This is a genomic window from Solibacillus kalamii, assembly GCF_002174535.1.
Classification (GTDB): Bacteria; Bacillota; Bacilli; order Bacillales_A; family Planococcaceae; genus Solibacillus; species Solibacillus silvestris.
In genome coordinates this window covers 1-57,671 of record NZ_NHNT01000008.1, presented here as the reverse complement: position 1 = coordinate 57,671, position 57,671 = coordinate 1, and the positions used below count along the sequence as shown (strand labels likewise).

The 57,671-nt window shown below is 39.2% G+C and carries 63 protein-coding genes and 2 riboswitches; of the genes, 41 read left to right on the top strand and 22 right to left on the bottom strand.

The window, feature by feature from the left end:
• The first annotated feature begins 159 nt into the window (after positions 1-159).
• From CBM15_RS12225 to CBM15_RS12215, 3 genes are all read left to right on the top strand, one after another.
• Positions 160-543 (top strand): DUF5412 family protein, encoded by a 384-nt coding sequence (locus CBM15_RS12225; protein WP_087617745.1) that lies wholly within the window; start codon positions 160-162, stop codon positions 541-543.
• Between the two features lie 29 nt (positions 544-572).
• On the top strand, positions 573-926 hold the full coding sequence (locus CBM15_RS12220; protein WP_087617744.1) for a hypothetical protein: 354 nt from the start codon (positions 573-575) through the stop codon (positions 924-926).
• A gap of 71 nt (positions 927-997) precedes the next feature.
• Positions 998-1,480: a GNAT family N-acetyltransferase gene (locus tag CBM15_RS12215; RefSeq protein ID WP_087617743.1), complete on the top strand. Its 483-nt coding sequence runs from the start codon at positions 998-1,000 to the stop codon at positions 1,478-1,480.
• Between the two features lie 146 nt (positions 1,481-1,626).
• Here the strand turns inward: CBM15_RS12215 and CBM15_RS12210 are convergent, their stop codons facing one another.
• Positions 1,627-2,196: a nucleotidyltransferase domain-containing protein gene (locus CBM15_RS12210; protein WP_087617742.1), complete on the bottom strand. Its 570-nt coding sequence runs from the start codon at positions 2,194-2,196 to the stop codon at positions 1,627-1,629.
• Positions 2,197-2,454: 258 nt separating this feature from the next.
• The gene (locus CBM15_RS19290) at positions 2,455-2,595 is read right to left on the bottom strand and encodes a hypothetical protein (protein ID WP_158100209.1); all 141 of its coding nucleotides are present in this window, start codon (positions 2,593-2,595) and stop codon (positions 2,455-2,457) included.
• Positions 2,596-2,715: 120 nt separating this feature from the next.
• On the opposite strand from CBM15_RS19290, the gene CBM15_RS12205 reads away from it, so the two are divergent.
• A complete protein-coding gene (locus tag CBM15_RS12205) occupies positions 2,716-3,129 on the top strand; it encodes a DUF3888 domain-containing protein (RefSeq protein ID WP_087617741.1) in 414 nt (137 codons plus the stop codon).
• Positions 3,130-3,205: 76 nt separating this feature from the next.
• On the opposite strand, the gene CBM15_RS12200 is transcribed toward CBM15_RS12205, so the two are convergent.
• Complete coding sequence (locus CBM15_RS12200) at positions 3,206-3,649, bottom strand: NUDIX hydrolase (RefSeq protein ID WP_087617740.1); 444 nt, start codon at positions 3,647-3,649, stop codon at positions 3,206-3,208.
• Between the two features lie 79 nt (positions 3,650-3,728).
• Complete coding sequence (locus CBM15_RS12195) at positions 3,729-4,124, bottom strand: NUDIX hydrolase (protein WP_087617739.1); 396 nt, start codon at positions 4,122-4,124, stop codon at positions 3,729-3,731.
• Positions 4,125-4,445: 321 nt separating this feature from the next.
• On the opposite strand from CBM15_RS12195, the gene CBM15_RS12190 reads away from it, so the two are divergent.
• Complete coding sequence (locus CBM15_RS12190; RefSeq protein WP_087617738.1) at positions 4,446-4,880, top strand: NUDIX domain-containing protein; 435 nt, start codon at positions 4,446-4,448, stop codon at positions 4,878-4,880.
• A 66-nt stretch (positions 4,881-4,946) separates the two neighbouring features.
• Here the strand turns inward: CBM15_RS12190 and CBM15_RS12185 are convergent, their stop codons facing one another.
• The 3 genes from CBM15_RS12185 to CBM15_RS12175 form a co-directional block, all read right to left on the bottom strand.
• Entirely contained in the window at positions 4,947-5,297 is a 351-nt protein-coding gene (locus CBM15_RS12185) for a hypothetical protein (protein WP_087617737.1), read from the bottom strand.
• A 176-nt stretch (positions 5,298-5,473) separates the two neighbouring features.
• Positions 5,474-6,661 carry a SpoIIE family protein phosphatase gene (locus CBM15_RS12180; protein WP_087617736.1) on the bottom strand — a complete coding sequence of 396 codons (1,188 nt, stop codon included), beginning with the start codon at positions 6,659-6,661 and terminating at the stop codon, positions 5,474-5,476.
• Positions 6,654-7,502, bottom strand: coding sequence for an alpha/beta fold hydrolase (locus CBM15_RS12175; RefSeq protein ID WP_087617735.1), 849 nt, complete (start codon positions 7,500-7,502; stop codon positions 6,654-6,656). Before CBM15_RS12175 ends, CBM15_RS12180 begins: the two co-directional genes overlap by 8 nt.
• 317 nt (positions 7,503-7,819) lie before the next feature.
• On the opposite strand from CBM15_RS12175, the gene CBM15_RS12170 reads away from it, so the two are divergent.
• The 6 genes from CBM15_RS12170 (at position 7,820) to CBM15_RS12145 (ending at position 11,994) form a co-directional block, all read left to right on the top strand.
• A complete protein-coding gene (locus CBM15_RS12170) occupies positions 7,820-8,221 on the top strand; it encodes an MFS transporter permease (protein WP_087617734.1) in 402 nt (133 codons plus the stop codon).
• A gap of 173 nt (positions 8,222-8,394) precedes the next feature.
• Complete coding sequence (locus tag CBM15_RS12165; protein ID WP_087617733.1) at positions 8,395-9,969, top strand: histidine kinase N-terminal 7TM domain-containing diguanylate cyclase; 1,575 nt, start codon at positions 8,395-8,397, stop codon at positions 9,967-9,969.
• Between the two features lie 146 nt (positions 9,970-10,115).
• Positions 10,116-10,349, top strand: a complete 234-nt coding sequence (locus tag CBM15_RS12160; RefSeq protein WP_087617732.1) for a hypothetical protein — start codon at positions 10,116-10,118, stop codon at positions 10,347-10,349.
• A 24-nt stretch (positions 10,350-10,373) separates the two neighbouring features.
• Positions 10,374-10,682 (top strand): hypothetical protein, encoded by a 309-nt coding sequence (locus CBM15_RS12155; protein ID WP_087617731.1) that lies wholly within the window; start codon positions 10,374-10,376, stop codon positions 10,680-10,682.
• 16 nt (positions 10,683-10,698) lie between these two features.
• On the top strand, positions 10,699-11,043 hold the full coding sequence (locus tag CBM15_RS12150) for a 4-aminobutyrate aminotransferase (RefSeq protein WP_087617730.1): 345 nt from the start codon (positions 10,699-10,701) through the stop codon (positions 11,041-11,043).
• 27 nt (positions 11,044-11,070) lie between these two features.
• On the top strand, positions 11,071-11,994 hold the full coding sequence (locus tag CBM15_RS12145) for an MBL fold metallo-hydrolase (RefSeq protein WP_087617729.1): 924 nt from the start codon (positions 11,071-11,073) through the stop codon (positions 11,992-11,994).
• Positions 11,995-12,303: 309 nt separating this feature from the next.
• Here the strand turns inward: CBM15_RS12145 and CBM15_RS12135 are convergent, their stop codons facing one another.
• Together CBM15_RS12135 and thiC are read right to left on the bottom strand one after the other, a co-directional pair.
• Entirely contained in the window at positions 12,304-12,471 is a 168-nt protein-coding gene (locus tag CBM15_RS12135) for a serine protease (protein ID WP_065216839.1), read from the bottom strand.
• Positions 12,472-12,492: 21 nt separating this feature from the next.
• Positions 12,493-14,277, bottom strand: a complete 1,785-nt coding sequence (gene thiC, locus CBM15_RS12130; RefSeq protein WP_087617837.1) for a phosphomethylpyrimidine synthase ThiC — start codon at positions 14,275-14,277, stop codon at positions 12,493-12,495.
• Between the two features lie 150 nt (positions 14,278-14,427).
• Positions 14,428-14,542, bottom strand: a riboswitch (TPP riboswitch).
• Positions 14,543-14,857: 315 nt separating this feature from the next.
• A riboswitch (cobalamin riboswitch) is annotated at positions 14,858-15,037 on the top strand.
• A gap of 95 nt (positions 15,038-15,132) precedes the next feature.
• Here thiC and cobT point away from each other — a divergent pair.
• Positions 15,133-16,191 (top strand): nicotinate-nucleotide--dimethylbenzimidazole phosphoribosyltransferase, encoded by a 1,059-nt coding sequence (gene cobT / locus CBM15_RS12125; protein WP_087617727.1) that lies wholly within the window; start codon positions 15,133-15,135, stop codon positions 16,189-16,191.
• A gap of 568 nt (positions 16,192-16,759) precedes the next feature.
• A complete protein-coding gene (locus CBM15_RS12120) occupies positions 16,760-17,071 on the top strand; it encodes a hypothetical protein (protein ID WP_008405307.1) in 312 nt (103 codons plus the stop codon).
• Between the two features lie 111 nt (positions 17,072-17,182).
• Here CBM15_RS12120 and CBM15_RS12115 read toward each other — a convergent pair whose 3' ends face one another.
• The gene (locus CBM15_RS12115) at positions 17,183-17,485 is read right to left on the bottom strand and encodes a YunC family protein (RefSeq protein ID WP_065216841.1); all 303 of its coding nucleotides are present in this window, start codon (positions 17,483-17,485) and stop codon (positions 17,183-17,185) included.
• Positions 17,486-17,915: 430 nt separating this feature from the next.
• Here CBM15_RS12115 and CBM15_RS12110 point away from each other — a divergent pair, with 430 nt between their 5' ends.
• Positions 17,916-19,979, top strand: coding sequence for a choice-of-anchor I family protein (locus CBM15_RS12110; protein ID WP_087617726.1), 2,064 nt, complete (start codon positions 17,916-17,918; stop codon positions 19,977-19,979).
• A gap of 172 nt (positions 19,980-20,151) precedes the next feature.
• Entirely contained in the window at positions 20,152-20,994 is an 843-nt protein-coding gene (locus tag CBM15_RS12105; RefSeq protein WP_087617725.1) for a hypothetical protein, read from the top strand.
• 82 nt (positions 20,995-21,076) lie between these two features.
• On the opposite strand, the gene CBM15_RS12100 is transcribed toward CBM15_RS12105, so the two are convergent.
• Positions 21,077-21,673 (bottom strand): TetR/AcrR family transcriptional regulator, encoded by a 597-nt coding sequence (locus CBM15_RS12100; RefSeq protein ID WP_087617724.1) that lies wholly within the window; start codon positions 21,671-21,673, stop codon positions 21,077-21,079.
• Positions 21,674-21,760: 87 nt separating this feature from the next.
• On the opposite strand from CBM15_RS12100, the gene CBM15_RS12095 reads away from it, so the two are divergent.
• Genes CBM15_RS12095 through CBM15_RS12085 form a run of 3 tightly spaced genes read left to right on the top strand, consistent with a single transcriptional unit; the run spans position 21,761 to position 24,403 of the window.
• Positions 21,761-22,450 carry a CoA transferase subunit A gene (locus CBM15_RS12095; RefSeq protein WP_008405297.1) on the top strand — a complete coding sequence of 230 codons (690 nt, stop codon included), beginning with the start codon at positions 21,761-21,763 and terminating at the stop codon, positions 22,448-22,450.
• Entirely contained in the window at positions 22,437-23,081 is a 645-nt protein-coding gene (locus tag CBM15_RS12090; protein WP_087617723.1) for a 3-oxoacid CoA-transferase subunit B, read from the top strand. Before CBM15_RS12095 ends, CBM15_RS12090 begins: the two co-directional genes overlap by 14 nt.
• Complete coding sequence (locus tag CBM15_RS12085) at positions 23,078-24,403, top strand: MFS transporter (RefSeq protein WP_087617722.1); 1,326 nt, start codon at positions 23,078-23,080, stop codon at positions 24,401-24,403. Before CBM15_RS12090 ends, CBM15_RS12085 begins: the two co-directional genes overlap by 4 nt.
• A 181-nt stretch (positions 24,404-24,584) precedes the next feature.
• Here the strand turns inward: CBM15_RS12085 and CBM15_RS12080 are convergent, their stop codons facing one another.
• Complete coding sequence (locus tag CBM15_RS12080; RefSeq protein WP_087617721.1) at positions 24,585-25,460, bottom strand: hydroxymethylglutaryl-CoA lyase; 876 nt, start codon at positions 25,458-25,460, stop codon at positions 24,585-24,587.
• Positions 25,461-25,465: 5 nt separating this feature from the next.
• Entirely contained in the window at positions 25,466-26,107 is a 642-nt protein-coding gene (locus CBM15_RS12075; RefSeq protein WP_087617720.1) for a GntR family transcriptional regulator, read from the bottom strand.
• Between the two features lie 194 nt (positions 26,108-26,301).
• Here CBM15_RS12075 and CBM15_RS12070 point away from each other — a divergent pair, with 194 nt between their 5' ends.
• Genes CBM15_RS12070 through CBM15_RS12055 form a run of 4 tightly spaced genes read left to right on the top strand, consistent with a single transcriptional unit; the run spans position 26,302 to position 31,977 of the window.
• Entirely contained in the window at positions 26,302-26,931 is a 630-nt protein-coding gene (locus CBM15_RS12070; protein ID WP_087617719.1) for an isochorismatase family protein, read from the top strand.
• Positions 26,924-28,975: a hydantoinase/oxoprolinase family protein gene (locus CBM15_RS12065; protein ID WP_087617718.1), complete on the top strand. Its 2,052-nt coding sequence runs from the start codon at positions 26,924-26,926 to the stop codon at positions 28,973-28,975. Before CBM15_RS12070 ends, CBM15_RS12065 begins: the two co-directional genes overlap by 8 nt.
• On the top strand, positions 28,975-30,732 hold the full coding sequence (locus CBM15_RS12060) for a hydantoinase B/oxoprolinase family protein (protein WP_087617717.1): 1,758 nt from the start codon (positions 28,975-28,977) through the stop codon (positions 30,730-30,732). Before CBM15_RS12065 ends, CBM15_RS12060 begins: the two co-directional genes overlap by 1 nt.
• Before the next feature lie 42 nt (positions 30,733-30,774).
• A complete protein-coding gene (locus CBM15_RS12055) occupies positions 30,775-31,977 on the top strand; it encodes a CaiB/BaiF CoA transferase family protein (RefSeq protein ID WP_087617716.1) in 1,203 nt (400 codons plus the stop codon).
• A 120-nt stretch (positions 31,978-32,097) separates the two neighbouring features.
• On the opposite strand, the gene CBM15_RS12050 is transcribed toward CBM15_RS12055, so the two are convergent.
• The 3 genes from CBM15_RS12050 to CBM15_RS12040 form a co-directional block, all read right to left on the bottom strand.
• Positions 32,098-33,129, bottom strand: coding sequence for a restriction endonuclease (locus CBM15_RS12050; RefSeq protein ID WP_239534826.1), 1,032 nt, complete (start codon positions 33,127-33,129; stop codon positions 32,098-32,100).
• Between the two features lie 129 nt (positions 33,130-33,258).
• Positions 33,259-33,585 (bottom strand): nucleoside triphosphate pyrophosphohydrolase, encoded by a 327-nt coding sequence (locus CBM15_RS12045; protein ID WP_087617714.1) that lies wholly within the window; start codon positions 33,583-33,585, stop codon positions 33,259-33,261.
• A 41-nt stretch (positions 33,586-33,626) separates the two neighbouring features.
• Complete coding sequence (locus tag CBM15_RS12040) at positions 33,627-34,487, bottom strand: LysR family transcriptional regulator (protein WP_087617713.1); 861 nt, start codon at positions 34,485-34,487, stop codon at positions 33,627-33,629.
• A gap of 143 nt (positions 34,488-34,630) precedes the next feature.
• Between CBM15_RS12040 and CBM15_RS12035 the strand changes: the two genes are divergently transcribed.
• From CBM15_RS12035 to tcuA, 3 genes are all read left to right on the top strand, one after another.
• Positions 34,631-35,920: a CitMHS family transporter gene (locus tag CBM15_RS12035; RefSeq protein ID WP_087617712.1), complete on the top strand. Its 1,290-nt coding sequence runs from the start codon at positions 34,631-34,633 to the stop codon at positions 35,918-35,920.
• A complete protein-coding gene (locus CBM15_RS12030; RefSeq protein WP_087617711.1) occupies positions 35,913-36,965 on the top strand; it encodes an AbrB family transcriptional regulator in 1,053 nt (350 codons plus the stop codon). The genes CBM15_RS12035 and CBM15_RS12030 overlap by 8 nt, the downstream gene beginning before the upstream one ends.
• A gap of 95 nt (positions 36,966-37,060) precedes the next feature.
• Positions 37,061-38,542, top strand: a complete 1,482-nt coding sequence (gene tcuA / locus CBM15_RS12025; RefSeq protein WP_087617710.1) for an FAD-dependent tricarballylate dehydrogenase TcuA — start codon at positions 37,061-37,063, stop codon at positions 38,540-38,542.
• Positions 38,543-38,653: 111 nt separating this feature from the next.
• Here tcuA and CBM15_RS12020 read toward each other — a convergent pair whose 3' ends face one another.
• Positions 38,654-39,280 (bottom strand): D-alanine--D-alanine ligase, encoded by a 627-nt coding sequence (locus CBM15_RS12020; protein WP_239835842.1) that lies wholly within the window; start codon positions 39,278-39,280, stop codon positions 38,654-38,656.
• A 246-nt stretch (positions 39,281-39,526) separates the two neighbouring features.
• Between CBM15_RS12020 and CBM15_RS12015 the strand changes: the two genes are divergently transcribed.
• The 6 genes from CBM15_RS12015 to CBM15_RS11995 all read left to right on the top strand — a co-directional run bounded on the left by CBM15_RS12015 (position 39,527) and on the right by CBM15_RS11995 (position 47,128).
• Positions 39,527-41,572: a catalase gene (locus tag CBM15_RS12015; protein ID WP_087617708.1), complete on the top strand. Its 2,046-nt coding sequence runs from the start codon at positions 39,527-39,529 to the stop codon at positions 41,570-41,572.
• Between the two features lie 137 nt (positions 41,573-41,709).
• On the top strand, positions 41,710-43,266 hold the full coding sequence (locus CBM15_RS12010) for an ATP-binding protein (protein ID WP_087617707.1): 1,557 nt from the start codon (positions 41,710-41,712) through the stop codon (positions 43,264-43,266).
• 4 nt (positions 43,267-43,270) lie between these two features.
• A complete protein-coding gene (locus tag CBM15_RS12005) occupies positions 43,271-43,963 on the top strand; it encodes a response regulator (protein ID WP_087617706.1) in 693 nt (230 codons plus the stop codon).
• 94 nt (positions 43,964-44,057) lie between these two features.
• Positions 44,058-45,371 carry a CitMHS family transporter gene (locus CBM15_RS12000; protein ID WP_087617705.1) on the top strand — a complete coding sequence of 438 codons (1,314 nt, stop codon included), beginning with the start codon at positions 44,058-44,060 and terminating at the stop codon, positions 45,369-45,371.
• Positions 45,372-45,486: 115 nt separating this feature from the next.
• The gene (locus CBM15_RS19560) at positions 45,487-46,002 is read left to right on the top strand and encodes a GIY-YIG nuclease family protein (RefSeq protein WP_239534823.1); all 516 of its coding nucleotides are present in this window, start codon (positions 45,487-45,489) and stop codon (positions 46,000-46,002) included.
• Positions 45,986-47,128 carry a DUF2075 domain-containing protein gene (locus CBM15_RS11995; RefSeq protein WP_239835840.1) on the top strand — a complete coding sequence of 381 codons (1,143 nt, stop codon included), beginning with the start codon at positions 45,986-45,988 and terminating at the stop codon, positions 47,126-47,128. The genes CBM15_RS19560 and CBM15_RS11995 overlap by 17 nt, the downstream gene beginning before the upstream one ends.
• Positions 47,129-47,181: 53 nt before the next feature.
• Here CBM15_RS11995 and arr read toward each other — a convergent pair whose 3' ends face one another.
• Complete coding sequence (gene arr / locus CBM15_RS11990; RefSeq protein ID WP_087617704.1) at positions 47,182-47,598, bottom strand: NAD(+)--rifampin ADP-ribosyltransferase; 417 nt, start codon at positions 47,596-47,598, stop codon at positions 47,182-47,184.
• A gap of 156 nt (positions 47,599-47,754) precedes the next feature.
• Between arr and CBM15_RS11985 the strand changes: the two genes are divergently transcribed.
• Positions 47,755-48,225: a peptide-methionine (S)-S-oxide reductase gene (locus CBM15_RS11985; RefSeq protein ID WP_087617703.1), complete on the top strand. Its 471-nt coding sequence runs from the start codon at positions 47,755-47,757 to the stop codon at positions 48,223-48,225.
• A gap of 126 nt (positions 48,226-48,351) precedes the next feature.
• Entirely contained in the window at positions 48,352-48,840 is a 489-nt protein-coding gene (locus CBM15_RS11980; RefSeq protein ID WP_087617702.1) for an LURP-one-related/scramblase family protein, read from the top strand.
• 76 nt (positions 48,841-48,916) lie between these two features.
• On the opposite strand, the gene CBM15_RS11975 is transcribed toward CBM15_RS11980, so the two are convergent.
• Complete coding sequence (locus tag CBM15_RS11975; protein ID WP_087617701.1) at positions 48,917-49,675, bottom strand: SDR family oxidoreductase; 759 nt, start codon at positions 49,673-49,675, stop codon at positions 48,917-48,919.
• A 148-nt stretch (positions 49,676-49,823) separates the two neighbouring features.
• Here CBM15_RS11975 and CBM15_RS11970 point away from each other — a divergent pair, with 148 nt between their 5' ends.
• From CBM15_RS11970 to CBM15_RS11940, 7 genes are all read left to right on the top strand, one after another.
• Positions 49,824-50,396 carry a TetR/AcrR family transcriptional regulator gene (locus CBM15_RS11970; RefSeq protein ID WP_087617700.1) on the top strand — a complete coding sequence of 191 codons (573 nt, stop codon included), beginning with the start codon at positions 49,824-49,826 and terminating at the stop codon, positions 50,394-50,396.
• Positions 50,397-50,626: 230 nt separating this feature from the next.
• A complete protein-coding gene (locus tag CBM15_RS11965) occupies positions 50,627-51,802 on the top strand; it encodes an endonuclease (protein ID WP_087617699.1) in 1,176 nt (391 codons plus the stop codon).
• Between the two features lie 83 nt (positions 51,803-51,885).
• Positions 51,886-52,101, top strand: a complete 216-nt coding sequence (locus tag CBM15_RS11960) for a phosphoglycerate mutase (protein ID WP_087617698.1) — start codon at positions 51,886-51,888, stop codon at positions 52,099-52,101.
• A gap of 86 nt (positions 52,102-52,187) precedes the next feature.
• The gene (locus tag CBM15_RS11955) at positions 52,188-53,012 is read left to right on the top strand and encodes a cupin domain-containing protein (RefSeq protein ID WP_087617697.1); all 825 of its coding nucleotides are present in this window, start codon (positions 52,188-52,190) and stop codon (positions 53,010-53,012) included.
• 92 nt (positions 53,013-53,104) lie between these two features.
• Positions 53,105-53,419 carry an LURP-one-related/scramblase family protein gene (locus CBM15_RS11950; protein WP_087617696.1) on the top strand — a complete coding sequence of 105 codons (315 nt, stop codon included), beginning with the start codon at positions 53,105-53,107 and terminating at the stop codon, positions 53,417-53,419.
• A gap of 145 nt (positions 53,420-53,564) precedes the next feature.
• The gene (locus CBM15_RS11945) at positions 53,565-55,085 is read left to right on the top strand and encodes a class I adenylate-forming enzyme family protein (RefSeq protein WP_087617695.1); all 1,521 of its coding nucleotides are present in this window, start codon (positions 53,565-53,567) and stop codon (positions 55,083-55,085) included.
• Positions 55,086-55,226: 141 nt separating this feature from the next.
• The gene (locus tag CBM15_RS11940; protein ID WP_087617694.1) at positions 55,227-55,844 is read left to right on the top strand and encodes an NAD(P)-dependent oxidoreductase; all 618 of its coding nucleotides are present in this window, start codon (positions 55,227-55,229) and stop codon (positions 55,842-55,844) included.
• Here CBM15_RS11940 and CBM15_RS11935 read toward each other — a convergent pair.
• Together CBM15_RS11935 and CBM15_RS11930 are read right to left on the bottom strand one after the other, a co-directional pair.
• Positions 55,841-56,122, bottom strand: a complete 282-nt coding sequence (locus tag CBM15_RS11935) for a CC/Se motif family (seleno)protein (protein ID WP_087617693.1) — start codon at positions 56,120-56,122, stop codon at positions 55,841-55,843. The genes CBM15_RS11940 and CBM15_RS11935 overlap by 4 nt on opposite strands.
• 334 nt (positions 56,123-56,456) lie before the next feature.
• Positions 56,457-56,837 carry a PH domain-containing protein gene (locus CBM15_RS11930; RefSeq protein ID WP_087617692.1) on the bottom strand — a complete coding sequence of 127 codons (381 nt, stop codon included), beginning with the start codon at positions 56,835-56,837 and terminating at the stop codon, positions 56,457-56,459.
• A 230-nt stretch (positions 56,838-57,067) separates the two neighbouring features.
• Between CBM15_RS11930 and CBM15_RS11925 the strand changes: the two genes are divergently transcribed.
• Positions 57,068-57,475 carry a DUF2512 family protein gene (locus tag CBM15_RS11925; protein ID WP_087617691.1) on the top strand — a complete coding sequence of 136 codons (408 nt, stop codon included), beginning with the start codon at positions 57,068-57,070 and terminating at the stop codon, positions 57,473-57,475.
• 80 nt (positions 57,476-57,555) lie between these two features.
• On the opposite strand, the gene CBM15_RS11920 is transcribed toward CBM15_RS11925, so the two are convergent.
• The coding region (locus CBM15_RS11920) for an IS3 family transposase (RefSeq protein ID WP_140405563.1) at positions 57,556-57,671 on the bottom strand (116 nt) is incomplete at its 5' end.

Sequence of the window (57,671 nt, the reverse complement as noted above, 5' to 3'; positions counted from 1 at the left end):
GGGTGATTTTATGTAGCTGCTATTTGAATCGAGTTTGTGAAGGTGATTATTATTTAATAATGAAAGATAAACGCCTTAGATATATTACAGAATGAGGCTTTGCGGAGAGGTTACTTCAACTAACGGACAGTTTACCAAATGAGTGGAGGGAGATGACAAATGAAAAAGGGGATTATTGTATTCATTTTACTATTTATTATTGGGATCCCTATTTATATCATCTATGATTTTATCGAGGTGGAGTTAGATGAATTACCGAAAGGAGAACTTTTATCTGAGCATTCATCTCCAAATCATGATTACATAGCTAAAGCGTATTTGATTGATGAGGGGGGAGCAACGGTAAGAGCTGCGATAAGAGTAGAAATTGATTTTGGAAATGACTTAAAAACGATTTATTGGAATTATGATGAAAGTACAGTAAATATTAAATGGTTGGATCACGAAACAATCGAAATAAATAACCATAAATTAAACATCTTTAACGATAATTATCATTGGAAAAAAGACCCTGACTGGGAAGAAAACAGGGGTAAGCATTAGAAATTTGTTTAAGTAAAGGGGTATTATTGTTGAGATGTTCAGATCATGACGATTCCTCATTAAATGCGGAAAAAGAAGATTTTGAAAATGTATATTACGAATCAGGGCGATATAAAATTTCACTTCAAGATAATATATTAATGATAATAGGTACGTATGACCCGTTAGATAAAAATTATGTTTTTGACAATATCCTATTCTCTGAAGGAGCCAAATCTGGTGACCATATCGAAAAGGAATATAAAAATGTCATAGTAAAAACTAAAGGGGATACTTACTACATTACAGCAGACGATTTAGAATTAACGTTTGAAAAATTCGCTGCACATATTATTACAGATGAAGATGGAAATGAATTTATTAAAAAGGAAATTGTACATTAATTAGGTTAAATAATAGTTCAATATTATACAAAACGAATTTAAGTAATGTAGGGAAGAAGGGGGTGTTTAACTTGAATATAGAAGAAATAAATAAGGAAAATAAAGGGGAAGTGATTTCGTTTTTTAAGGAACATTGGGGAAGTTCTGAGATGGTTATTTCATCAGGTATCTATCAGTGTGAAAACCTAGATGGTTTTATTTACGAAGAAAATAATCAGATTATTGGTTTGGTTACATATGTTATCAAAAGAGATGAGATTGAAATCATTTCGCTGGATAGTATTCAAGAGGGGAAAGGGATTGGAACAGCCCTAATTGAAAAAATTGAAAATTTAGCAAAGCAAAAACAAATAAAAATAGTACGTTTAGTTACTACAAATGATAATTTAAATGCTTTAAGATTTTATCAAAAAAGAGGGTACAGAATTACCTCTATTATCCCTAATGCTGTAAATGAAGCTCGAAAAATAAAACCATCAATCCCTTTAATAGGTACTGATGGAATCCCTCTTAATGATGAATTAGAATTGATTAAAATAATATCGGTAATTTAACTCCGTATAACTCATTTTTTAGCAAAGGAAGATACAACTCAAATCAAATAACATTCCTAAAAAAGTTACAGGCATAAGAAAAATCGATAAACGTTGTTGCAGCAACGTTTATCGATTTTTTATTGGAAGCTGTTTATACAGCATTTTTATGCAAGTTGCTGAATCCATTTATGGTCGGGTTCATGAAGTTCAAGTGCAGATTTGAGCCATTGTCTCTTCATATTATCAAGATGGTCTTTTACTGTAATAAAATCTTGATGGTCTTTTTCTCTTGTATTCTTCGCCTTATATAAAAGGACTATTTCTGGATTTAGATAGGGAATCCCCGTTTCAGAATAACTCCACACTGAATTTAATGGTGATGAAATCCTCAAATCTCTTCTGAATGTCCAAACATTATCTTTCACTTCATTTAGAAGAACTTCAATTTTATCTCCATTTAACTTATTGGAAGCATGTATTTCGTGAATAGGTAGCTCTAAAAATTCATTTTCCCACTTAAGGAATTCACTTTTAATTACTTTCTTAAAATCCCATTCTTTTAGGTACGCTTTTAAATCTATTTGATCTTTTCGAAATATAGCAATCTCTATATCTTTGTGTTCTCTTGTTTCTTTCCCCATAAAAAGATCAATCGCCCACCCACCAGCAATGAACCATGTTTTATTAAATTTTCCCATTAGAGAAGTAACATTTTGGCATTGTTCAAATGACATATAAATCCCCCAAATTTAAAATTACTCACGTTTAATAAGAGCCCTATATGCAGCTCAATAATATTTAATCAGCTTTGCCTATTCAAGGAAAGCGCCAGATTGTTGAATATCATTCATATAATCTATCGGTTAGTAGCTCTTTAAAAAGCTTCCGTTCGTTTTTATCCCTTAGCAATTTCCTAACCATTTTTCTCGATGAAAAATATTGCCTGATTTCTTTATCTTCTTTTATTAAATTGAGTATAGATGGATTATTAATTATAAATTCTTGGAACCAATATTTTTCTGAACTAAATTTATATTACCTTCAATTTTTCTCTCCTTGGAAAGAGTGAGGTACTTTATATAAGCAAAAGTATCTTTTATTGTTTCCCAAATTGTTTCTTTATTTGTCTTCACCTATTTCTCTCCTCTATATTTAATATAAGTTGCAGATCTGATAATGAATAACCACATACTTTATTCGTAAAAGGTGATAATACAATATATAGGTAAAGTCTAAAGAGGTGAATTGAAAGAATGAAAAAGCTATTTTTAGTTTTTATACTATTTCTAACTCTTATTACTTCTCAATCAGCAACAGTTTCATCAGATGATCCAACAGAAGACTCTAATGAACTTCAATTACAGGATATGCTAATGCTAATGCTTACTCCCTATATTGAAAAAGATTTGACTGACTATTATTATCCGAAGATTTTAACGGATGTTTCACCTCATGTTACACCTTGGAAAATTGAAGTGGTAGAAACAAAAAGAGTTAATGACTTTCGTGGCTTCCAATTGCAAATTACGTTTGAAATAGAACCTACCGATGGAGGGCAATGGATTCCAGTAGGGAAGGACCGAATGACATATGAAATTTCTTCTGGGCCTGAAGTTAGATTGATAAATCACACACACTTAAAAACTTATAAATATCCTCCAAAATGAAACCCTTATCAAGGCGTCGTTTGTAACCTTCATAAAAGCATGTTCTTCAACAATCTGGTCCTACAACCGTACAATATTACTTTATGTATCCAATCTTTTCTAAAATCTTTTGGGTAGTATAATTTAATTCTGGTAAAGAATCTAATGGGAAGTAAGCCAGTTCCAAACTTTCTTCGTCTTTTTTTATATTTCCGGTTATCTTGCTAGCCTTAAAGATTACAGTGGCATTGTAGATCTCATCCCCATGAGGAAATTTATAATAAAACTCCTTACCAGAAGCTACTCCTAAAATTTCTAAATGATTTGTAATAAGCCCCGTTTCTTCATACAATTCTTTTTTAGCTGTCTCTTCAAAACTATCGCCCAACTCCATCCCGCCCCCTGGAATTCCCCAATTTTTTGTGTCTGAACGTAATTGTAGTAATAATTCATTCTCCTTACTCATCACAATTATTGCTGAACCAGGAGCGATAATTGGCCTTGTTCCGATAATACTTCTAAGTGATTTAATATAGTTCATCATTTTCTCCTTTTGATTAGAATCTACTCTTCCTTCTACAATTCTTAATAAAGAAAAGAGCTCAATTGATGAAGATTTTTTAAGATGATAATAGTTGTTCAATAACTTCTTGATCTTCAGGGTATGTATAAATTAATTTTGAAATTTCATTACGATTCATCCATGAAATTTCTTCAATTTCTTCGTCTGGGTCTTTATATTGAATATCACCACCAGTTATTTCACATAAAAAATATTGTGTTGTTACTTTATATTCTTTAACAATTGTCTTTTTTGTATGTAACTCTTTAACTATCTTAACTTCATAACCAGTTTCTTCTGCAACTTCACGTATGCAAGCTTCCTCTACGGTTTCGCCATCTTCTACTCCCCCTGAAGGTATGCTCCAACTATTAGAATCTATTGTACGTATCATTAATACACGGTTGTCTTTAATTATAATAGCTGAGGCACCATTCCAAAGCTTGTATTTCATAATCTCAACCTCCTATATTCTGTTATTTATTATTGATTATAACACTATTTTTTTAACAAACATCGTCAAACGATAAACCAGAAAAGTACTCAATAATATGATACTAAAACTGAAAAAAACGCAATTCTTTTTCAAGAGTCACGCCCGATTGGCTGCACAAGGGTAGCATTAGATTTATACACTGACCATGTTAAGAAAAAATAGAAGTAACCCCAAAAAAGATTTTGGAATCAGATGTATTATGAAATGGTACCAAACGATTCTTTGGTAATGAATTTAATGTTATAATATTTACCTTAAATTCCAAATTGGAGGGTATCTATGAAAAGTTTTGGGAAGCGTAATTATGATTTGAATTATTCGAAAAGAACTGGAGCATATGCAGTTATTCAAAATGATCTTCGACAATTTTTATGTGTAGAAGATATTGACGGAAATTTATTTTTGGTTGGGGGAGGCGTAGAAGAAAAAGAATCTCCTGAAATTGCATTATTAAGAGAAAGTATTGAAGAAACAGGTCATGCAATCCAAATCGTTGAAGTTATAGGTAAAGCTGAAAGACATTGGGTTTCTGAAAAATATCCTAAAGATTCTCAACATAATATTGGAATACTTTACGTTTGTGAGCTGCTAGAAAAGGTAGCTGAACCGATTGAAAAAGAAACAATGCGTTGGGTCGAGTTCAATTATTTAGAAAAGCATCTTTTCCATGAACATCATTTATACTTAATAATACAGTATTTAAATATTGCCTAATTCATATAAAACTTTCGTAAAACGTTCCCCAATGCCCTTGAATCACATTGTACTTCTAAGCTTTTATTACTTGTTTTCGAATACCGTTATTTCTTTAGCTTTGAATGTTAGCCTTTCAGAAACAGCGCTTAATGTTATGGGCTCTTCCATATATACTGAAACCTCATTATTTTCAGCTAATTCCTCAAATGTTAATGCATCGCCAGCTTGAGTTTTAATCATCGTTTCGTCGGTTATTTTAATAGCACAAGAATAACCGATATCATCTTTGCTCTTATCCAATTTTCTAACTAAATCTGAACATCCAATATTGATGTGATCTGCTTCAATAGATTTTATTTCACCGTAAATAGAATGTGTTTCATTTGAACAAGCAGTTAACAAAATGACACTTAATATTAAAATGAATTGCTTCATACCTAAGCACCTCCATATGTTTAATATTTCGGATACGTATTGTTATTATCCTTCATTTTGATTGCTGTTTTGGTAAATGCTACATGATGTATTTAGAACGGGGAACGATAGGGGAGATAATTGCAGCTAGTTGGAAAATGAAAAAACAGTGGAAGCCTCTCCCACTGTTTTTTCAATCATAACCCAACCAATATAAAACATTGGTCATCGTTATTGTAATTACTATATATATTTTCCTTGTTTTCGAGTGCACTCTGTATGATCTCTTTTGACTGTGCTAATGGACTGGAGATGGATTCGTTCAATAAATGATTTAAAGTGTTTAACTCAAAAGCTTCTGAAACGCCGTCTGTATACAAAAGAATTCTGGCCCCGCGTTCATAGTTTAACTTTCTCGATTTAAAAAGTATATTTTCAAATGTTCCTAATGGTGGATTGGTTGCACCTAGCTCATGCTGTGCACCATTGTCTTCCTGTAGGATGGCAGGAGGGTGGCCTGCATTAATATATTCAATCGTCTGTGTGCTAATATCGATATTTAAATAGATTGCTGTACAGTAATGCCATGCATCCTGGTTGTTTTGAAATAAATCGTGCAAGTACTGGTCCAGCTCCTGCAATACGCTTTCAGGCGCTGCTTCCCGTGATATTAACTTCTGGAACATCGATTGAAGCGACATCGTAATTAATGCCGATGAAACCCCATGCCCCATAACATCCAATAAAATAATCGCGTATTTTTGTGGCGTTACTTGATAAAATCCAAAAATATCGCCTGATAATGATTTGGAAGCACGGTAATAAGACAGAATCTCAATATTGTCATTAGTAATATCTTTCGTTAATGCGGTTTCCTGAATTTTTTTGGCAATCTGTAAATCACGTTCAGTTTCCCACATGATTTTCGTGTTGATTTGATTGGCCTGCAGTAGATCCTTTTGCTTTCTTTCCAGTTCTAAAAGAGCCTGTTCTTTTTCTAAGTAAGCATCTTCGGTCAATTTTCTGGCATTGATGAGTGCGTCTTCCAATGCACTGCGATTACGGACCGGAAAGATGACACAGGTTAACTGATGATTATCGTGGAAAGATGCATTTAATAATATAGGAATTTCTTCTTTCATTAGGGTTAGTAATGTCAGGAACATTTCCTCTACAGCCTGCTTCACTTTAATCAGTGGCACTAAATAAAGCTGACAAAAAATCTGAGAGGAAGGAGATAACAGCACATTAAAATGTTTTCCTATAAGATGCTCAGATGATTGATAGTGCAGCAAATTTAGCAATGTCTTATTTATATTAAGAATTTCACCTTCTGAAGATAAAGTGATAAATCCGCACGGAGCGTTTTCTATGAGTTCATCCATTTATATATTCCACGCCCTCACCGATAAGGGGCACAGATTGCTCCAATAAGTAATTTTTAATCAAATGAATTGTTTCCTCTGGATCGCTCATATGTGGACAGTGACCGATTGCATTCATATAGGCAATCGTACTGTTTGGCATATTCGCATGTAAGTACTCGCCAACTACCCTTGGCGCAATGACGTCTTCCGAGCATTGTAAAATAAGGGAAGGTACAGTAGCTTTCGTAATATCTTTACGATTATCAGTAAAGAAACAAGCCTTTGCAAAAGTATTGGCAAATAAAGGGTCGGTTGAACAGAAACGATCTTCCAAATCTTTTGCCACACCTGTTTTTGCTGTGTTGTTTAATAATGTAATCGAGAAAGCATTTGCCCAACCGATATAATTTTTTTCCATCAGATCCATTAAATTGAGTAAGTCTTTCTTTTCAAAACCCCCGTAGTATGCAGGAGGCTCATTTATATAACTTGGCGATGGAGCGATCATGATCAGTTGTGAGAAATACTCCGGTTTCGATAACGAAGCCAATAAACCAATCATACTGCTTACTGAGTGACCGACAAAAATAGCTTCTTTTAAATCGAGCGTCTCACAAACATCTAAAAGATCCTGCACATAACCGGACAGTTCACCATATTTAATAAGGTCAAAAGCGGTAATATCTGAATTTCCAAACCCGACATAATCAAATAAAATCACCTGATAATCCTCTTCAAAAGCAGGAAAAACATCATTCCATACCGTTTGGTCGCAACCAAATCCAGCAGCGAATATTATAGGCTTTTTACCTTTACCTCGAATATGTACGTTATTACGTTTAAACGTATTTTGAATCATGAAATAGCACTCCCTTCAAATGGTCACTTATTACATATTGATTTGTATAGGTTTAAACATTTTTATCTAATATTAACTTCCTATTTAACAATCATTCTGTATGAAATTAGGATATAAGTAAAGGAATATGACTATTTTATAGTGTTAATCTAGCAATTTATTTTTTGGAATTTTCTATTAATAATGGAAACAGTGAAAGGGGTAAAATGAAAAATCAACAGATTGTTGAATATTGTGCATTGCTACATCTTTGCTTCCGTCTTACAATTAAAGCACGGAAATGAACAGTATGTTCAATTTTGAGGAGGAAGCAAACAATGAGTAAATTATCAAAACTATTAATGGCAATTGCTAGTATTATATTAATCGGATTTGTGGGGAAAGCATTTATTTTAGATGAAGCGGTGAAAGGATATTTAGTGACATTCTATTTTGTTGGATCGGGATTGGCGTTATTACGTTTATTTATTAATGCGATGATTGGTAAAATGAAAGGGAAGCATATTTTGGTGAAAATCGGATTCTTCGCTGTACTTTTAGGTCTTGGTATACCGTTCCAAAGCTGGTTCCGTACAGAAGTCATTTTCTCCATGAGTAAAGCGTTTATTGTCCCTAGTATTTCAGTGATGGTCGCTAGTGTTGTGTTGATGACAATTGTATATGGCATCATTGGCAAACGTATTCAAGCAGCGCGTATTGAAAAAATGCAATTAAATTAACGCCCATAAAGCTGGGTGCAAATTCAAGTCGTTAAAATACAGGAAAAAATTCCCGTATCTTGGTACGATAGCCCCTAATTCTACACTTATTATATCAATAAAATATCCATTTATTTTTTATAATGTGCTACATTATAAGAGAAAAGTGTTAATTAAGAGAGGGTAAACCAATAATGGGTTCGCAATTGACCATGTATATTACGCTTGTTTGTACGTCAGGCGTATTGAATTTGTACTTATGTCTCTATGCCTTTAGCAAACGTCATAAATATACGAATATCGCAAATTATTTTATTTTCTATACAGCTGCCATTAGCATTTACTGTTTTGCTTCGGCTATGACTTTAATATCAACGACGCTTGAACAAATCAGTTTCTGGAACACCATTCTCTACATCGGGATGCCCACGTCAGCAACATTAGGTTTATTGTATGTTATGAGCTATTTAGGATTTAAGCTGTCGTTTAGAAGAAGCATGCTCATACTTCTTATTCCGTTTATTACAATTATTATGGTAGCGACAAATCACTGGCATCATCTTCATTATCGCGTATTTGAGCTGGACCCGAATTTAGGAGCACCTTTCGTTTACCAGGAAATCGGCATGTGGTATATGGTGCACGGTGTCTACACATTTGCCAGCATGTTTGTCGCCTTTTTACTGTTGCTCTCTCATTGGAAGGAAACGGCGAAGGCATACCGTCCACAATTGATCGCGTTAATGTTTGGTCAGCTAGTTCCAATTTTGACAGCATTTCTTTATTTGAACGGACTCACACCGGCAGGAGTAGATCCTGTACCGATGATTTTATGGCTTTCTTCATTATTATATTTATGGGCGATTAACTCATCTCGGCTGTTTCGGATTATGCCGATTGCGAAAGATACGATCTATAATAGTATCAATGATGGAGCCATCGTACTGGATGAATCATACCGTCTTATCGAGTTCAATCAAGCATCAAAAGCGATGATGCCGAATTTGAACAAATCGATGTTCGGCAATAACTTTGTGAAGTTTTGGAAGGAACAGACTGGGGAGGCCCTGCCATTCAAATTAGTTGCCGATGGAGTCGCCACCCAAGAAATAAAGTTATGTTCTGAAGGGATGGAACGGATTTATCAAGTCCGGATTACTTCATTAGATCAAGCAAGAAATAGAAAAGGGTTGTTGTTAGTTTTTACGGATATTACGGAGGTTAAAAGGCTGCAGGAAAAATTGGAGCAGCAGGCATATAATGATGAGCTGACTAAGATTTATAACCGGCGCGCATTTATACAGCAAAGCGAGCAGGATTTTGAGGCAGCTAGAGAAACAGGTTTGCCATTTACGGTCCTCTTGATGGATATCGATTATTTTAAACGAGTGAATGATACGTATGGGCATCATGTTGGGGACCAACTGCTCGTACATGTCGTGAAGGTTTGCCAAACACAATTGCAGGAAGGGCATTTCTTTGCTCGTTATGGCGGGGAAGAATTCGTCATTGCACTGAAGGGATATAAAGAAGCTGAGGGTATAACATTAGCCGACCGACTTCGGGGTGCCGTTGAGAAGGCACCACTCATGACGGAAGCGGGTAATCTTTCGGCTACGTTAAGTATTGGTGTTGCGGAAGTGAAAGACTGGACAGAAGAGACACTATATCAGCTATTGCATAAAGCAGATACCGCTTTATATGCGGCGAAGGAAGAAGGACGCAACCTCGTGAAAGTGTATGGAACGAGTAAGGAAATACTTAATTGATTTGAGTGAAACCGGCATAGAGAAATTCATGCCGGTTTTTTTATTTGTTGAAGGGCGCGGCGAATTTTATGAGCTGGTTTCCATACTACCTAGTGTTAGGAGAATATGTTAGCATAGTAAAATAATAACTAAATAAGGGAGCGGTTATGGCACAAAAGAATTCAAAGGCGATTTCTATATGTATTAGCTTAATCATAGCTCAAATTATGTGTGCAGGTTTTTTGTTAAAAAATATCCAGCTTATTATTAATCCAACGTCAATCGTTGCTAAGTGGTTAGCGGGGATTTCTTTTATCCTGTTTTCGTTTTTGTTTATCGTCTCGTTATGGGCGACAATCAAACATTTTAAAAGTAAAGACGCGTTGGATCATCATACATAAACAATTTAAAGCAGGGGGATTGTGATGATTGGATATATTCTAACAGGGTTTTTGTTAATCTTTGCGATTAGGAGATTTTATAAATATAGGGCGATTTTTAAACAGCTGTCGAAAAAAGAATGGCTACAATTTGGCGCCGGTTTTTTATTGGCATGGGCTGGAGCTGTTTTCATCATTATAGGTGGTTCCAGCATAACAGATATGGTTGAAATCACATGGTTAAATAACCTTTTGGGAATTGTATTGATATTGATTGGCTTGGCTTTGGCAGTAATCATTATGAGTAAAATCTTGCCGAATAAAATAAAGGAATTTTATTCGGGAGATCAGTGAAACGGGGATAATTAAAATGGATGAAATGATCGGATTTGCAGTAGTTGGAATCATTATTGCATGTTTAATTTATGCTTTAATTAAACAAATTAAAGAGACAAAGCATAGTGGAAACGGCGTTGGCAGTGCGCTGTTCCGTAAACAAATGGCAAGAAAAAATAAAGTGATGACAGCTTCGTTATTTGGAATTCTAGTATTTTACACATTAAATATTGTGAGCATTTTAAATATCGCTTCAACGATTCCAGTTTCAAACAACTTTACTGGCCTCGGGACTTGGGTGAGTTTTTTGGTTTACCTTTATGCAAGGATATTAATGAAACCAAAGCAGGTTGATCATAGTAGAAATTTATATAATTAAGCTTTTAAGAAGTAGGAGAGTGCTGCGATGAGGAAACGCTTTTCCAATTTAGATCAAAATGATCGGCTCGGGACATTTAAAGATGTGCTGAAGTGGCAGCGGTCAAAGCAAAAGAAAGTCGTCGATTATGAAGTACCGCGGTGTGAAGAAAAGCAGATTGCGTTTCTAAAAAATAACCGTACGGAGCAGTCTATTACGTGGATTGGCCACTCAACCTTTTTAGTCCAAAAAGAAGGGCTCAATATTTTAACAGACCCGGTTTGGGCATATTGGATGGGTGTGGCGAAACGGTTAACCGAGCCGGGATTACGGTTAGATGAGCTGCCAGAAATTGATATCGTACTTTTATCGCACGCACATTATGATCACCTGAACATACCGACGCTAAAAAAGCTGAAAAAACGAAATCCCAATCTCCTATTTATCATTCCAGAAGGGCTCGGTTATTTAATGAAGCGTCACAAGCTGCACCATTTTATCGAACTTTCATGGTACGAAAAGCATGAGGCAGGACCGCTTGAAATTCATTTCGTTCCCGCTCAGCATTGGACAAGACGCATGCTTTGGGATACGAATACATCGCATTGGGGCGGATTTGTACTGCAAACGGCGTCAGATGCGCAAAGCATTTATTACGCCGGAGACAGCGGGTATTTTCGGGGATTCAAAGATATTGGCGAACGCTTCAACATACATACAGCGCTAATGCCAATCGGTGCATATGATCCGGAATGGTTTATGCATGCATCCCACGTGACACCGGAAGAAGCAATCCAGGCGTTTTGTGATGTCGGAGCAAAAGTATTCATCCCGATGCATTACGGTGCGTATATGCTGGCAGATGATACACCGAAGGAAGCGATAGACCGGCTGCATTTTCATTGGCAGCATGCGAATTTAGAAAATGAACAATTAAAATCGTTAGCGATCGGGGAGACCTTTCGAATGTAATTGGTGGTTTGTTAAATGCTTTGAAAGATTATCATCAGCGCAGAACAGCAGAATTCAAATTTGTGATTTTCATATTCGGAAAAAGGATTATTGCCATGTTTTGTATGTTGAGGCAGGCAAAACGAAATTGAAAAGGAAGAAATGGCCCTCAATGAAAAGATTGATCCAGTATTTCCAGAAGGAGATGGCACTCCAAAATTCACCCTCTAAACTATCTTTACTTGTTAAAGTTAAAAAACCTTGCCTTAACAAAATAATTAAGGCAAGGTTTTTATGGAATCTCTTATTTCTTATGACACTTTTTATTTACTAATAATATAAAACATTTACTTTATTACACTTGATACATTTTTCATGATATTGATTTCCTTTAAAATGATGATCACAATTTTGCTGGATCTCTTTTAAACTTTTCTCCAAAACAGCAAGGTGAGTTTTGAGCTGATTAATTTCCTCTTCAATTTTTCCGACCTTCATCCTAATGCCCCCCTAAGAAAGTTACTGATATATGTTACCACCAGATTGCTTAAACTGTTCAGCTTTTTCCTTCATACCTATTTCAATAGCTTCCTTCGTATCAAGTTCTTTTTCTTTTGCAAAATTACGAATATCTTGAGAGATTCTCATACTGCAAAATTTAGGTCCACACATAGAACAGAAATGTGCTGTTTTTGCACCTTCAGCAGGTAAAGTTTCATCATGATATTCGATTGCACGTTCAGGATCTAAAGATAAATTAAACTGATCTCTCCAACGGAATTCAAAACGAGCTTTTGATAAGGCATCATCTCTTTTATGTGCTCCTGGATGCCCTTTTGCCAAATCAGCAGCATGTGCAGCAATTTTATAAGTGACAACCCCTACACGAACATCATCTCTATTCGGTAAACCTAAATGTTCTTTTGGCGTTACATAACAAAGCATCGCTGTCCCATACCAACCAATCATTGCAGCTCCAATAGCAGATGTAATGTGATCATAGCCAGGAGCTATATCAGTTGTAAGAGGGCCTAAAGTATAGAAAGGAGCTTCCTTACAAACTTCCAGTTGTTTGTCCATGTTTTCTTTTATAAGGTGCATTGGCACGTGTCCCGGTCCTTCAACCATAACCTGTACATCATGCTCCCAAGCAATTTTTGTTAGTTCTCCAAGAGTTTCTAATTCCGCAAATTGAGCTTCATCATTGGCATCTGCAATGGAACCAGGACGTAAGCCATCCCCTAAAGAGAAGGAAACATCATAAGTTTTCATGATTTCACAGATTTCTTCAAAGTGAGTATATAAAAAATTTTCTTTATGATGGTGAAGACACCATTGTGCCATAATAGATCCACCTCGGGATACAATACCTGTTAAACGTTTTGCTGTTAACGGAACATACCGTAAAAGAACCCCTGCATGAATGGTGAAGTAATCCACCCCTTGTTCGGCTTGTTCAATCAATGTATCACGGTAAACCTCCCATGTTAGGTCTTCAGCAACACCATTTACTTTTTCTAGTGCTTGATAAATAGGTACGGTACCGACAGGAACAGCCGAATTTCGAATAATCCATTCCCGTGTTGTGTGAATGTTTTTACCTGTTGATAGGTCCATAATATTATCAGCACCCCAACGTGTTGCCCATGTCATTTTTTCAACCTCTTCTTCGATGGAAGATGAAACAGCAGAATTGCCAATATTCGCGTTAATTTTTACATGAAAGTTACGACCTATTATCATGGGCTCTGATTCTGGATGGTTGATATTAGAAGGAATAATCGCTCGACCCTTTGCAACTTCATCCCGTACGAATTCAGGTTTCATATTTTCTCTAATTGCGATAAATTCCATTTCAGGCGTGATAATTCCTTTTCGTGCATAATGAAGTTGTGTAATATTTTTCCCTTTTTTAGCCCGTAACGGTTTCCGCTTTAAACCAGGAAACACGTTATGATTAGTACGAGGATCGTTTTTATCTTTATAACCATTATCCTCAGGCTTGATTTCACGACCATCATATTCCTCCACATCGCCACGTTCTTGAATCCATGTACTGCGAAGGGCAGGGAGACCTTTTGTAATATCGACAGAATAATCAGGGTCTGTATAAGGTCCGCTGGTGTCATACACACGTACTGGAGGATTTTCCTCTTCTCCAAACGTACCAGTTGTCGGGCTTAACTCGATTTCACGCATTGGAACCTTAATGTCAGGTCTAGAGCCTGTTACATATACTTTATTGCTACCCGAAAAGTTAGACATAATGGAAATACTTTGTTCGTTTAATGAAGATGGTGACATTGACATAATAAATCTCTCCTTTTTTGAATATAAGGACAAGAGATAGAGCACAACAGTGAGGAGCTTAAAAAAGCTTATGAAGTACATAAAAAAGCCGGTGTCCAATAAATGGTCGGACCCGGCTAATATGTATACAGAAGTAGTATTACTATAATACGATGCTAACTTCCCCACGCTGGTATGATCCAGATCAGGTCCCAAGAGTCAAGAAACTTCAACGTGTTTCATTCTCAGCCCAACTTATTGGACTCCCCTAGTTATTTCTATTCAATTTTATATTAGTATACATGAAACTACCTTGAGATAAAAGGGAAAATTCAGAAAAGTATTTGTTAGATGAATTACCTTACCGGATATTGATATCGTACTCATTTCGCATGCACATTACAAACCTCTGCATGTCTCGATGTTAAGAACAATAAAGAAACAAAACCCGAACGTATTATTATTTCTGATGAGTCAACATTCTCAGGAGGTGGACTTTTTTTAGATTTAAGGAATTCTGAATCAGAAAACGTTTTAATTCCTGCTTATTGAAAATCATCCTTGACGAAAAAAGTCGTTCGTCGTAAAGTAATGGTAAATTCATCAAGCATTAGGTGCCCGTTAAGGGAGAATAGGGAATAAAGTGAAAAGCTTTAGCGTAATCCCAACACTGTATAGAGGAGTTTCATAGCAAAACCCACTGGATTTACATCTGGGAAGGGGCTATGAAATTGTGAATCTGAGCCAGGAGACCTGCCTAAGTATGCTTACTGTTTATAGACACTGGATATGTCTGTAGTTTATTTGTTATCGAATAAACTGCAGGCTATTTTTATTGTCAAAAATACATTTAGATGGGGGAAACGAAACATGCAATTATTACAGCAAACAATTGATCAAATTCAAGAAATCGACCGACAAATGGAAGAAAAAGCACGTACGTACATAGACTCTTTAGCCAAACCGCCGCAAAGCCTAGGGAAGCTCGAATCACTAGCTCTGCAAATCGCCACAATTACGGGTGACCTTGCGCCTAAAATCGATAATAAAGCGGTGATCGTCATGGCTGCGGATCACGGGGTGTATGAGGAAGGCGTAACGCCAAATCCGCAAAGTACAACGGTTTTCCAAACATTATCATTTCCGAAAGGGACGACAGGGATGTGTACGATTGCGAAAATTTCGAATGCACAAGTCATCCCGGTAGATATCGGTGTCAAAGAAGATTTACCTCAAGATGCTGGGGTAATCATTAAAAAGGTCAAATACGGGACAGACAATATGGCGAAAGGTCCAGCAATGACACGAGAAGAAGCGATTCAAGCGATTGAAGTAGGAATTGAAGTCGCAACAGAAGCGATCCAAAACGGTATCAATCTCATTGGTACCGGGGAAATGGGTATCGGGAATACGACACCGAGTGCTGCAGTGCTTTCAGTGCTTCACGGCTGTGATCCGCTGGCAGTAACAGGCTTTGGAGCTGGTGTCGGAGCTGGCGGAATCGAATATAAAGCCGAAGTCATTCGAAAAGCGATTGCCTTGAATGAGCCGAACGCCGAAGATCCGATTGATGTTGTGGCAAAAGTAGGCGGTCTGGAAATTTGCGGGATGGCCGGAATCTTCCTTGCAGGCGCAGCAAATCGTGTACCGGTCGTTGTTGACGGGTACATTTCTACGGTTTCCGCATTAATCGCCTATAAGTTAAATCCGAATGTGAAAGCGTATTTGATTCCGTCACATTTATCGGAAGAGCCCGGTGCAAAAATTGCAGCTGAGCTTCTAGGATTAGAGCCAATGCTGCATATGAATATGAGACTTGGAGAAGGATCGGGTGCTGCACTAGCATTCCCGATTCTAGATGCAGCATGCTCGATGATTACGAATATGGTGACGTTGGAGGAAGCGGCAGCGCTTTTAGTAGCCAAGTAGAAAAATCATCAAGACATGAAATTCGTAAAATAAAATTACGTAAACGGGCTACATTAAAAGTGACAGTAACTTTTAATGTAGCCTTTTTAATGAATTCGGTATTCCCGGAAAATGAATGGCGTTTTCAGTCTATTCTATTTATTTTACCAGTAAAATACCAAATAGGCGAAACAATTCCGTTTATTTATCCAGTGAGGAAATCATAAAGAAAAGCCCTATCCAATCCGCTGAAAATGTTATGTGCGACCAAAACATTCGGGGAATGAATAGAACTTGATTTAATTTTACAGAAAATTCAGTGAAATGCAAGCAATTGTCCTGTCATTTGCATTCCTTCCGTAATATCCTATATTAACCAAATGTAAAAACATATTCGAAATGTTAATAATAGCTAAAAAAGTGCTTTTTGGATGGAACTTGGAATAAAGTAACCGGTAAATAGGGTAAGGAAAAGTAAGACCAATAAAAAGGAGAGGCGGGAGGGGCATTAAGAGAAACGGGGTGATCACTATTTCTCCGTATGTGAAAGGTCGTTTTTGAATATATTCGAGAAAAGGATGAGGATAATATGAATCAAATTTTCAAAAAAGATGAGTTTATTATTATTCCTTTTTATAAAGGGCGCAAGCAGGAATTTATGGTCGTCAATACGAAGAAGGAATTTAAAAATGGACATACGCACTTAAAGTCATTTAAGATGGCCAAGTATTTGATCAATCTTGCGCGTTGCCAAAAAATCAATTCCGGATTAAGACCATATTTATTAACAAGCCTTACAAGAATATCAGCAGACCGTGAATATATTCAAAAATTAGAAGAGCTTCTAGCCGTGAAAAGAAGTAAAGGGTCAAAAGCTTCCTATTATAATAAAGCAATCTAATTGTACGTAATAACGTCAATAAAAATAGATAGACCGCTTTTTCAAGAAATTGAAAGAGCGGTTTTTAGCATGTTTGGGGTGGAGCTCATCACCTGAGAACTTACAATTTAACTAAATCATTTTTAATAACGCTTCTTCGCCAATCATACCTTCTTCAATGCCGTACGCTCTCGCTTCGTATGTGACGGATTCCAGTGGCGCTTTAAGTAAGTCATCAATCGTTCGAACACCTACTGCACGACCCGCAATGATTTTACGATCGGCCAACTTTTCATTTAACAGACCAACATCGAGTGCACCACACATAATGTACCCATGCTCATTCGAAATCGTCAGCAATGTTGTTTTAGGTAATTGAACCGTTACCGCAGTAAATAAATGACCTTGAAGATCAATCGTTTCCGTATAGACGATAACCTTCTCCCCCTTTCATATAAATCATATGAAACAATTAGAAATTGGTACTTGTTTTTGGGGAAATTGTGCAGGTTACTTCAAAAGAGCGGCTTTGTTCCGCTTTTCTCAATATACTTTCTACAATAAGGTACTAAGTTCTACTTTCGGACCGGACTGTTCAACTTTCAAGCTAGAATCTTCTACTTATCCCGAAGCCTTCTACTTTTGAGCCGCTTTGTTCCACTTTCGCCAGTCCTCGTTCTATATTCATGACGCAGAGTTCTACTTTTGCCCCGGTCCTTTCTACTTTTGAGCCAGAACTTTCTACTTTCCAGGCCTTTAATTACATGCGGTGTAGAATAATACTTACAATCTCTTACAATTAATTCATATGAACTTAATATTCCACCCTTACACTAAGAAAAAATGTAAAGGTGGAATATTGTCTATGTCAAAGAAATTACTAGCTGCGGCTCTTATTGGAGCGGCGGTCACTACGCCTGCCATTGTCGCAGAAGCAGCGTTAAGTTTGGATGCTCGTTATGATTCCGGTGTACAAAATGAAGACGGCGGTACAACGGAAATTGTTGCGTACAATCCGCACACCCATTCAACGTATACCGTAAATGGCGAAACGAAAAAAATTGAAGCAATCGCCCTTGACTATATAAAAGATGAGGCCATGACGTTAAAGCCGTTCCTTTCGATCGATATCGCCAAAACAATTGCCACATTCGACCAAACATTTGAATACGGTGATTTAACAAGCATTACGGTACACCCGAAAGAAAATGTAATTGCGGTGTCGGTACAGGCAGAAGGCTACAATACTGCCGGTTATGCCGTTGTACTAACGGGGGATGGCAAGCTTCTATGCGCAACAAAAGTAGGCATCCAACCGGACAATATTACATTCACAACGGACGGGACGAAGCTTCTAACAGCAAATGAAGGGGAGCCGCGTGAAGGCTATGGCGCGGATATAGTTGACCCGATAGGCAGCGTTTCTGTCATTGATACAGCAAACGGCTTTGACGCATTAACAGCAGAAACGCTTTTCTTTGAAGCATTCGATACAGCAGAAAAACGTGCTGAGCTCGTTGCGGACAACGTCATTTTAAAGAAAAATACAAATCCTTCTGATGACCTGGAACCGGAATACATAGCAGTTAATGAAGCGAGCACAATGGCGTATGTCGCGTTACAGGAAAACAATGCCGTTGCCACAATTGATTTAACGTCAAATGAAGTAGTGTCTGTGAAAGGGCTTGGCTTCAAAGACCACAGCAAGCCCGGCAATGAAATCGACTTATTGAAAGACGGTAAAATCGAGATTAAAAATGAAAACTATTTCGGCATCTATATGCCCGATGGAATGGCAACAGTGACGATTAACGGCAAAGATTATCTCGTTACGGCCAATGAAGGCGATGGACGTGAATGGGGCGAAGAACAGAGCGAAAACTTCCATTTGAATGAAATCGAAACAGACGAAGAAATTGTGACATATGATACGTCCGGCTACGACGGTTTTGCAGAAGGGCAGGACTATATTTTCGGTGCACGTTCATTTGCTATCTTTGATGCTGAGACAATGGATGCCGTATTCGAAAGCGGCAGCGATTTTGAAAAGATTACCGCACAGCAGCATCCTGAATTTTTTAACGCAAGCAATACGAATGTGAAACTGGACAGCCGAAGTGGCAAAAAAGGTCCTGAGCCGGAAGATGTAAAGATCGGCAAAATAGGTGATGAAATCTTTGCCTACATTGGGCTGGAGCGTATCGGTGGTGTCATGATGTACAACATCACAAATCCAGCAAGCGCAAAATTTGTAGACTATTTGAACTTACGGGACTTCTCGGATGATATTAAAGGTGATGTTTCACCAGAAGGAATGGCCGTCATTACGAAGGAAGACAAGCCGCAGCTAATTGTTGGCCATGAAGTGAGCGGTACGGTGACGGTGTTAAATGTAAAAGAAGAGCTGCCCGCATTTAAGGATATTGAAAACCACCCTGATAAAGAAGCGATCGCGAATGTGACAAAGCGCGGGTTATTCAACGGGGTAAATGATAAAACATTTGCACCGAACAAGCCGTTTAGCCGTTCACATGCCGCATTGGTGCTGCACCGTTTGGCGGGTACACCGGCAAAAAACACTACGAATTTCAATGATGTAAAAGCATCTGCAACAGAAGATGCTGTTTCATGGGCAGTGGCAAATCAGTTCATCAGTCCATTAAACAACAAAGTATTCGGCGCCGCAAAACCAATTACGCGTGAAGAATTCGCCGTAGCGGTCTACAATGTGTTGAAGGCGGTTGGACAGATCACTGCAGCTGAAGCGCCTGTCTATAAGGACGATGAAAAAATTGCCGCCCATGCCAAGGAAGCCGTTGCCTCACTGAAAGCAGCCGGCATTATGACAGGAACGAACAATGAGTTTCATCCGAAGCAATCGTTGACACGTGCGCAGGCGGCTGTTGTTTTGGATAAATTGCTGAAATAAGGTTAAGTTTCATTCGATCTATCAAGCTCGCTGCGACGAAAACGCAACGAGCTTACTTTTTTAACGTTGCATGAGATCCGGAGTTCACAGAATTCTTAAAATATACTTTCTCCTAACGAGTGTAATGATTTATACTAAAAATAACAACTACGAATGAACATGGGGAATGTAAATGAAAAAACTATTCGCTGCTTTTATGATGTTAGGAGTCATTTTTATAATGAATGATGCACAGGCACAGCAAAATAATACAAAATCAACTTGGCTTTGGCATACCCATACGATTACAGATGAGCAAACGATCCAGTTTCTATTAGATAAAGAAGTAACGACAGTCTATTTGCAGATTGACCCGGCAATACCGAATGATGTGTACGCAGCCTTTATTAACAGGATGCGCGAAGCAAATATTGAAGTGCAGGCACTGGATGGAGGACCTTATTGGAATACAGCAAATTTTGATGCGTTATGGGCATGGATCAGCCAATACCACCAGGAATATCCCGCAGCGAATTTCACAGCAGTCCATTTAGATGTGGAGCCTTATTTATCTGCATTATGGGAACAGAATCGAAACCTGGCAGTCAGTCAGTACCAAGAATTAATACAGCACGCCCTCTATAAAGTACGCTGTACAGAACTAAGATTAGAGGCGGATATCCCATTCTGGTATGATGAAGTGCTATATTATAACCAATTTGGTGAAGGCAACTTGGCAGAGTGGATGATTGCGAACACAGACGGCGTCTCCATCATGGCCTATCGCAATACAGTTGCTGCGTTAAAGAGCATTACAAAAAATGAAATGAATTATGCAAAGAAGTATCAAACTCCGGTTGTTATGGGTGTTGAAACAATGCCTTTCCCATATGAGCCATATATAACATTTGCCGATGAAGGTGAAATCAAGATGAACCAAGTACTCGATCAAGTGGCGAGCCATTATGCTAAAAACCGTTATTATAGCGGGGTAGGAATACACTATGTGCAAAGCTGGCAAGGGTTGAAAGAGTAGTATTTGAGATAGAGTGCCATACAACAAAGAAACAAAGGACAATCCAAGGAGTTTGGGTTGTCCTTTGTTTCTTTTTAAATCTTTACGAAAAGCCATTTAAATAATGCTGTAATGCACTCGCACCACTTTCTTGGAGAGACTGATCTTCTGGGAATGTACACCAATGATAAATGACACCCATTGCGAGCTGGGTAAAGGCGAGTTTTAATTGTTTAAGTGATAACGCAGGTTTTGTTGGGCTTGCTTCAATAACCTCGGTAATTAATGCTTCAAATAACATAAATAATTTACGGTTAGGATTCCTGAAATATAAATGAGCTTCAGATTCTAAAGAAGTAGAGTAAACTACGGATAAAAACTCGCGCCCAAACGTTTCTTCTAAATAAATAAACACGTTCTCTAAAAAGAGCTGTAATCGCCTTTTTGGTGATAATTGTATTGGTAGATCATTATACAATTGTTCATAATACTTATCTGCCAAGGCAAAGTGCTCATTTAAAATTTCAGCCTTTGACTTAAAGTGATGGTAAAACGAACCTTTGGATGAATTGCAGGCTTGTACAATTTCATCGACACTGACATTTTTATATCCTTTTTCTTTAAACAATTGCATGGCAATCCTTATGATGAATCCCCTTTTATTTTCTGTTTCATGTATTTTATTTTCTCTTTTAATCAATTAAATCATCCTTTATGCATTTACTTCCCTTTTATTCTATTGTAAAATTAGACTGCAGTCTAGTTAATAAGATGAGGGGGGTCAAAATTGAAGAACAAAGTCATCCAAAATCTTTCAGAACTAAGTGGGTTATTCAAGGACAATCAGGTTATTTTAGCAGGGGGATTCGGATTGTCAGGCGCACCATTAACAATTATTGATCAAATGGCTGAAACCGATGTGAAGGGATTGCATGTAGTTAGCAATAATTTAGGGGATCATGGGATCGGTTTACACAAACTGTTTTTACAAGGGAAGATTGAAAAGGCAATTGGTTCATTTTTTACAATGAACAGAGAGGCAGTTATTGCTTGGTCGGAGGGTAAGCTAGATATTGAACTTTTACCACAGGGTACATTAGCGGAGGCCATTCGTTGTGGAGGCGCGGGAATTGGTGGCTTCTATACGAAAACGGCTGTAGGCACTGAGTTGGCAATCAATAAAGAAGAGCGAGTTATAGATGGAGAAACGTATATTTTTGAAAAAGCAATCAAGGGCGATGTGGCAATAATTCGTGCAAAAGCAGCCGATCGATTAGGAAATCTAATTTATCATACGACTGCCAGAAACTTTAATCCTATGATGGCAACTGCAGCGGAAACGGTCATCGTGGAGGTTGATGAAATTTTAGAGGTAGGCGAATTAGATCCTGAAGCAATTGTTACACCACATGTTTATGTAGATTATATTGTGCAGTCTAACTATGTGAAAGAGGGGGATCGCTATGTCAGCGTTTGATCCACGTACAGTTATCGCTAAACGTATTGCGCAGGAGTTGCAAGATGGTCAAATCGTGAATTTGGGCATCGGAATTCCTACGTTAGTGACTTCTTACATTGAAGGAAAAGATGTCTATCTCCAATCAGAGAATGGTTTATTAGGAATGGGACCACCACCATCAGAAAATCAGATTGATGCAGATTTAATATCTGCAGGAAAAGAACCGGTTACGATTACAAAAGATGCATCGTTTTTCAGTAGTGCCGATTCTTTTGCGATGATCCGAGGGGGCCATATCGATGTAGCTGTATTAGGAATTTTACAGGTGAATCGTTTTGGTGAAATTGCCAATTGGTCTGTACCGGGGCAACCGATTTTAGGTGTAGGTGGAGCAATGGATTTAGTAGTAGGGGCCAAAAAGGTAATTGCAGCCGCAACTTTGTTTACAAAAGATGGCGATCCAAAAATTGTAGAAAGCTTAACTTATCCGAGAAGCGGTATACGCAGGATAGAGATGCTTGTAACTGAATACGCGGTATTTGAATTTGAGGACAAAAAAGTAATTGTAAAGGAATTGTTAGGTGACCTTACGATTGAACAATTGCAAGACCGATTAAAAATTCAATTAGATATGGGGGTAAAGCTATGAATGAAAGCGCTTTAGCGAAACAGACGACGAAGAAAACGATGACTCGTATTTTACCGTTTATTTTAATCCTGTATATCATTGCATACTTAGATCGTGTAAATTTAGGATTTGCTGCGTTAGAAATGAACGCTGATTTAGCATTAACTGCTGAAGTCTTCGGGTTATTATCGGGTATCTTCTTTATCGGTTACTTCTTCTTTGAAGTCCCTAGTAACATGATTATGCATAAAGTGGGGGCAAGAATTTGGATTGCGCGTATAATGCTTTCTTGGGGAATCATTGTTATTCTGACTGGATTTGCGCAATCAGCTACACATCTTTACATTTTACGCTTTTTACTAGGTGTTGCGGAAGCCGGATTCTTTCCTGGTATTATTTTATATTTAACCTATTGGTTCCGTGAACGCGAGCGTGGTAAAGCAACAGCAGTTTTATTATTAGCCTTGCCGATTGGAGGATTAATCGGTGCCCCATTATCAGCCTGGATTATTGACAACGTTGCTTGGGCAAGTTTAGAAGGCTGGCGCTGGATGTTTATTTTGGAAGGGATTCCAGCATTAATTTTAGGTGTGATTACATTAGTTTATTTAACAGATCGTCCAAGTAAAGCGAAATGGCTGACACAGGAAGAAATAAATTGGTTGGAAGGCGAATTAAATGTAGAGCGACAAAAGGCATTAAAGCTTAATAAGCCGTCTAAACTAGCAATGTTAAAGGATGCAACGGTTTGGAAATTAGCACTTTTCTATTTTGCCGGCTATACAGGTGTATACGGTCTATCGTTCTGGGTACCAACTATCATTAAATCACTCTCTGCAGTCACTACAACGAATATGGAAATTGGTTGGATGGCTATGTTACCATCGTTAGTCGGTATTCCTGCCATTATCTTTACCGGGCTTAACGCTGACCGGACAGGAAAGCATAAACAGCATCTAGTAGTATGTTTGCTTATTGCTACAGTTGGTTTCGTAGGTTGTGCACTCGCTACGACTCTATGGCCAATGGTTGCCATGTTGTCACTTGCTTCAGCAGGACTATACGGCTTCACGGGCAGTTTCTTTGCTTATTTAACATTCTTCTTCACCGAGTCAACAGCACCAGTAGGAATTGCACTTGTTAACTCATTTGCAGCACTTGGTGGATTCGTAGGACCAACAATTTTAGGTATGTTTGTTTTAGAAACAGGTATGTTTGCATTAGCTGTTATTTTAGTAGTAGGGATTTTAATATTATTAACTATGCCAAAAGCGAATATTGAGATTGAAGCGGAAGGCAATAAAGAAGTACGTGTAACAACATCGGGGAAACGATTAACTTAGTATGATTTATAAAGACTGATTATTCTGTCTTCAAAGCGCGAAATGCTGCTCAGTAAATTATTACTGGGCAGCATTTCTTTTTGTTAAGAAGCACATGTTAAATTTCCTCAAAATAATCCAACTGTCATCTATAATTGTCGGGAGTGATACAGGAAGGCACCTGCCTTTTCTTGAAATACGTTCAATAAGTCTTCATAAGCATTCCATCAATTTTGCGGTTTAATTTATCCTCTATCCATTGTGCCACTTTCACGTATTCGTCCACATCAATGGATGATTTATAGCCCATCTGATGCAGCATATACACAAAATCTTCTGTACAAATATTTCCCACAGCCTTTGGGGCAAATGGGCATCCGCCAATTCCGCCGACTGAACTGTCAAAGCGGGTAATCCCGTGCTGAATGCCGACAAGTGCATTGGCGATTCCTAAGCCGCGTGTGTTATGTAAATGCAGGCCAAGCGGAAAGTCACCGAATTGCTCCCTGAAAAGGTGGATGGACTGTTCAATTGTATTAGGTGTTGCCAAACCGACTGTATCTGCGAATGTAATTTCATCGACACCGAGCTCGATAAACTGTCTGGCGATGGTGATGACATCATGTAGATCGATATCCCCTGAATAAGGACAGCCATAAGTTGTCCCGAAAATTACATTTACATATTTGTCCGCGGACTTTAGCTCGTTTACAATATCACTCATTTCCACAATCGATTGTGCTGTTGAACGGCGTGCATTTTTTAAATTGAAAGCATCGCTCACAGCAAACGCCAACTGTGCATGTGAAATAGAGGAATGAAGAAAGCGCTCCTTCCCGGATTTACTAAGTATAAGTGCGCTGTAGATTACATCCTCAATGTTTGGCAGATGCTCGATTAACGCTTCTGCCTGAGCCATTTGCGGCACTACCTTTTCGTTCACAAACGAAGTTACTTCAATCTTTCTTGCTCCTGCATCTATCAGTTTGTTAATCAAAGTCAGTTTTTCTTCTAAAGTTAATAAAACCTTTTCATTCTGGATACCGTCTCGTGGTCCAACTTCACAAATCTCAATCATATTTTTTACTCCTCCCCAATATGCTCTAAAATGTGATCCAGTGCATTATAAATATGTTCTTGAACGGCACTTTTTGCGCGTTCGGGTCTTCGGGCTTCGATTGCTTTCAGGATTGCTTCATGGGCTTCAAATGATCGCTTTAGTTCGTATTGGTCATACCAATAGAAAGATCGGTAGACGAGCGGCAAAATAACGACTTGCTCAATATGTTTTTTTAAGTAGGAGTTACCTGAAGCGTCATTGACGCAGTCATGGAACTGTTTGTTGAAATAAACGATCTTCTCCATATTCGCTTCATCAGGTTGCGCAATCGTGTGTTTCACATATTGCATAAACTGTTCATTTGCCGATTTGAGGACCTCAATATGTTGTTCGGTGCGATTGAGGGCAGCTTCAAATGCTGCATGCCCTTCAAGCAAAGCACGGATTTGATAAATTTCCTGAATGTCTTCTTTTGAAAAGGAGGAGACCACATAGCCTTTTGCTAACGGAGTGACTAAGCCATCAAATTCCAATTGCTGCAAGGCTGATCTCACAGGTGTCCGACTCACTTCTAATTCATTGGCAAGCATTACTTCTGTTAAACGTTCGCCAGATTGATAGTGGCCTGAGATAATCCTTTCTTTTACGTACTGATAAGCATCCACCAGCTACACATCCTTTCATATTGTATACAATGAGTGGATTTTTAACTTTAAAACTTCTCTCACTAAACAGTATAACCCTTTCAAATCAATGAATCTACATAAGATTTGTAATATTCAGAAAAAAATATTGTTTTCATTGTATACAATGTGCTATGATGCAAACAGCTAGTCATACAGAAGGAAAGAGGGTTGGAATGCAAAAAAACTATGATGGATTTGCAGAAGTCGTCGGATTTGGTGAACGTCCAGCTATTATTGTTGTCGATTTTATCAATGGCTTTACAGATTCGGCCTGTAAACTAGGTTCAAATTATGATGAGGAAATAGCGCAGACGAGCAGCTTGCTGGAAAAGGCAAGAGAACACAATATCCCAATCATTTTTACAACCGTTGAGTACGGGGATGCATTCGAGGAAGCGAAATATTTCCTTCAAAAAATCCCGGCATTGCAGGTATTGACAGAGAACAGCCATTGGGTCCAGGTGGACAAGCGTCTTCAAAGACGGCAGCATGAGTTGGTCATTAAGAAAAAATTTGCAAGCGCCTTTTTTGGTACAAACTTAAATTCAATATTAACTACGAAAAAAGTAGACACGTTAATCATTGTAGGCTGTACGACTTCGGGTTGCATAAGGGCAACTGTAGTCGATGCACTGCAGTACGGCTATCGTGCTGTTGTGCCTGAACAATGTGTTGGTGACCGCTCCTTAGAACAGCATCAGGCAAATCTTTTTGATATTCAAAATAAGTACGGTGATATTGTTTCAAAAGATACAGTTTTGCATTATTTCAATCAAATAAAGGGGGTCCAATTAGATGTATAGAGTAGCTGTTGATGTTGGAGGAACGTTTACAGATATTGTTTTGCAAAATGAAGTGACCGGAGAAATTTATGGAACGAAAACACCATCGACACCAGAAGATCAGTCGATCGGATTGATGGAGGGAATCAAAAAGGCCTGTGAGGAGCTCGGCGTCAGCATCAATGAAATCCAGTCGATTTTACATGGAACAACGGTTGCCACAAATGCCGTACTGGAAGAAAAGGGTGCAAAAGTTGGTTTAATCACGACTGCAGGGTTTGAACAAATATTGCATGTCGCACGCTCTTGGACGCCACCGCCAATTAGTGCCTGGATCGGTTTTATGAAGCCTGCTCCACTAGCGGATCTGATCTATACAAAAGGTGCGGTTGAACGGATGACCGCGAAAGGCGATGTTTATTTGCCGTTAGATGAAGCTGATATAATTCAAAAAATAGAAGAAATCTATGCAGACGGAGTAGAGAGTTTAACGATCAGTCTGCTTAATTCCTATGCAAATCCTTCTCATGAAATTCGTATTCGTGAGCTTGCATTATCCATCAACCCAGATATACCTGTTACCATTTCTTATGATATCCTTCCAGAATTTCGTGAATATGAACGAACATTAACGACAGTTATGAACTCCTATGTTAGACCTCCTATGCAGAAATACTTGAAAAATATACAGACAAAATTAGATGAAGATTCGATTACGAGCAGAATAAGCATTGTCCGTTCGGATGGTGGACTAATGAGTATCCCGGCAGCTTCTGAACGGCCGGTGCACACAATGCTTTCAGGTCCTTCAGGCGGTGTAACGGCATCTGCCTCAATCGGCGTGCAAACTGGCCTCCGCAATGTCATTTCATTTGATATGGGTGGTACGTCTACCGATGTAGCGTTGACGTATGACGGCGAACCGCGGATGTCCCGTGAAACAAAAGTAGGCATTTTCCCGGTAAAAGCACCTTCACTTGAAGTGGTTAGTATCGGTGCCGGCGGTGGATCGATTGCGCATGTTCCGATTACAGGTGCGTTGCGTGTAGGACCGCAAAGTGCAGGATCACAACCTGGGCCAGCGTGCTATGGTAATGGGGGTGTAGAACCGACCGTAACAGATGCGAATGTCGTATTAGGTTATTTGCCTCCAAGTCTGGTAGGCGGTGAAATGAAGCTAATTGTTGAAAAATCACGTGAGGCTGTTCAAACAGTTGCAGATAAGCTGGGCTTCGATATATATAAAACGGCAAAAGGAATTTACGATATTGTCAATGAAAATATGTATGGTGCGATTCGACTTGTTTCAGTGGAAAAGGGCTATGATTCTCGAGATTTTTCATTGCTGGCATTAGGCGGTGCAGGCCCATTACATGCAAACGCACTTGGAAAACTGTCCGGTAGCTTCCCGATCATCATCCCGCCGACACCGGGCGTGCTTTCGGCATTGGGCTTTTTGCAATCTTCCATTCGCAACGAGTTTTCAAAAACGTATATCCATTCTATTTCAACGCTTTCAAAAGTAGAGGTCATCGATGAGTTGCAGCGATTAAGTGAAGAGTGCCTCGGCTGGCTGAAACAAGAAGGCGTAACAAAGGAACAATCAACGATCAAATGCGAAGTTGACGTAAGGTATTATCGTCAAGGTCATGAAATACCGATTGAAGTAAACATTAATGATTTAAATGAAAAGGGACTCTCTATTTTAGTTGAAAAATTCGATGCCATTCATGAAAAGACATATGGCTTCAAAATTGATTCTGATGTAGAAATAGTTAATATCCGTGCAGTTGCAATTGGTAAGGTGAATGCGCCACGTCTGCCAAAAAGCGAGGCAGGGAGTGCGGATGCTTCACAGGCGATTATCGTGGCGGATCATCAAGCATATTTTGATGGGGAAATGCAGACGACACCAATTTATGACCGTAGTTTATTGCAGCCGAACAATGAGATTAAAGGGCCGGCTATCATTACGCAAAAGGACAGCACGACGCTTATTATTCCTGGCCATATTGCGACGGTAGATGAACATATGAATATTCTGATCAAAGGGGTTGAAGCATAATGTCGGCAATCGATTCAATTACAGTTGATATTATTGAAAATGCTTTGCGAAATGCGAAAGAGGAAATGGATGCAACCTTATTCCGTTCGGCCATGTCACCTGTTATTCGTGAACAGCATGACTGCTTCCCGATGATTACAGACAGCAAAGGACGAATGGTTGTGGGGAACTTTGGTTCTCATGTACCTGAAGTGGTAAATCAATTTAAAGAAGGTATTTTCGAAGGCGACGTTATTTTCGTAAGTGACCCATACAGCTGCGGTGGTTCAATTTCGCATATTAATGATTGGATGATTATTTTACCGATTTTCTATCAAGATAAAATCATCGGCTACTCATCAATGTTTGGACACGTAATGGATGTCGGCGGCCCTGTCTCATCCAGTATGCCCGTACAAGCACGTACAATTTACGGTGAAGGCGTTCGCTTCCCGCCAGTAAAGTTGTATGAAAAAGGGGTCTTGAACGAAGCAATAGTAAAAATTATGCAGGCAAATACAAGAACGCCGATCGAAAATTATTCCGATTTAATGGCACTTGTCGCTTCATGCCGTACAGCTGAAAAACGGGTAATTGAAATCGTCAGCCGTTTCGGTGAAGAAGTGTACAATAACGCTTTGCAAGCATTGCTAGATCGAACAAATATAATGATGCGCCAGCTTATTCAAAACTTCCTCCCTACCGAAAAAGTATCATTCGAGGATTATATTGATGACGACGGTTTAGGAAATGGCCCGTTCAAAATGAAGTTGACGATGTGGCGTGAAGGGGACCAGGCATTCTTTGACTGGGAAGGAACAGATCCGCAAGCACCCGGCCCAATCAATTATTATTTGAGTGAACCGATGTTTAAAATGTTTATCGGCTCGTATTTAATCGCTGTTTATGACCCAGCGATCAACTTTAATGATGGCTTTTATGATGTGCTTCACATTAATACGCCGGAAGGTTGCTTGATGCGTCCAATCGCACCTGCTGCATTAGGCTGTCGTACCCACGCGCTGAGCAGACTATTTGACGTATTGGGCGGAGTATTGTCATTGAAAACACCTGAAAACAGTACAGCAGCAGGCTATGGAACAAGTCCATACTTTATCTTTTCCGGGAAGGACCAAAACGACAAGAGTTTCCACTTGATGGAGGTTATGTATGGCGGTTTGCCGGGAAGACCTCATGCAGATGGAATTGACGGTCATTCCTGGTGGCCGGCATTCGTGAATATTCCGACAGAGTATTTAGAAACGTATTACCCGCTATTGGTAAATGAATACCGTACCGGCATGGATTCAGGCGGTGCTGGAAAACATCGCGGCGGAAACTGCAATGAAAAAGTGTATACGTTTTTAGCGGATGGTATAGTATCCATCCATGACGACCGCGCAAAAATACAGCCTTGGGGGATTAATGGCGGTGATCCGGGCGTGTCTTCCTCTAAGCAACTCGTGAAGAAGGATGGAACTGTAATTGATCTACCGTCGAAAATTGACCATATCGAAGTAGAGATTGGAGATGTCCTTTACTTTAATACAGCAGGAAGCGGTGGTTGGGGTGATCCGTTAGAGCGTGATGCGGATTATGTGAGTCTGGAAGTGAAACGAGGACTTGTATCCAGATTAAAAGCCTATGAAGCTTATGGGGTTGAGTTGAATGATGATTTGACAGTCAATCTCGAAGAAACGAATGCGCGCCGAGATGAAATCCGTAAGACAAGAGATGAACTGCATTCCTTTAATTTTGGACAACGCCAATTTGCATAGAGAGAGGAGTTGGATTTGCAGCTACTTTAGCTGTATACCACTATGAAAGAACATTATTTCCCGCTCGATAATATACGTGTACTAGAACTAGGAACATTAATTGCTGGTCCCTTTGCTGGAAGACTACTCGGGGACTTTGGAGCAGAAGTCATCAAAATCGAACCGCCCGATAAACAAGATCCGATGCGCTTATGGGGGCAGCAAAAAGATGGGCAAGGACTGCAATGGCCGATTCAATCACGCAATAAGAAGTCGATTACGTTAAATTTACGTGAATCCGAAGGTCAGGGAATCTTCAAACAGCTTGTTGAAAAAGCAGATGTCATTATTGAAAACTTCCGCCCAGGCACGATGGAAAAGTGGGGGTTATCCTACGAAGTACTAAGTGCCATCAATCCAGGAATTATTATGGTGCGCACTTCCGGATTTGGTCAAACAGGACCGTATAAAGAGCGTGCAGGATTCGGTAGTGTTGGTGAAGCGATGGGCGGCTTGCGTTATGTGACAGGCTTTGCAGATCGCCCTCCTTCTCGAATCGGCATTTCCATCGGCGATTCTTTAGCTGCTATTTTTGCGACATTGGGCTGTTTAACGGCAATCTACGAGCGCACTCGTTCAGGCAAAGGGCAGGTAGTTGATACCGCCATTTATGAATCCGTATTTTCCGTCATGGAAAGTATTATTCCGGATTATTTGCTGGTCGATTATGTACGTGAACGCATGGGGAATGTATTGCCTGGCATTGCACCATCCAATATATATTTGACGAAAGATGGTACGTACATCGTCATCGGTGCCAATGCGGACGGGGTATTTAAACGATTATGCGAAGCGATGAATCGTCCGGAGCTTGCTGAAGATGAGCGCTATAAATCCCATCAAACCCGAGGTGTAAACCTGGAGGAGCTCGACAAGATTATCGAGCAATGGACAAAAACATTATCTGCTGAGGAAAGCCTGGCAATTTTGGCTGAAAAAGGGGTGCCATCGGGGCTCATCTATTCAGCTAAGGAAATGATTCAGGATCCCCAATTCCAAGCTCGTGAAATGATTGTCAATGTGGAGCACGATACGTTCGGTGAATTCCCGATGCCAGGAGTTGTTCCGAAACTTAGTCGTACTCCCGGGGGAATCCGCTTCCCAGGCTCGACAAAAGTGGGTCAGCACAATGAAGAAGTCTACGGAAGTTTGCTCAATCTGACGAAAGCTCAGCTGGACCAATTAAATAGTAAAGGAATTGTCTAGTTAGGTGTCTAGTTAGGAATAGGATGGGACAAAACTTACCTCAAAATCAAAAGCAGTCCAAATTTTACTTATTGTAAAATTTGGACTGCTTTATTTGTTAATATGTTTTATTTTCTATCGTTACATTTCCTCAAAATAATCTAAATCAATTCGTTTAATGGTAAATGTTTGTTCATTTGAGACACCAACGTTAAATTCAAATAATAAATCTGTTAATCGCTGGCCATCAATTAGGATTAGCGATTTGTCGATACCTTCTGCGTAATCAAAGGCTTCTTTTGTAAAGCGAGAAGTTGTAATAAAAATTCCTTTATTCGCTTTAAACCCAACAAGACTGCCAACAAATGCTTGGATGTCAGGGCGTGATACCGGGTTGCTCCAGCGTTTGCCTTGTAAATAAATTTTGTCCAAACCGAGAATGTCTTCTTTAATAACCCCATCAATTCCACCATCACCGGATTTTCCTACTGCTTTACCCGCATCTGCAACGGAACCGCCATAACCCATTGCAACTACTAAATCGACTATTAACTGCTCAAAAAATTGAGGGGAGTTGTTCATAATTTTTTCGAGTATCTCCTCTTGGACGGCCTGTTTAATGAGGGAGTAATTTTCAGTTAGAAGTTCTAGAGGTGTTTTTGATGTATCAGTATTTGCTGATTCAATTTGATTATCAGCACTCGAAGAAGAACCTTTTTTAAAAGCTAGATATTCAGGAAACTGCTTTAATACTGAATCATTAATATATGTAATAGTAGGATCGTTAATAATAGATAAGCCTCTATCCGTTATTCTAAACACTGTTCTTCGTGGACTTTCTATTAGTCCGGCATTCTTCAAGTAAGTTCTAGCCCATCCGAAACGGTTGCCAAATAAACTTTTCTTACCACTAGGAATCATTTCTTCCAAATCTTCTTTTGTTAAATTGAAATGTTGAATAAGTGATTCATTTAGTTCGCTTAATGTATGTTCTTGTCTGTCTTTTAAACAGCCAAGAAGAGGATACATAAATTTTTCATATGTAGGGATGGGCATTGTTACACTCCTTAATATTAGTTGATAAGGTTTTTGACTTTCATGAGCTAATGATTCACCGCTCGTTGGTCCGAACATAGCTTCCTGTTCTTCTGATTCGCTCCATTTCTTACTCAAAGGAATAGTCTGATATTCATGCTCATAGGTAGCCCTATAAGTTCGAAGTGTTTCTTTATTCAAGGGAATGGTAAATTGGATTGGGATAGTTTTATAAATTCATCAAGGTTAGATGTAATGAATCTTAAATTACTCATCCTCAACCTCTATCAAATAAATCCCTTGCCCAAATACACCACGCTTTTCTTTCTTCGCAACCCGAATTTTTTCTAGATCTTCAAAAGTGGCTTCATGAATAGGGAGGGCAGCATGGATTAGTTCCAAAATGTCAGCTAGTTCCTCTAAGGCTTCTTGATTATTAGTAGTCTCTTGATATTCATGCACCTCCTCTTCAAGTTTCTTCTTAATTTCTGTCAAATGTTCAGAAGAGTGTAGGATACGTGTAGTGAATTTACTACCAGACTTTTCAATGATTTGTGGTATTAAGTCGCGTACTAGTTTGTTGTAAACAGGCATTGGAGATCCCCCTTTTTATTTTTGGCATTGTCCTAGCCATTCTATTTATTATAATGTCCCTTTAAAAAATCCAAAAATAATTTAACATGTCTTAATTTCTCTACATACGGGTTATAAAATAAACTCGTCTCTCTATAATAAATATCTTCTCCAAAATCGTTCAATGAAATTTTAAAGAATTCTTCTCCTTCTATACTGATTTCGGGCAATACGGCAATTCCGAGATTATATTTCACCATCTCTTTACATGTCGCAGCCTGGTCGGTTTCAATACTGGGACGGATAGGCTGCTGAAAATAAGTACGCCACCATTTATCAATCATAAGACTTAATGAAATATCGGTTTTATAAGTGATAAACGGTAAGTTCGGGATATCCTCTTTATTAAACTGAGTTTTCGATACGACAAATAATTCTTCTGTAAAAAGTGTATGCTTTTTGGCATTCAATGCATAATCACCGCGAATAATTGCTAAATGTATTTCCTCCGCATTAAGTGACTCTTTGATTTCACTGCTCCATCCGGTTTTTAGTTGAATATAGATATTCGGATAAAGTTGTTTAAATTCATCCAATATTTTGGGGAGGTGATATAAGGAGAATAAACCGGAAGCACCAATAGAAATTGTACCCCTTGTATCTACAGTTAGGTTGGCTAACTGATCTACCAATAATCTTTCATTATGTATGACCTGTTTCGCATAATCATATAAAATTTGACCTTCTTCTGTAAAATCGATTCCTTTTGAGCCGCGTACAATTAGCTCTATTTTATATTTCTTCTCCAATTGTTTAATCCGGTAAGTTAGTGCGGGCTGAGATGTATAAAGGTTGCTAGCGGTATGTGTAATGTTTTTTGTTTTGTATAAATCTATTAATAATTGGGCGTCATTTATATTCACAGGCAACCCCTCCTTCTTCGATGAAATAAAAAAATTTTATCGGTATCGCTTAAAACTATCTATTTTATTTATTTGAATATATCATATATTCTGAAAATGGGGATAGTAAAACGCTTTCAAACTAATAAGAACGGGGGAGGTATATGATAGCTAGCTTAGGCTTTATAATGATAATCCTATTTACGTATCTCATTATGAGCAATCGTTTATCACCAATCGTAGCATTAATAACAGTTCCGATTCTATTTGCCATATTTGCGGGATTTGCTTCAACACTTGGCGACATGATGCTAGATGGGATGAAACAAGTATCGTCAACGGCTGCGTTATTATTATTCGCTATTTTGTATTTTGGGGTAATGATTGATGCTGGATTATTTGATCCTTTTATTCATCGTCTTTTAACGGTTGTCAAAGGGGATCCGGTAAAAATTGCAATGGGAACGGCTGTATTGGCACTGGCTGTTGCATTGGATGGAGATGGTACTACAACGTACATGATTACCGTTTCAGCATTACTGTCTCTCTACTTAAAGATAGGAATGAATCCTTTAATATTGGCAACTATCGCAATGCTTTCTTTGAGTGTGATGAGTGGGATGACGCCGTGGGGAGGACCGGCAACGAGGGCAATTGTTGCAACTGGTGTAGATCCGTCTGAATTTTTTGTGCCTTTAATTCCTTTAATGGTAATAGGGGCAATATGGGTACTGCTCGTAGCTTATTTGTTAGGGAAAAAGGAACGCAAACGTGTGGGAGTTCATGAGCTTTCAATCGACCATGTTATGCAAACAGGTGTAGAAAGTGCAAGCAAGCCTTCACCGATTCGCTGGTGGACAAACCTGTTACTAACGGTTGCTGTGATGGTCATTCTCGTAAAAGGGATTTGGCCGCCATCTGCTATTTTTATCCTTGGCTTTGCCATTGCATTGATGATTAACTTCCCTAAAAATACCGTTCAAAAAGAGATTATTATGAAGCATGCAGGAAATGCATTAATCGTAACAGCACTTGTATTTGCAGCAGGAATTTTTACGGGTATCTTATCAGGAACAGGCATGGTTACAGCCATGTCTAATGCGCTAATCTCCTTGATTCCGGATTCTTTAGGCTCACAATTACCATTGATTGTCGGGATTACGAGCATGGCCTTCACGTTTGTCATGTCAAATGATGCTTATTATTTTGGTGTTCTACCGGTCTTAGCAGAAACAGCTACATCATTCGGGGTTGATCCAATTGAAATAGCACGTGCCTCTGTACTCGGTCAACCAGTGCATCTATTAAGTCCATTAGTGGCTTCGACCTTTTTGTTAGTTGGGATGATTTCAAAAGAGTTAGGGGAATATCAAAAATATGCGTTTCTATGGTGCTTTTTAACATCGATTGTCCTTATTATTGCTGCGGTCATTACAGGAGCAATTAGTGTTTAAGCTGAAAAAGAAGAATTTAATACACACAATTTCCCCTATTGTAACAGTGATAATGGTCGCAATTGTTGGTGTCACCATTTTTCAATTAATCAACTTCCCGATGCCTTGGATGTTAGGCTCTTTATTTGGTGTATTGTTCACACAACTGCTTTGGAAACTTCCGATGAAGTGGCCGGTCGTCATGCGAAATATCGGATTACTTATAGTAGGAACTGCGATTGGCCAACTTTTCACTTTTGATATTTTAGTGGCTATGCAAGATACACTGCTTTTTATGTTGCTCCTTAACATCATGTTAAGTGCATTTTGCCTTGCATTAGCATATGCATTGCAAAAGTGGGCGTATATACCACTTGCAACAGCTTTGACAGCTAGTATTCCAGGTGGTTTGTCTCAATTAGTTGTATTTGCAGAAGAGCAGGAAGATATTGACGTGGCAGTTGTAACGTTCTTTCATGTCATTCGCGTACTTTTCGTAGTCGGGTTCATACCGATTATAGTTTCCTTAACAGGAAAAGTTCCGGAGACAATCGAAACAGGCTCAACTAATTTATTGCATAACGGCCTCTTAATTTTACTAGGCTTTATATTGTTACCGGTTGGGAAGAAATTAAAATTGCCTGTACCGCATTTTTTAACACCTGTCATTATTGGATTACTATTAAGTCTATTGAAGGTAGAAATAACGCCGATAGACAGTAATTTATTGCATATCGCACAGCTGTGTATCGGTGCGTATATCGGGTTACTGTTACATCCAAAATCTTTACGTTTACCAAAACGTGTATTAATCGGTGGAATCAGCAGTGCAGTCTTACTATTAATCATTACTTTTTTTATTGCGAAAGGAATGGTGCTGCTTTTTGAAATGGATTTTGCGACAAGCTACTTAAGTACTGCTCCGGGTGGTATGGATCAAATGGGACTAATCGCAACTGCTTTACAGGCCGATGCAACCCAGGTGACCATATTTCAGTTATTTCGAATGTTGTTTATTTATATATTCATTTTACCGCTATTAAAATGGAGATTACTAAAGAGATAAAAAAATTTTATGGTTATTTCTAAAAAATGAATATTTCATTTATTCCAAGATATTTTTTATAGTAAGACTAACAAATAGAAAAGGGGATATGTCAGATGTCACAATATGATGTAGTAATTGTAGGTGCGGGGAATGCAGCGTTATGTGCAGCGATTTCTGCAAAAGAACAAGGAAGTTCAGTACTTGTACTGGAAAAAGGACCGTTCGAGAAACGCGGAGGGAATTCATTCTTTACAGACGGTGCCATTCGCGTAGCCTATCAAAATTTAGAAGCTGTTACAAAAGTAGTTGATTTAGATCAGGAAACGATTAATAAAATCGATATGCCCGTTTATTCGGCGCAAGACTTTTATGATGACATTATGCGTGTTTCAAAAAATCAAAGTAAACCGGAACTGATTCGTCAGCTAGTGGATCAGTCATTACCAACGATTGAATGGATGAAAAAGCAAGGCGTAGAATTTGAATTGAACTATGCGAATCAGTCCTTTGAAAAAGAAGGAAAAATTCATTTCTGGGGCGGTCTGCCAGTTAAAACGGTGGAAAAAGGGATCGGCTTAATGAGAAGTTTATTCAATCGCTGTGAAGAATTAGGGATTGATGTATGGTATGAAAGTGCAGCGACGAAGATTGTAACGGAGAACAGTACAGTTGCGGGAATCGAAGTGCAAACAAAAGATGGACTTAAAACGGTTAAATGTGAAAGCGTTGTTCTGGCATGCGGCAGTATTGAAGCGAACAAGAAGAAACGTGCGGAAGCATTAGGGGAAGAGTGGAACGAGGCGTTAGTTCGAGGTACTGAATTTAACACTGGCGATGGAATCGATATGGCGGTATCAATCGGTGCGCAAACATTCGGTCAAGTAAATGGCTGTCATGCGATTGGGACAGATGCCAATGCACCACGAGTTGGAGATTTCCAAAAACCAGGTGATATCTTCAAGAAACACTCCTATCCGTATAGTGTAATGGTGAACGTGGAAGGGAACCGCTTTGTAGATGAAGGGGCCGACTTCCGTAACTACACATATGCAAAATACGGCAAAGAAATATTGAAACAACCAAATAATATTGCTTATCAAATTTATGATGCAAAAGTTCGACCAATATTACGCGCGGAGTACAATTTAGAAGAGGCGACAGTCATTGAGGCTTCTTCACTTGAAGCACTTGCAGACCAGCTGGATATCAAGAAGGAGCAATTCTTACAAACAATTAATGTGTATAATGCAGCTGTTCAAGAAGGGGAATTTAATCCTTCTGACAAAGACGGAAAATGTACAAAAGGGATTACGCCTCCGAAGTCTAACTGGGCACAAACAATAAGTGAAGGGCCTTTCTATGCTTATCCAGTTACTTGTGGTATTACATTCTCATTCTGGGGATTAGCGACAACTCCAGAAGGTGAAGTATTAAATACGAAAAATGAACCAATTGAAGGCTTATATGCTGCCGGTGAAATGATTGGTGGAATTTTCTATGAAAATTACCCGGGTGGATCCGGGTTAATGTCTGGTTCAGTATTTGGTAAACTGGCTGGTGCAGCAGCTTCACACCATGCCCAAAAAGTTAAATAAAATATAAGCGTATTTTTAACACAAGGTAATCGCTACCTTGTGTTTTTTTTCAAAAGGGCTCCCACCTCTAAAAGTGGGAGCATAACAGAAGCTTCGTTAGAAAAATATTGTTTATGGGTAGAGCAAAGTTTTTACAGCAGAGTTAGCAACGTTATTGTGAGAAGATTGTTCTAGTTTTTCCAATACATAAAATGTAGAAGGCATGTACTGTTCGGCTTGTTGTTTTAGTAAGATCGATTTCATGGATAAAATAAAACTGATTTTTTCTTGTTCAGTAAGCTGATTCCATAGCTCTGTGTTCATCTGTTGATGGTCATTATAGGGCATTGAATACAGATTCCAACCACTATATTGGCTTTGCGCATTGTCGGTTTCATATAGTGTCGATAAATAAGCATCTACGTAAAAATCGGCATTTTCTAGTTCGTTTTTATAAATTGCGCTACTTAATTGTACAAGCATGGTTTGAGCTTGTTGATGCAGTTTGCTATCCAAATCTGCATATGCTAAATCACTTTGTAACTGTTGAACCTTTAACAATTCATTTTCAAGATTATATTCACTGTCATTATCATACATGGATACATATTTAGTTTGTAAGTATTGATTTATGGATTGAATGACATCATTGTCTTCCTTTTCATAACTTGCTTGTGGCGTAGTTATAAAACCGAATAAAATTATTGCTAATCCAAAGAAACTGAAGAGACCGTACTTTGAAATTTGAGCAATCTTCACCACTTTCAACTCCTTGTTTTATTGTAGGGCAATCTAAACATCCTTTAAAATACTTGTTGGTATTATTTTATTCTTTTAGTTGGGCAAATACAAATTTTATTAGTTCCTTTACTTATTATAAGCAAGTTAATTATTTGGATAAGCTAAAAGTTCTCTCACGTTTATTATTATGCTGTTTGCAAATGCATACTTTTACATAAATTATTTCATGGACTCATACCATTTAATGTTGAGGAGGGATATTAAATGGGTGAGCATAATGACCGAAAGAACAGTAAAGACGAACAATTAGACATTTTTCGAACAGATGATAAAGGAAAAGAACTTACAACGAATCAGGGGTTGAAAGTGTCGGAAGATGAATTCTCGTTAAAAGCGGGCGTGAGAGGGCCAACTTTACTCGAGGATTTTCATTTTCGTGAAAAACTAACCCATTTTGACCATGAGCGAATCCCAGAACGTGTTGTCCATGCACGCGGTTTCGGTGTTCACGGTGAATTTCAGTTATACAAAAGCATGGAAAAGTATACGCGGGCGAAATTCCTTCAGGATACTTCTAGAAAGACGCCTGTATTTGTTCGATTTTCTACTGTCAATGGATCACGTGGTTCTGCCGATACCGTACGTGATGCGAGAGGATTTGCAACGAAATTCTATACCGAAGAAGGGAACTATGATCTGGTCGGCAACAATATTCCGGTCTTTTTCATCCAAGATGCCATCAAATTCCCGGATCTTGTACATGCATTTAAGCCGGAGCCTGATAATGACATACCGCAAGCCTCGACTGCCCATGATACGTTTTGGGATTTTGTCGCGAATAACCAGGAATCTGCCCATATGATAATGTGGATCATGTCAGACCGCGCCATCCCACGCAGTTTCCGAATGATGGAAGGATTTGGTGTGCATACGTTTCGTCTCGTCAATGAGGAAGGAAAAGCACATTTCGTAAAATTCCATTGGAAGCCTATATTGGGAACGCATTCTTTAGTATGGGACGAGGCCCGTAAACTGGCGGGCATTGATCCGGATTTTCACCGGAATGACTTATGGGGAGCAATTGAAAACGGCTTTTTCCCTGAATTCGAACTAGGTGTTCAGATTCTTGCTGAAGAGGACGAATTCAGTCTCGGCTTCGACATCCTTGACGCGACAAAGATTTGGCCGGAAGAAGACATTCCTGTAAATATTATCGGAAAGATGACGTTAAATCGGAACGTAGATAATTTCTTTTCGGAAACAGAACAGGTTGCTTTCCATATGGGGAATGTCGTACCAGGGATCGATTTTACAAATGATCCATTACTACAGGGACGGCTATTTTCATATTTAGATACACAATTACTCCGTCTGGGCGGACCTAACTTCCATGAGATCCCGATTAACAGACCGGTTGTACCATTTCATAACAATCAGCGGGAAGGCTTCCACCGCCAGACGATTAATATTGGGAAAGTAAGTTATCACCGAAACTCCTTAGCCGGGAACACTCCGTCACCTGTAAGTCCGGACAAAGGCGGATATGCCACTTATCAGGAAAGAGTGGACGGTGTAAAAATCCGGGCTCGAAGCGAAAGCTTTGCCGATCATTTTTCACAAGCGACACTTTTCTGGAACAGTATGAGCCCACCTGAAAAAATGCATATTATTGAAGCGTTCAGTTTTGAACTAAGTAAAGTGAAAAGTGAGTCAGTGAAACAGCAGGTAGTGGATATGTTCGCCAATGTAGATATGGATTTGGCAACCGCCTTTGCAATAAATATCGGAGCACATCCTCCGGCACGGGGCGGTTCGGCTGTAACAAAGTCCTCCCCGGCACTCAGCCAGGAAAATACAATAAAATCAGTACAAACAAGGAAAGTCGCAATCATCTTGACAGAGGGATTCAATGGTCCGGAAGTTAATTACGTGCTCTACCGATTGATAAACCAAGGCATTATCCCGGAAATTATTAGCGAACATATTGGGATGGTACACGGAACAGAAGGAGTGGTCGTAAAAGCTGAACACACCTTCCTAACTGCAAAATCCGTGCTGTTTGATGCTGTTTATATGGTTAGAGGAAGTAACACAAACGTCATGTTTAACAAGGATGCAGCCTACTTCATTGATGAAGCCTATTCACATTACAAGCCAATTGGTGCGACGGGCGGGGGGATTGAATGGCTGCGCGTCAATCAGATTTTAGGGCAGCCGGGTGTAATAACAGGAACAGATATGCAAGATTTCGTAACTCAATTCATTGAAGCGGTAGCAGCCCAACGGTTCTGGTATCGGGAATTAGCATAAGTATTAAATACACGTAAAACCTTACAGACAAAAGGTTTTACGTGTTTTTTTGAGGTAATCTCATCCTGATAATTGTTAAACGAGATCATTCTACATGGTAAACTAGTAAAAATGATGACCTGAAAGGGGGGACTTTCATGATCAATCGCTTAAAACAATCACTAACAGCCCATCTTATCATGACAATCAGCGGAATCATTTTTACGATTTGTGTGCTGTTTTTACTGCTGATCAATCATTACTTGGATGAATCGATACTGGATGAGATGGGGGAAAAGGCGTTGACGAGTGCGTACTTGATTGCTGATCGGCCGGATATCGTCGCCGCATTTTCTACGGAAAATCCGTCTTCCATACTTCAGCCGATTGCAGAGGATATACGAAAGCAGACCGGAGCGAATTTCGTCGTGATAGGGAATAAGCAGGGCATTCGCTATACGCATCCTAACACCGGAAAGATTGGGAAGTCGATGGTCGGCGGGGATAATGATTCGGCGCTGATTAACAAAGAGTCCGTTGTTTCCGTAACGACGGGTTCAATGGGGGAATCGGTTCGCGGGAAAGTACCGGTTCTGGTTGACGGCAATGTTGTCGGGGTTGTTTCGGTTGGATTTTTGACAAAAGATCTTCAGGGAACAATCGATACTGCCTTTTTCGGATGGCTTCAGATCACGCTCCTTCTGGCGGTTTTCGGGATTGTCTGTGCGGTGCTGATCTCGCTTTATGTAAAGGAACAGCTGCTCGGTATGCAGCCGGCGCAAATTGCGAAGCTGTATTCGTCCTATCATACAATACTAGAGGAAACAACGGATGGCGTGATCTTAACGACACTGAATAATGAAGTGGTGATTGCCAATTCACGGGCGAAGGAACTCATCTCATCCCTGACAGAAGGGATATCATTACATACGCTGCTTCCGGAACGGCTATTTAAAGAAGAAGTCATCCAGGCGCTGGAAATTCCGTTGCAGCAGCAGGAAATGATTTTTTCGAAAACGCCATTGAAACATGAAAAGCAGCTCGGCTATTTATATATTTTGCGTGCCAAGCTTGAGTATGAAACAGTGATTAATGAGCTGACATTGGTGAAGCAGCAGGCGCGTATGCAGCGGGCAAAAACACATGAATTTGCGAATAAGCTGCACGTTATCCTTGGCTTGTTGAAGCAATCCCATATTGAAGATGCGATTGGATTTATCAGGCAGGAGCAGCAGGATTCTACGAAACAGCAACAGGCACTTGCAACACAGCCCTCAATATTGCTGCAGGCATTACTTGAAGGGAAAATATCAGAAGCGAAAGAGCGCGGCATTACGATTACGATCGAAACAGAGGACGTATTAGTCGATTATAATGATGAAGAAGTGGATGCATTATTGACCGCATTAGGGAATGTTCTGCAAAATGCGATGGATGCTTTGGATCAAACTAATATAGCGGATAAGCAGATTAAGCTGTTTATACAGCAGTATCGTCATGAGCTCATAATAGAGGTGCATGATAATGGCCCGGGCATCGATGCAGAAACGGCAAATAAGATTTTCACTCTCGGATTTACGACAAAGGATGGCTATGATCGCGGTTATGGACTGGCAATCAGTGAACAGGCACTTGAAAAAGTGGGCGGCTCACTGCTGATCGAAGAAAGTGACTTAGGCGGGGCCTGCTTTTTAATCATTTTACAAAGGAAGTGATTCAATGGATATTTGGTTACTGGAAGACGATTTTCGGATTGCGGCGATTCATGCCGATTATATAAGAACAATTCAGCGGGATGCACAAGTACAGCAATTTTTAACGGGGGCCTCATTAAAAGAAGCACTCTTACATAATACACCGCCAGCTGTTCTGTTGATGGATTTATATATTCCGGATGTCACAGGCTATGAACTTGTTGCGTATGTACGCGCGCATTTTCCGGAAATCCGCATCATCATGGTAACGGCTGCAGCCGAGCGTGCGCATGTGGAAGCTTTATATGCATACGGAGTATTCGATTATATTGTGAAGCCGTTTGATGAAGAGCGATTGCAAAAAGCATTTCAGCAGCTTCATCTGACACAGTCGGCATTACAAAAGAAAACGCATTTTACACAGCAAGACCTGGATACGCTGTTTTACCGGCAAAATCATTCGACGACTGAAAAGGCACTGCCGAAAGGAATCGATACCTTTACACTCGAACAGGTCATTCACTTATTTAAGGAGCAAAAGTACACAACATTAACGGCGACACAGTTAAGTGAAGTAATCGGCACGAGCCGCTCCACAGCACGCCGCTATTTGGAATATTTAGTGGAAATGAACATTCTCGAGACGAAGCTGCTTTACGGAACAGTCGGGCGTCCGGAACGTAATTATGTCCTTCGTGAAACTTATGAACAAAATTAGCTTTATTGTATTTATTAAATAAATGAGCACATTCTTCCTCCTAACATAGAATTGTCATAAAATTATAAGAATTCTAAGCAATGGGGGTTGTTGAATGTTAAGTATCATTGGTATTATTACAATTTTAGTTATCGTCGCGCTGTTAATTAGCGGACGTGTCTCACCAATTGTCGCGATGGTTATTCCGCCAATAGTGGCGATGTTTGTTGCGGGCTATTCGTTTGATGATTTAGGGGTATTTTTCGATGAAGGAATTAGTTCTGTAATCAGTGTTGCCATCATGTTTATTTTCGCGATTATTTTCTTCGGGATTATGCAGGATGTCGGGTTATTCGAACCAATTATCAATAAAATGGTAGCGCTGTCAAAAGGGAATGTCGTGCTTGTTGCGATCGTAACGGTAGTTATTGCAGTTATCGCGCAGCTGGACGGTTCCGGTGCTTCCACGTTCTTAATTTCAATCACGGCATTGTTGCCGCTTTATGTTCGACTTGGGATGAACCCGTACTTACTTTTACTATTAGTCGGCGGTTCTGCGGCGATTATCAATATGATTCCATGGGGTGGTCCATTAGGGCGTGTTGCTTCCGTTCTTGAAACAGATGTAACAGAGCTATGGCATCCGTTAATTAAAATTCAGGTCATCGGCGTTGTGCTCATGCTGCTACTAGCTGTCTTTATGGGCTTCCGTGAAAAACGTCTGATTGCGAAACGAGCGCAAACAGGACAAACATTAAAGTTTGATTTGAGCAACAGTATTTTAAATGCTGAAACGGATGAAACATTGAAACGTCCAAAGCTCATTTGGGCAAACGCAATTTTAGCAATTGTTGTTCTTGCTGTGTTAATGTCAGGCCTTTTACCAGCGGGCTTAGCGTTCCTGATCGGTGTCGCAATCGCTTTACCATTAAACTACCGTACACCGAAAGAACAGATGGGACGCATTCAGGCACATGCATCAAACGCGTTGACGATGGCTTCGATCATTATTGCTGCCGGACTGTTTTTAGGAATTTTAAACGGGACGGGCATGTTGACGGCCATTGCAAATAATGCCGTAAATATTTTGCCAAGCTTTTTAGCTCAGTATTTACATATTATTATCGGGGTGCTTGGTGTACCGTTTGACTTGCTGTTAAGTACGGACGCCTACTACTTCGCGTTGTTCCCGGTAGTTGATCAGATCGGTTTAACGTATGGCATCGATTCATTATCGACAGCATATGCGATGATCATCGGTAACATCGTCGGCACATTCGTATCACCACTTGCACCAGCAGTATGGTTGGCACTAGGTCTATCAGGCCTGGAAATGGGCAAACACTTAAAGTTCTCATTCTTCTGGATGTGGGGATTGAGTATTACCCTATTAATCATTGCGGTTTTAATTGGTGTGGTACAAGTATAGATTGATAGATTTAATGAAGCTTCTTTTATCAGGAGCTTCATTTTTTGGTGATTCTCGGCTTTATGCTAATATGTAACTAACTATTGGGAACGATAATAAATAAAGAGGTGGCAATTTGTCAGCAATTGAAATACTATCCTGGCCGTTCAAGCAAGAGAGCATCAATCAGATTAATAACAATGAACAGTATTTAAATTATCCAGTCATCTATGTATTAAATGGCAATAAAGAAGCTTACATAGGGGAGACGGTATATTTTAAAAGCCGGATGAAAGCGCATTTAAATGCCCGTCACAACATCAATCAGATTAATCTTATTAAGCATGAAAAATTCAACCGATCGGCAACCTTCCATTTAGAAACGAAGCTGATCAATTACTTTCTTGGTGATGAAAAATATACACTGCAAAACAAAAGTAAAACGGCGAGCGATTTTACGCACAATTATTACGACAAGCCGTATTATGATCAGCAGCTGTTTAAAGAAATCTGGCAGAGGCTGCACGAGCAAAAGCTGGTCGACCATGAACTGCATGTCATCGAAAACAAAGACATATTTAAATTATCGCCGTTTAAAGAGCTATCGATAAGAGCAGCTGGAACTCAAAGAAAAAGTGCTCGAATTTTGTGAGAAACAAGTAAATGCTGCACCTGAAGAATACGGCAGCTTATTGGTCATTGAAGGCGAAGCAGGTGTCGGGAAAAGTGTTGTGCTAAGCTCAATTTTCAATACGATTCAAGAACGGGCGGAGGAAGCTTCGTCACCACTTTATCAGACGGAAAATTATTTGGTTGTGAATCATGAAGAAATGTTCAAAACGTATAAAGGGATTGCGAAACAGGTGAAGCATTTAAAGGCAAAAAACTTTGCGAAACCGACACCTTTAGTTAACTCGCTTCAAAAAGACAATAAAAAGGCAGACATCATTTTTGTGGATGAAGCGCATTTATTGCTCACAAAGCCGGATACGTATAATAACTTCCATGGCAGCAATCACCTGGAGGAACTATTAAAGTTAGCAAAAATCGTTGTCATTATTTACGACCAAAATCAGGTGCTGAAATTGAAGAGCCTCTGGGGTGCAGCGACACTCGAACAATTAAAAGAGCAAAGCATATATAATGAAGAATATCAGTTAACAAACCAGTTCCGTATGCAGGCAAATGATGATGTCATCAATTGGATCAATGCCTTCAAAAACAAGCAGCTGCTGCCGCTGCCTCATGATGAAAACTATGAATTCAAATTGTTTGAGTCGATGAAGGATATGCATGATGCGATAAAAATGCGAAACAGTGAGTTTGGTTTGAGCCGGGTTGTCTCGACATTTGATTACTTGCATAAAAAAGATGGTGGGACGTATTATGTGAACGAATCCAACGGTGAATATAAAATGCCGTGGAATACGACGAGTACGAAATATACGTGGGCGGAAAAGCCTGAAACGATTCATGAGGCGGGCTCAATCTATACGATTCAAGGGTTTGATCTAAATTATGTTGGCGTTGTACTCGGACCGTCAGTTCAATACGATGAAGTGCGAGACGAACTTGTCATTGATCCGAGCAAGTATATGGACAAGGGTGCTTATTCAGGCACAGATGGCATAGCCAATGTGAACGAAGCGAAAGAAAAGATTGTCCTGAACTCGATTAATATTTTGATGAAGCGCGGCATCAAAGGGCTCTACATTTATGCAAGTGATGAAGCATTAAGAAACAAGTTGTTAGCCGATCAACATCGAGACAGTAAGTAATCAAAGCACCAGGTACACACAAGAGCATATTGTGTACCTGGCTTTTTACCGGTTTAATCGTATATAACATTTTTCCCTTCTTCACTTAACTTCTTTAAAGATGCCAACATATGATTGATGACTTCATCGGAATGGCGCTCCCAACAACCCAATTCGGCGACTATTTTCAAAGGAGATTTCGAACGATATGAACGTGTTGGGTTTCCGGGGAATCTTTTGTCCGTAACGTTCGGGTCATTTTCGAATTCACCTAATGGTTCAACAATATAAATTCGCTCTTTTGCTGTTGATCTTGCTAATTCGGCACCCCATTTTGCAGCTTCCAATGTTGCGGTAAAGTAAATATAGTTCGATTTCTTATCCTGGTAATTCGATAAGTGTAGAGGCTCCAATAAATCCCCGATATTTAGTTCTGCTTTCGTACCATGAAAAAAAGGACCCCGATCGAGGACATCTGTTTGATCTTTCATAGGACACACCCCTTTCGTTTTGTATTACCAGTATAGTATGGAAATTTTAAAAGAGTAGTCTAAAAATGTATAGCCTGAAATGGTATACTAATAGTAGAGAATGAAGATCGACATACATAGCACAAAGGACTAGTTTACATAGGGGGAGTGACCGAGATGGAAACTGTATATTTTGCAGGCGGGTGTTTATGGGGTGTACAGGCATTTATAAAAACATTGCCTGGAGTAACATTTACTGAAGCGGGAAGAGCAAACGGAACGACAACCACTCTGGACGGCGATTATGATGGGTATGCCGAGTGTGTCAAAACCGAGTTTGATCCGAATGTTGTATCGATGCGCGAATTAATAGGGTACTTTTTTGAAATCATCGATCCGTACAGTGTGAACAAACAAGGTGATGATGTAGGCGAGAAATACCGAACGGGTGTCTATAGCAAAAACGAAGCACACTTGATTGATGCAAAAGCATTTATTGCAGCGAGACCCGATGCTGACCGGATTGTTGTGGAAGTGCTGCCGCTCACTAACTATGTGAGAAGTGCGGAAGAGCATCAGGACCGGTTAACTAGATGTCCGGATGATTACTGCCATATTCCTGAAGCGTTATTAACGAAATATAAATGAAAAAGTGAACCTTCCAGTAAAGTTTAAGATGGAAGGTTCATTTTTATTATTTGCATCATCATTTTAACGATTGAATCTTTTTTTCTCATTTAACCGTAAAGGTATTAACTAAAGGAGGAATTTTGAATGAAACAGCTCTTTATTAAACAAAAGGTTTTCAGTCTTAGCGGAAAATTTACGGTAAAGGATCAGCACGAAAATGATGTATATTTTGTGGAAGGAAGTTTTATGCAAATACCGAAAACATACTCGATTATGGATACAGCAAGAAATGAAGTCGCGCTAATTACGAAAAAGGTGCTCAGCTTGCTGCCAAAATTTTATGTGGAAGTCGAAGGACGAGAGGTATTGACAATTCAGAAGGAGCTCTCGCTTTTCAAGGCACGCTATTCGGTGGATGCAGTTGGGGTGGAAATTGTGGGGAACTGGTGGGATATGCAATTTGCAGTAAAACAGCATGGGGAAGTCATCGGGCAAGTAAGCAAGGAATGGTTTACATGGGGGGATAGCTACAAGGTGGAAGTACTGAAGGATGACATGGAAAAAATCATCATTGCTATTGTAATTGCAATCGATTGTGTGAAAGCCGATCAGGATGCAGCGGCGTCTGTTTAAAACAAGAAAAAAGAGAGACAAAATCCGAGTGATCTAAGATTTTGTCTCTCTATTTAATCTATCAGCTACTTGAAAATTAGTATGCAGTCCAACCAGCATCAGCAGCAATGACTTGTCCGTTGATGAAGCTTGAATCATCAGAACCTAGGAATAATGCAAGCTGAGCGATTTCTTCCGGTTGACCAGCGCGCGGCATTGTCCCAAGACCTGTTTGCTGACGAGCAGCACCAAACTCGGAAATGCCTGTCATCGAAGATTGAATATTTGTCATTACGCCACCTGGTGCAATTCCGTTGCAACGGATACCAGAATTTGCGTACATATAACCTGTGTTTTTCGTTAAACCAGCTACTGCGTGCTTAGAAGCAGTATAAGCTGCACCAGCACGAGCACCGCGAAGGCCGCCAGCTGAAATGTTGTTCACGATAACACCATGACCTTGTTCAAGGAAGATGTTTGTTGCGATACGCATTGCACGCATCACACCCATAGTATTGACTGAGAAAAGACGATCCCACTTCTCATCTGAAATTTCACCGACTGGCTCCATGCCGTCCATGATTCCAGCGTTGTTTACTAAAATATCTAATTGACCGTATGCTGCTTTTGTTTCTTCAAACATACGCTCGATGTCAGTTAATTCTGCTACGTTAGCCTGGTTAGCGATTGCTTGTCCGCCAGCTGCCACGATTGCGTCTGCTACCGTTTTCGCACCTTCACCGTTATAATCTGAAACGACAACTTTTGCACCTTCTTTTGCATAAAGTTCAGCGATTGCTTTACCCATACCAGAAGCTGCACCAGTTACGATTGCTACTTTGCCTTGTAATTTCATTTGAATTCATCCTCCTGAAATATCTTTATTGCACATTTGTACAATAAAAGTATATTACACAAAATAAAGCGTTTTCAATCAGCAAAAAACCTTCATGTTGTACGATATCCAACATTTTTGCTAGAATTGTACAGTAAAGGAGGTCATCATGAATAAAAACGATCTTCGTGTTATCAAAACGAAAAAAACAATACATAAAGCATTACTTTTATTATTGAAAAAAAAGTCATTGCCTCAAATTAAAATTACCGAGCTTTGTAAAGAAGCAACGATTAACCGAGGCACTTTTTATTTCCATTATCAAAGTGTTGACGATGTGCTGCAGGAATTATTCGAGGAAATTATGAGGGATTTACATATTTCTTATGATGAGCCATTTAAAGAAGGACTGGAATTAACCGTCAACGGTCTCAACTTAAACCCAAATTCAGTAAAGATTTTCGACCACGTAAAAAAATACGAGGACTTTTACAAAATTGTATTATCTGAAGATGTATCGATGAAATATTATTACATGCTTTTTGATGAAATCTGCAAGCTGATGAATGAGACCGATTATTTAAAGCATGAACATCAGTTAAATAAATATCTGCATGCCTATAATGCAAATGCCATTATCGGATTACTCATTCAATGGTATTTGAACAACTTTGAAGACTCGGTGGATATGATGAACAACCGCCTCGTGGAAATTGTGAAGTTCCGGCAGTCGCTAAATTGAAAATTTCTAATCGCTGGAAAATGGAGTAGTGGACTATTTCATTTTCTAGTTTTTTTATGCTTTATTGACACGTGCCTAAACTAATTCCATCACATTCTTAACAAGTAATTAAATAATTTAACGATTTTGCTTCGAAAATTAACGGAATATTAATAATTTTATGATAATATAAAGAGGAGTTGGTTGGCGTTTGCTGATTGAACTTAAATTGCATAACTAGGAGGAGAAAAATGGTTAAAAATAGAAATGTACGTCTACTGTTTTCTTGGGTACTTATTGTTTTCATTTTAATTCAGCCTCTTCAATCTACTGTTACAAATGCAGCAGCTGGGGACGGGTCGTGGTCGACACCTTACTCCGTATCTCAGGCAATCAGCAATCAAAACAACTCCACAAAAACAGTTCAAGGTTATGTGGTGGGACAACCTACATCGACAACGACCGTCCTTACAGGCAGTTTTCCGAATGACTATGCATTGGCTATAGCGGACAATGCGAACGAAACGAATATCGCTAACATGATCTATGTACAGATTCCAACTTCTTTCCGCTCTTCTTACGGATTAAAATCAAATCCTTCATTAATGGGGAAAAGCGTGAAAATAACGGGCGCCTTGTCAGCATACTTTTCTCATCCTGGATTAAAAAATAGTACAGCTTTTGAAGTAGTGGGGGGAAGTCCTGCCGATCCTGAGCCGACTCCGACACCAAATCCTTCAACGGATGCCTATTATGATGCAGCTGTAGGGAAAACCGGTGCAGCTTTAAAATCGGCTTTGCATAATATTATTGATGACCATACCGAAATTTCGTATTCCAATGTATGGACAGCTCTTCGCGAAACAGATGAAGATCCAAACAATTCGAATAACGTCATTCTTCTTTATACAGGCCGCTCCCAAAGCAAATTTACAAACGGCGGGAACGTGAATGACTGGAACCGTGAGCATGTTTGGGCAAAATCGCACGGTGGTTTTGGCACATCGATGGGTGCAGGAACAGACTTGCATCATTTGCGTCCAACCGATGTCAGTGTCAACGGTACGCGAAGCAATCTTGACTTTGACAATGGCGGGAACGAGCATTCAGAAGCATCCGGCAACTACTATGATTCTGATTCATGGGAGCCAAGAGACAGTGTAAAAGGTGATGTTGCCCGTATGCTGTTTTATATGGCGGTTCGCTATGAAGGTGACAGCGGGGAACTTGATTTGGAATTAAATAATCAGGTCAACAACGGCACAGCTCCTTATCACGGGAAGCTTTCGGTACTGCTCCAATGGCATAAACAAGACCCGGTCGACAATTTTGAACGTACAAGAAATGAAATTATATATACCGATTACCAGCATAACCGTAATCCATTTATCGATCATCCTGAGTGGGCATCCGCTATTTGGGAATAAAATATGAAAAAATACTCTCCTTTAAGCAAAGGGGAGTATTTTTGTGCTTCCTGTTATATAATTTATGGAAGGGAGTGTTATAAATGGGCGAAATAGACATAAGCAAAGAGGCAATCGAAAAGGATTTGGCACTGATTAAAACATGTTTAAGACTCATAAATCAAGCAGTAGTTTTAAGGAAACGCAGCGGCGAAACATTTACCCCTTCGGAAAATGAAGAGTTACATAGATTAATATCCAAAATTGATAAAGATATAAACGAACTTAAAATGAACATAAATTATGATACAAGCAAATAAAGGGACAGGTAACAATATTCTATAATAGGCGTTTTTAAAACAGTCGCATATGATAATACGATGACTCTGTGAAGGGAATGAAATAAATGTATTATCAATCTTATGGGTATCCATATCAAGCACCATATTATGTGAATTCTTCGCCATATAATTATGTTGGCCCCCCGACTTACTGGACATACCCAAATGGGGCCATTTCTATAAATCAATCAAATCCCTCTCCTGTTTCCGATGGTAATAATGGAATGATGTTAAAGGATTATGGACCGACCCCATTTGTCATCAATATTAACGAGGCATCGAAGCAAAACAATACGTATCGTACGGCTTTATGGACCGGGAAGCATTTGCAGCTCACATTAATGAGTCTGGAACCGGGAGAAGATATTGGACTGGAGATGCATCCGAATGTCGATCAATTTTTACGGGTAGAGCAAGGGCAAGGGGTAACTCAAATGGGCAAAAATAAAGATCGATTAGACTTCAGAAGAAATGTCCAGGATGACTTTGCCATTTTTATCCCTGCCGGAACATGGCATAACTTAACGAATACCGGTAATGTCCCACTAAAACTATATTCTATCTACGCTCCGCCGAACCATCCATTCGGAACAGTTCACCCTACGAAAGCTGCTGCAATGGCTATGAAAGAAGGCGGAGGTCACAGCAATGAATTCCCTGTTATTTCTGGGAAGACTCCGGATGAATGGATACGGCATACCGAATTTTTAGTGAAAGAAGGATTAGAAGATTTTAAAAGAGGGATAAACACCACTCATATTCTTCAGGAATTTATTCTTATGGGCGTTCTAGTAGGAAAAGGATACTCCCCGGAAGAAGCATATGAGACAGTGGAAGAGTGGGAACGGTCCGGGAAGTCTATACTTCTGCAGCAAAGCAAAAATATGTAGTGAAGCGTTAAGGAACCTGAACGATCTCTTTTGCCTTAACTAACATAACCAATTATAATGAAACGATAGATGGTTATTAAAGGAGATTTTTAATGAATACACGAATGAATCCACGATATAAAATTACACGTCATGATCAGGAAGGGAATCCTACGCTCAGCTTACAGGAATGCCAAAACTTCTTTGCGACAAAATCGGATTTCGAATACCGGGATTTCTATAGTGTCACACAAGACGGTGTCAATATGAAAATTAACGGCCACTTCTTCATGTGGCAATATGAAGGCCAGGAAATACCGTTCCGTTTTTACGAAAGCGAGCTGTATGTTGCGGCGGCACACCGGGCAGTTATGGATAAAACGAAGGAAGTAGCGCGCGGCTTGGAAGCGAATTATATTGAAGGTTAATTATTAAGGGGATGGGAATTTATTTCTCTCATCTCCTATTTTTTTATGGGCGATTACACTGGATGAGTGAAAGAAGGACTTACTCTCATTAAAGAGAATTAGTTTCTAATAGGAATTTTAATACCGATTAGGAGGATGAGTGGGAATGGAGCAACATCAGTCTAGTAGCGAAAACATGTTCATAACGGATTATTTGAAAGCACAAGTGGAACAAACACCTGAAGCAATTGCGGTGGCATTTAATAACGATGAAATCTCGTATGAGGCTTTTTACAAAAAGGTTGAGCTTGTTGCAGCATTCGTACAAAGTAAAGGCATGAAAAAAGGAGATATCGTTGCTTCTATGCTGCTAAACTCCGATTTGTTTATGGCGGTGTATTATGGTGTTCAGCTTGCGGGATGTACATTACTTCCGATCAATACGAAGTTGGCACCAGATGAACTGACGTATATTTTCAATCATTCAGAAGCAAAAGGATTAATTTATGATGAGCGTCTTGAAGGATCGTTGCAGCAGGTGGAATATGAATTTGAATGGACACAAACACGGGCTGAACTTCAAGCAGAGGCTAGTGACAGGGAGCTTCAACCAGTTGAAAATAAAGCGAACGACACGGCATTGGTACTTTATACGTCTGGTACAACAGGGCGTCCCAAAGGTGTCATGTTAACCCACCGTAATGTCGTCAGTGCTGTGCAGCAATGGTCGGAACGTATCGCCTATCAAAAGTCAGATCGTGTCTACATTTCGATTCCATTATTCCATTGTGCAGGCTTACATGTAATCGCCGTATCAACGATTTATTGTGGCGCGACATTAGTAATCGATGAAATGTTCATACCAGATCGTACTATTCCTACTACCCTTGAGAAAAAGGTTACCGTGTTTTCAGGTGTTCCGACAATGTATGCATTATTACTAAGTAAATTTGATTTTGCGAATCAGGCATTTCCTAATGTAAGGAAAATGGTGTACGGTTCAGCACCAATGCCGCATGAAATTATTAAAAATCTTAAAGAAGCCTTTCCCAAAGTGGAGTTCCATAATTTATACGGTCAGACCGAAAGTAGCCCTGGTGCAACGGAATTGCCAGATGAAGCAGTGCTCACTAAAGCAGGGTCAGTCGGTAAAGCGCTGCCAAATACACAGCTGAAAATTGTGGATGCAAACGGTGTAGACCTGCCTGTTGGTGAAATCGGCGAGATTTGCATTAAAGGTGAGCAAATTATGAAGGGTTATTTAAAAAATGATGATGAAACGATGCAAGTAATTAAAAATGGCTGGCTTTATTCAGGTGATTTAGGCCGGCTCGATGAAGATGGTTACTTATATATTGTAGATCGTAAGAAAGATTTAATTATCCGGGGCGGCGAAAACATTTATCCGATTGAGGTCGAGAATGTTTTGTATCAAATCCCGCAAGTAATCGATGCGGCTGTTATTGGCATACCAGATCCAATTTATGGTGAAATTCCCAAAGCCATTGTTGTCCTAGCAGAAGAAGGCGCGATTACAGAGCAGGAAATTATTGACCATGCACGGAGTAAGTTAGCGAAATATAAGGTTCCGCACATAGTGGAAATTGTAAAAGAAATGCCTCGTAATCCATCAGGGAAAATTTTGAAACATGTGTTAAGAGCAAAAGAAAAGGAGCACATTATTTAAGACATTAATATAATTTCGATATGGGGAAACAGAAATGAGAAACTAGGCAATCATTGAGTTTCTCATTTTTTTTATGAAGACCATTATAATAAAGTAAGTTTAAGGACGTATCGTATCTTTATAAGAAAGAAGGTTTTACAAATGAATTTATTAATTTTAGGCGGAACAGGTCGAGTTGGAAGTCATTTAGTTATGAATGCGCTTCAGGATGGCCATCATGTGACAGCTCTCGTTCGTACACCGGACAAAATTGAAAATCATGAAAATTTAACAGTTATTCAAGGGAATGTGCTGAAGAAAGAAGATGTTGTGCGGGCGATGCATGGAGTGGATGTAGTGTTAAGTGCACTGAATACAGATGGGGGAACGACTTTAACCGAAAGTATGCCGCTAGTTATTGATGCAATGAAAAAGGAAGGCATCAAACGAATCATTACAATCGGTACTGCCGGCATCCTGCAAAGTCGGGTCAGCCCGGAACTGCTGCGTTACCAGTCAAGCGAATCAAAAAGAAAGTTAACCCGAGCTGCTGAAGAACACCATAAATTGTATGACATGCTGCAACAGTCCGGCCTTGATTGGACAGTTGTCTGCCCTACCTATTTGCCAGATGGAGAAAAGCTCGGGAAATACCGTACAGAACGCAATTTTCTACCGGAAGACGGCAGCCAAATTTCAGTTCCGGATACAGCGGATTTTGCCTACAGCTTACTGCAAAGCGGCGATTATATAAAAGCGCGTGTGGGGATCGCTTATTAATTGCTCCCTAACTTTGCAGAAATCATTTTGAAAATCCCGATACCTGTAAGCTTCAGCGTGATTTTTTCATTATGTGATAGATGCTTCTCAACGAAAACGGACAGGTTATCGATTTTGATTTCGTTATAATTATGCGCATCTTTCGGCTTACCTAAGTGGGTCATCAATTCCTGGACAGGCGGGGCGCAGCAGGCGTTCACCGAAATGGTTTTTACGGAAACCGGCTTGCCTTTTGACTGCATCCACTTTTTCGTATTTGTATCGAGTTCGATTTGCATGAAAGGTTCCTCGCTTTCGTAGAGCGTGTGGTTGGAAGAAGTTCTAATATCACCGCTCAATGTTCTAATAAACTAAAAAATGTTCTAATAAAAGTATGATTTTCTAATATATATGTACGAACTTCTAATAAGTGTACCCGATGTTCAAATATGTGCTGCGGAAGTTCTAATAAGGCACGAAAATGTTCTAATATAACGGAAAATCTTCTAATATCCTTCTTGCTTCTACCATATCATAAATCACAAATGATAAAAGAAACAAAAAAACGAACGATTCAGATTCTCCACGAAAGGACCCCCTCATAATCGTTCGTTTTCTCGTATTCCCAAATAATCAAGTCGACAAAATATTTTCTGCTAAAACCCGTTGAACCTCATAAATATTTGTAGCTTTGTTAAACTTCTTTTGAATAGGAACGCTATTGCCGGAAATCCAGATTTTCAATTCTGCATCCAAATCGAACGTTCCGGCCGTTTCAATCGAGAAATTTGTAATGCTTTTGTAGGGAATGGACAAGTACTCAGTTTTCTTACCAGTCATCCCCTGCTTATCAACGAGAATCAAGCGTTTGTTTGTAAAGATAAACGTATCTCTTATGACTTTATAAGCATGTTTGACCACTTCATTACTCGTGATGATTTCTTCCATTTCCTTTTGAACGTCTTCTGCCTTCAACTCACTGGCATTCCCCATCAAACCGTCAAAAATACCCAATATGTTTCACCTCAACCATTTAGTTTTCTAATCTCTGCTATTTTTTACATTGTTTCTAAAGATATACTTGCAACCGAATAATATCATTCCAAAACAGTAAAACTTTTTGACTGGTGAAAGAAGAGCCGCTACTTTTCTATTGAAAAATTATAGTAATTTTCCGTCGGAATGCGTAAAAATATCAGAATTGGGTATTAAAGCTTTATAACAAAGTTAAGGAGGGATTCTAAATGAATCATGTTAAGGCCTTGGTTATTAAATTTGTGATGATTGCGGCGGTTTTAGGTATTATTCTTGCAGGGATTTTTGATTTCGCATTTAGCGACACGTTAGTAATCAGTTTAGTATTAACACTTTTAGCTTATGTTGTAGGTGATTTGGGGATTTTCCAAAATGCGGGTGCCCGTGCTGAGCAGGATAAAAGAAATATTATCGCCACATTGTCAGATGTCCTATTAGCAGCTATTGTTATTTACTTTATGGGGCAAAACTTTGCTGAAAACAATGAAAGTATTGTAGCAGCTGCTATTGTTTCAGCAGTAGTCATCGGTTTAGGGGAATGGTTCTTCCATAAATACATCGATAAACAAGTATTTGAAGCGGCAGATGCCCCAAGAAATACGCAAAGAGACTATTAATATAGTTTTTAATATACGAAAAGAAGAAATTAGGCGCTTTCTTTTAATGAAGTGACCCCAAAAAGTTAGACATTATTAAGTTAAGCAGCTTCGGAGGATTGAATTCGGTATTGTACCGGACTCAATCCTTTTAATTTTCCTTTAATACGTTTGTGATTGTAATATTCAATATACAATTCAAGTTCAAGCTTGAAGT

Excerpts from the sequence above, each read along its gene's own strand:
- CBM15_RS12190 (WP_087617738.1), top strand. The coding sequence starts at position 4,446 with ATGAAAAGTTTTGGGAAGCGTAATTATGATTTGAATTATTCGAAAAGA.
- CBM15_RS11955 (WP_087617697.1), top strand. The coding sequence starts at position 52,188 with ATGTATTATCAATCTTATGGGTATCCATATCAAGCACCATATTATGTG.
- CBM15_RS12145 (WP_087617729.1), top strand. The coding sequence starts at position 11,071 with ATGAGGAAACGCTTTTCCAATTTAGATCAAAATGATCGGCTCGGGACA.
- CBM15_RS12150 (WP_087617730.1), top strand. The coding sequence starts at position 10,699 with ATGGATGAAATGATCGGATTTGCAGTAGTTGGAATCATTATTGCATGT.
- CBM15_RS12225 (WP_087617745.1), top strand. The coding sequence starts at position 160 with ATGAAAAAGGGGATTATTGTATTCATTTTACTATTTATTATTGGGATC.
- CBM15_RS12160 (WP_087617732.1), top strand. The coding sequence starts at position 10,116 with ATGGCACAAAAGAATTCAAAGGCGATTTCTATATGTATTAGCTTAATC.
- CBM15_RS12005 (WP_087617706.1), top strand. The coding sequence starts at position 43,271 with ATGGATATTTGGTTACTGGAAGACGATTTTCGGATTGCGGCGATTCAT.
- CBM15_RS12135 (WP_065216839.1), bottom strand. The coding sequence starts at position 12,471 with ATGAAGGTCGGAAAAATTGAAGAGGAAATTAATCAGCTCAAAACTCAC.
- CBM15_RS12195 (WP_087617739.1), bottom strand. The coding sequence starts at position 4,124 with ATGAAATACAAGCTTTGGAATGGTGCCTCAGCTATTATAATTAAAGAC.
- CBM15_RS12090 (WP_087617723.1), top strand. The coding sequence starts at position 22,437 with ATGTCAGCGTTTGATCCACGTACAGTTATCGCTAAACGTATTGCGCAG.
- CBM15_RS12015 (WP_087617708.1), top strand. The coding sequence starts at position 39,527 with ATGGGTGAGCATAATGACCGAAAGAACAGTAAAGACGAACAATTAGAC.
- CBM15_RS12000 (WP_087617705.1), top strand. The coding sequence starts at position 44,058 with ATGTTAAGTATCATTGGTATTATTACAATTTTAGTTATCGTCGCGCTG.
- CBM15_RS12045 (WP_087617714.1), bottom strand. The coding sequence starts at position 33,585 with ATGCCTGTTTACAACAAACTAGTACGCGACTTAATACCACAAATCATT.
- CBM15_RS12010 (WP_087617707.1), top strand. The coding sequence starts at position 41,710 with ATGATCAATCGCTTAAAACAATCACTAACAGCCCATCTTATCATGACA.
- CBM15_RS12080 (WP_087617721.1), bottom strand. The coding sequence starts at position 25,460 with ATGATTGAGATTTGTGAAGTTGGACCACGAGACGGTATCCAGAATGAA.
- CBM15_RS12170 (WP_087617734.1), top strand. The coding sequence starts at position 7,820 with ATGAGTAAATTATCAAAACTATTAATGGCAATTGCTAGTATTATATTA.
- CBM15_RS12120 (WP_008405307.1), top strand. The coding sequence starts at position 16,760 with ATGAATCAAATTTTCAAAAAAGATGAGTTTATTATTATTCCTTTTTAT.
- CBM15_RS12035 (WP_087617712.1), top strand. The coding sequence starts at position 34,631 with ATGATAGCTAGCTTAGGCTTTATAATGATAATCCTATTTACGTATCTC.
- CBM15_RS12155 (WP_087617731.1), top strand. The coding sequence starts at position 10,374 with ATGATTGGATATATTCTAACAGGGTTTTTGTTAATCTTTGCGATTAGG.
- CBM15_RS12185 (WP_087617737.1), bottom strand. The coding sequence starts at position 5,297 with ATGAAGCAATTCATTTTAATATTAAGTGTCATTTTGTTAACTGCTTGT.
- CBM15_RS11975 (WP_087617701.1), bottom strand. The coding sequence starts at position 49,675 with ATGAAATTACAAGGCAAAGTAGCAATCGTAACTGGTGCAGCTTCTGGT.
- CBM15_RS12200 (WP_087617740.1), bottom strand. The coding sequence starts at position 3,649 with ATGAACTATATTAAATCACTTAGAAGTATTATCGGAACAAGGCCAATT.
- tcuA (WP_087617710.1), top strand. The coding sequence starts at position 37,061 with ATGTCACAATATGATGTAGTAATTGTAGGTGCGGGGAATGCAGCGTTA.
- CBM15_RS12165 (WP_087617733.1), top strand. The coding sequence starts at position 8,395 with ATGGGTTCGCAATTGACCATGTATATTACGCTTGTTTGTACGTCAGGC.
- CBM15_RS12180 (WP_087617736.1), bottom strand. The coding sequence starts at position 6,661 with ATGGATGAACTCATAGAAAACGCTCCGTGCGGATTTATCACTTTATCT.
- arr (WP_087617704.1), bottom strand. The coding sequence starts at position 47,598 with ATGAAAGATCAAACAGATGTCCTCGATCGGGGTCCTTTTTTTCATGGT.
- CBM15_RS12175 (WP_087617735.1), bottom strand. The coding sequence starts at position 7,502 with ATGATTCAAAATACGTTTAAACGTAATAACGTACATATTCGAGGTAAA.
- CBM15_RS12105 (WP_087617725.1), top strand. The coding sequence starts at position 20,152 with ATGAAAAAACTATTCGCTGCTTTTATGATGTTAGGAGTCATTTTTATA.
- CBM15_RS12070 (WP_087617719.1), top strand. The coding sequence starts at position 26,302 with ATGCAAAAAAACTATGATGGATTTGCAGAAGTCGTCGGATTTGGTGAA.
- CBM15_RS12210 (WP_087617742.1), bottom strand. The coding sequence starts at position 2,196 with ATGTCATTTGAACAATGCCAAAATGTTACTTCTCTAATGGGAAAATTT.
- cobT (WP_087617727.1), top strand. The coding sequence starts at position 15,133 with ATGCAATTATTACAGCAAACAATTGATCAAATTCAAGAAATCGACCGA.
- CBM15_RS11960 (WP_087617698.1), top strand. The coding sequence starts at position 51,886 with ATGGGCGAAATAGACATAAGCAAAGAGGCAATCGAAAAGGATTTGGCA.
- CBM15_RS12060 (WP_087617717.1), top strand. The coding sequence starts at position 28,975 with ATGTCGGCAATCGATTCAATTACAGTTGATATTATTGAAAATGCTTTG.
- CBM15_RS11980 (WP_087617702.1), top strand. The coding sequence starts at position 48,352 with ATGAAACAGCTCTTTATTAAACAAAAGGTTTTCAGTCTTAGCGGAAAA.
- CBM15_RS12205 (WP_087617741.1), top strand. The coding sequence starts at position 2,716 with ATGAAAAAGCTATTTTTAGTTTTTATACTATTTCTAACTCTTATTACT.
- CBM15_RS12085 (WP_087617722.1), top strand. The coding sequence starts at position 23,078 with ATGAATGAAAGCGCTTTAGCGAAACAGACGACGAAGAAAACGATGACT.
- CBM15_RS11940 (WP_087617694.1), top strand. The coding sequence starts at position 55,227 with ATGAATTTATTAATTTTAGGCGGAACAGGTCGAGTTGGAAGTCATTTA.
- CBM15_RS11985 (WP_087617703.1), top strand. The coding sequence starts at position 47,755 with ATGGAAACTGTATATTTTGCAGGCGGGTGTTTATGGGGTGTACAGGCA.
- CBM15_RS12055 (WP_087617716.1), top strand. The coding sequence starts at position 30,775 with ATGAAAGAACATTATTTCCCGCTCGATAATATACGTGTACTAGAACTA.
- CBM15_RS11925 (WP_087617691.1), top strand. The coding sequence starts at position 57,068 with ATGAATCATGTTAAGGCCTTGGTTATTAAATTTGTGATGATTGCGGCG.
- CBM15_RS11935 (WP_087617693.1), bottom strand. The coding sequence starts at position 56,122 with ATGCAAATCGAACTCGATACAAATACGAAAAAGTGGATGCAGTCAAAA.
- CBM15_RS12110 (WP_087617726.1), top strand. The coding sequence starts at position 17,916 with ATGTCAAAGAAATTACTAGCTGCGGCTCTTATTGGAGCGGCGGTCACT.
- CBM15_RS11965 (WP_087617699.1), top strand. The coding sequence starts at position 50,627 with ATGGTTAAAAATAGAAATGTACGTCTACTGTTTTCTTGGGTACTTATT.
- CBM15_RS11945 (WP_087617695.1), top strand. The coding sequence starts at position 53,565 with ATGGAGCAACATCAGTCTAGTAGCGAAAACATGTTCATAACGGATTAT.
- thiC (WP_087617837.1), bottom strand. The coding sequence starts at position 14,277 with ATGTCACCATCTTCATTAAACGAACAAAGTATTTCCATTATGTCTAAC.
- CBM15_RS11950 (WP_087617696.1), top strand. The coding sequence starts at position 53,105 with ATGAATACACGAATGAATCCACGATATAAAATTACACGTCATGATCAG.
- CBM15_RS11970 (WP_087617700.1), top strand. The coding sequence starts at position 49,824 with ATGAATAAAAACGATCTTCGTGTTATCAAAACGAAAAAAACAATACAT.
- CBM15_RS12065 (WP_087617718.1), top strand. The coding sequence starts at position 26,924 with ATGTATAGAGTAGCTGTTGATGTTGGAGGAACGTTTACAGATATTGTT.